This window comes from Colwellia sp. E2M01 (genome assembly GCF_018860585.1).
In the GTDB taxonomy this organism is placed as follows: Bacteria; Pseudomonadota; Gammaproteobacteria; order Enterobacterales; family Alteromonadaceae; genus Colwellia.
Map to the genome: position 1 here is coordinate 83,444 of NZ_JAHKPR010000030.1, position 57,671 is coordinate 141,114.

Below are 57,671 nucleotides of genomic sequence, written 5' to 3' on the forward strand. Positions count from 1 at the left end.
TTGGGAAGAAATTTAATCAGATTGGTATTAAATAGAATAATGCTATTAAAAGTATTGAAAAAAGCTATTCAAATAAAAGGTGCAAGCAAAAAGACTATTGTTTAGCACCTTTTTTTAATTACTATTTCTAATCGTTAAGACACTTTGCTTTGTTCGGCTAATACGTCAATGCCATGTATTTTTAAAAGCGCAACAAGTTTAATTAGCGGTAATCCTATTAAAGTATTTGGATCATCACCTTCGAGTTTATTAAATAAACAAATACCTAAACCTTCACTTTTAAAGCTGCCCGCGCAATTGTAAGGTTGCTCTGCGTTAAGGTAGTTCTCTATTTCCGTTAAACTTAGTTTATTAAAGTGGACAATAAAAGGTTCAACTAATGAAGCTGTTTTCTCTGTTTCACTGTCATAAACACATAAGCCCGTGTAAAAAGTGATACTCTTACCGCTAAATTTAGTTAATTGTTTTACACCGTTTTCAAAAGTATGAGGCTTACCTAAAATTTCACCCTCACATACTGCCACTTGATCTGAGCCGATAATTAAAGCATTCGCGTATTGTGTAGTAACCGCTTTTGCTTTTTCAATTGCAAGGCGCTCAACTAATGCTTGTGGGCTTTCAGTTAGTTTCGCTGTTTCATCAATATCAGGTTTTGCGCACTCAAAAGGGAGTTGTAGTTTTTCTAAAATAACTTTACGAAAAGGGGAGGTTGAACCAAGAACCAAAGTTTTCATGTTTATCCTTTTATTTAAGCTCAAATTATATTTGCGACGATCTAATTATGATCAATATATGATCTTTTAAAAAATAGATTAAGCCGTTATAATACTCAGACTTTATTTTGCCAGCGATTGACAAAGAAATATCTAATAATTCATTAATTAGTAGTATTATTGCATCTATCTGAAGTTTTTAAACAAAATAGTGCAATTTTCTTTTGACACTTGGCTGCAGGGACTATATTATGCGCGCCTTATGCAGAATCTTAAACTTCCAATAACAATTAATCCATCCCGTAGTGCACAGCGTAGACTTGTGTGTGAAGGCGTGTGTAAATTGTCGGATATGACTCGACTGCTTGCTGAGTGCGAAAGCAGAAGCGAGCATGTTCAAGTTAGTGTTAAGTTTGATGTTGATGAACGTGGTTTGACAGTAATGTCTGGCACAGCATCGACATTAGTTGCATTAACTTGTCAGCGGTGTAACGAAAGTTTTGATCAGTTACTTGAAGTAGAGTTTGCTTTTAGTCCTGCCAAAAATGAGGAAGCAGCTGAAAAAATTCCGTCATATTATGACGTAGTAGAGTTAGATGAAAATGGCGAAGTAAATTTACGTGATTTAGTGGAAGAAGAGTTAATACTCACCATTCCTTTAATCCCGCGGCATAAAATTCAAGATTGTTCAGCTGATGCTGATTCAGTTTGGGGTGAATTGCCAGAAGAAGTTGAAAAACCAAATCCATTTGATGTATTAAAACAATTTAAATAGTTAAAAAGCATTATGCCTTTTAACTTACAACCGACTTAGGAGTAACTCATGGCAGTTCAAAAAAGCAAAAAGTCTCGTTCAAGACGTGGCATGCGCCGTTCACATGATGCAATAACACCAGAAAACTTATCAGTAGATCCAGTATCAGGTGAAACGCATCGTCGTCACCACGTAACTGCTGATGGCTTTTACAAAGGCGTTAAAGTAATCGCTAGCTAAGCGGTTACTTCGCTATATAAAAATAGTTTAGGCTTATCTCGTTTGAGCTTAAATAGTAATCTAACCATAGCGTTAGATGTTATGGGGGGCGATCAAGGCCCCTTTATAACAATTTCTTCTGCAATAATGGCAATTAAAAAATGGCCTAACTTGCACCTAATCTTATGTGGTGATGAAGACATCATTACAGATATTCTAATTCGTTTAAAAATCCCCAAAGATAAATTAGTCACACACACACAGCTAACTATTTTTCCGACAACTGAAATAGTAAATATGTCGGACAAACCTATTGTCGCCCTAAGAAATAAAAAAGATTCATCAATGCGTAAAGCGCTTGATCTTGTTCATGATGGACGGGCACAGGCTTGTGTCAGTGCCGGTAATACCGGAGCACTATTGTCTATTGCTCATTTCGTTCTTAAGAATATACCTGGAGTAGAGCGCCCAGCATTAATTTCTTCATTACCGACCCACGATAAAGAAAAACATGTATTTATGTTAGATTTAGGCGCTAATGTATTTTGTGACTCTCACGTGTTATATCAATTTGGTCTCATGGGATCTGTTATGGCGGAGCAGGTCGATGGTATTGAAAAGCCACGAATTGCTTTACTGAATATGGGTGAAGAAGATATTAAAGGCAGTGATCATATTAAATTAGCGGCTGTTGAATTAAGCGAAGATAAAGATATTAATTATGTCGGGTTTATCGAAGGTTGTGATATTTTCTCTAATAAAGCTGATGTTATTGTTTGTGATGGCTTTGTAGGTAATGTAGCGTTAAAAACCTGTGAAGGTGTCGCCAGATTAGTTTATCAAAAATCTAAAACAGCCTTTAGTGCAAGTTTATTAGCTAAATTATTTGGCTCGTTAATCAAACCGAGCTTTAAAAGGTTGTTTAAAACCATGAACCCTGATCAGTACAATGGTGCCAGTTTAATTGGTTTACGCGGTATTGTCGTAAAAAGTCATGGTAATGCAAACTCTCAAGCGTTTTTGGCGGCGATAGAAGAAGCAATAAAAGAAGTTGAAAGACAAGTACCCGAGAAAATTAAAAGCTCAATAGAGTTTGGTCTAGCGAATAAGTAAAGAAACTTATTCTTATAAACTTTGTCATCAAAAACGATATAAGAATAAATTACGTAAACAACAAAACTATGGCAAAAATAACTAGTGAAATGTTAAGCACTAAACTCTGCCAGCATCGATAAATAAAAATTAAGTTATACAAACCTTTATTAACAAAAACTAAATAGAGTATTAATATGCAACATAAATTAGCATTCGTTTTCCCAGGGCAAGGTTCGCAAACCGTAGCTATGCTTAGTGACTTTGCAGAAAATAGTATTGTACAAACTACTTTTGCAGAAGCGTCAAAAGCATTAGGTTATGATTTATGGCAATTGGTCGCAGAAGGACCCGCTGAAAAATTGAATCAAACAAACTTTACTCAACCGGCATTATTAACTGCGAGTGTCGCATTATGGCGTGTTTGGCAAGATGAATCTGATGTTATTCCAGATGTAATGGCGGGTCATAGTTTAGGTGAGTATTCTGCATTAGTTTGTGCCGGTGTAATATCATTGAGCGATGCAGTTGTCTTAGTGGAAAAACGCGGTGAGTTTATGCAAGCCTGCGTTCCAGCTGGTGTTGGCGCTATGGCTGCAGTTATTGGTTTAGAAGACACAGCTATTATTAATGCTTGTGAGCAAGCTAAAGAATCTCAAGTTGTATCAGCTGTTAACTTTAACTCGCCAGGTCAAGTCGTTATTGCAGGCCATAAAGAAGCAGTTGAAAGAGCAGGTGAACTATGTAAAACCGCAGGGGCAAAGCGTGTTTTACCATTACCAGTAAGTGTTCCATCTCATTGCGCTCTAATGAGCGATGCAGCAACCAAGTTAGCTGTAGAGCTTGATAATATTACATTTAATGTACCATTAATTGATGTTGTTAATAATGTTGATGTCGCAAGTGAATCAACACCAGAAGCAATTAAGTCGGCATTAGTAAAACAATTATATTCGCCAGTTCGTTGGAGTGAAACTATTAGCCAATTAGCCGCTGATGGAATCGAAAAAGTTATAGAAGTAGGCCCAGGTAAAGTTTTACAAGGCTTAAACAAACGTATAGATAAGTCGTTAAGTAGTACAAGCTTTAATACGCTTGACTCATTACAACAAACAAAAGATTTAATTAACGGTTAATTAACCCTTTTGTTTGGCTATAGATCGTAAATAAAATAAAAAGAGTAGGTAATAATATGTTTTCTTTAGAAGGTAAAATAGCTTTAGTTACAGGCGCAAGCCGTGGTATTGGTAAAGCAATTGCTACACAATTACAAGCCTTAGGAGCTACAGTAATTGGCACAGCTACATCTGAAAATGGTGCTAACAACATTACTCAATACTTAACTGCTGATAATGGCAGTGGTATGGGCTTGGTATTAAATGTTACGAGTGATGAATCTATTGCTGATATGTTTACAGCAATTAAAGATGCGTACGGTTCTATTGATATTTTAGTAAATAATGCAGGTATCACTCGTGATAACCTATTCATGCGTATGAAAGACGATGAATGGACTGATATTATTGAAACTAACTTAACGTCAGTGTTTAAAGTAAGTAAAGCGGCTGTTCGTCCTATGATGAAAAAGCGCACAGGTCGTATTATTAATATCGGCTCAGTTGTTGGCACTATGGGTAACGCAGGTCAAGTAAACTATGCAACAGCCAAAGCAGGCTTATTAGGTTTTACCAAAGCGTTAGCGCGCGAAGTTGCTTCTCGTGGTATTACGGTAAATACTGTTGCACCAGGCTTTATAGATACTGATATGACGCAAACGTTAACGGATGAGCAGAAAGAAGGAATTTTTTCACAAGTACCAGCTAACCGTTTAGGTAAACCAGAAGAAATTGCGAGTACTGTAGCGTTTTTAGCTTCTGATGCTGCGGCTTATGTTACCGGTGAAACTATCCATGTTAATGGTGGTATGTATATGGTGTAAGCCTCTATTTTTAAGGCTTGCATTGTTTTTTAATGATATTTTCAATTGCATAACAGGTTTGACCAGTTTAAAAAAGTGAATTAGATGCTTGCATGGCAGGCTATTGCCGAATACACTACACGCAATTTGAAAAACTGTACTTTCAGTAAAGGAAATAAAATGAGTAATATCGAAGAACGCGTAAAAAAAATCACAGTTGAACAACTAGGTGTTAGTGAAGCAGAAGTTAAAATTGATTCATCATTTGTTGATGATTTAGGTGCTGACTCACTAGATACAGTTGAATTAGTTATGGCGTTAGAAGAAGAATTTGATACTGAAATTCCTGACGAAGAAGCAGAAAAAATCACTACTGTTCAAGCAGCTATTGATTACGTTACTGCTAACCAGTAATTGTTATTAAGTTTGATTAAATCAAACTTAAAAAAATAATAAAAGCGGTATACTTTATTACAAGTGACCGCTTTTTTTTTATGTCTACGTTGACGATATTACCTAATACAAAATAGAGCCGATATTAATTCGAGATCTGCATTAGGTTCATATTCGGTCATATAATTATACTTTCGGAGACCGCGCTGTTATGAGACGTGTAGTAGTTACAGGTATGGGCATGATAAGTCCATTAGCCAACACAGCAGAAGAAACATGGCAAAATTTGCTACTTGGTAAAAGTGGCATAGGTAATATTGAGCATTTTGATACTACGGATTACCCAACAAAATTTGCAGGTTTAGTGAAAGACTTTGACGCACAAAATTATATGGAACGAAAAGAAGCCAAAAAAATGGATCTTTTTATTCAATATGGCATTGCGGCAGGTATTCAAGCGTTTAATGACTCTGGTCTTGAAGTTAGTGAGCAAAATGCACCTCGTATAGGGGTTGCTATTGGCTCTGGTATTGGCGGTTTAGGTTTGATTGAAGAAAATCATACTAAATTGTTAAATACAGGCGGTAACCCGCGTAAATTATCTCCATTTTTTGTACCATCAACGATCATCAACATGATTGCCGGTCATTTATCAATTATGTGTGGCTTACAAGGGCCTAATATTGCTATTACTACTGCTTGTACTAGTGGTGTTCATAACATAGGTCACGCTGCACGTATGATCGCTTATGGTGATGCTGACGCAATGGTTGCTGGTGGTGCTGAAAAAGCGTCAACTACGTTAGGTATGGGCGGTTTTGGTGCGGCACGTGCCTTATCGCGTCGTAACGATGATCCACAAGCTGCATCTCGTCCTTGGGATAAAGACCGTGATGGTTTTGTATTAGGTGATGGTGCTGGGGTTATTGTTGTTGAGGAATATGAGCACGCTAAAGCACGTGGTGCTAAAATTTATGCTGAGCTTGTTGGTTTTGGTATGAGCGGTGATGCTTATCACATGACATCACCACCAGAAAATGGCGATGGCGCGGCGCGTGCTATGCAAAATGCTATAAACGACGCTAAAGTTGATATCAGTAAAATTGGTTACATCAATGCACATGGTACTTCAACTAACGCCGGTGATATTGCTGAAACAAATGCTGTTAAATCTGTTTTTGGTGAGCAAGCTTATAATGTACTTATGGGCTCAACTAAATCAATGACGGGTCATTTATTAGGTGCTGCAGGTTCAATAGAAGCTATTTTTAGTATTCAAGCATTAGTGAATAACCAAGTACCGCCAACCATTAATTTAGATAATCCAGGCGAAGGCTGTGATTTGGATTATATTGCTGGTTCAGCACGTGATATTGAACTTGACTATGTACTTTGTAACTCATTTGGTTTTGGTGGCACAAACGGCTCATTGATCTTTAAGAAAGTTTAATCTGTCAGAGTTAACAATCGTAATAATGTCGATTGAAATCTGGTTATTTAAATGACTTGTAAAAGTCAGAGTAAGCCTGAATACTAACCTTAATACATAAGGAAGTCTTCAGGCTTTTTTATATCATTAATTTTTAATAATTAAACGCTCTTTAAATATATTACTATAGTGATACGACATGAAATTTTGCTCTATAAATGGTCAACAACAAACTAAAATAGCAATTAATGATAGAGGATTATCTTACGGCGATGGTTTATTTACCACCGCTAAAATTGCTGCGGGTAAAGTCATGTTATTAGCAAAGCATGTTGAGCGTTTAATTGATGGTTGCCAGAAATTAAAGATCCCCCTGCCAGATGATGTAAATTTAACACAAGAGTTAAGCCAAGTTGCCCAACCTTATGCTAGCGCTGTTTTAAAAGTAATGATCACCGCAGGAAGTGGCGGACGAGGTTATTCAAGACTTGGATTGAAAGATAACGCGACGAATATAATTATTACAGTAACTGACTTTCCGACAAATTATGCTGAAATTGCTCGCACTGGCATTAATATGGGTAATAGCGAACAACAACTTGCCTCAAGTAGTATGCTTGGTGGTATTAAACACTTAAATAGGCTTGAACAAGTATTATTAAAAGCTGAAGTTGATGAGCGCAGTGAAGACGATCTTATCGTGACTAACGTGTTAGGTAATGTCGTTGAAGCGATAAGCTCGAATGTATTTTATTGGCTAGATGGACAATTATATACCCCTGAAATTTCGACATCAGGTGTAAATGGTATTATCAGACAAGTGATTATTGAAAAAAATCCTCAGATCAACATAGTTAAAACTAAACTTTCTGAGCTTAAACAAGTACAAAGCATGTTTATTTGTAATGCGTTAATGGGCATAATACCTGTCAAAACCTATAATGAGCAGCAATTAAATCTTACGCCTGTTATTATGCTACAACAAGAAATGAAAGGTTTGCTTTAAGTTTATTACCTTCAATATTTATTATCACCTAAAGGAATTTGTGTGTTAAAAAAACTGCTTCTTATCACTTTACTGATATTGATTGCTGCATTTACTACCCTAAGTTATCAATTTAATAATGCACTTAACCAACCTTTAACTATTAATGAGAGCGGTTTTATTAGTGTAAAACCAGGTAGTTCTATTGGCACCTTGGCTAATCAATTAATAGATAAAAAATGGCTTGATACGCCTTTATGGTTAAAAGTTTATGGTCGATTATTTCCTGAAAAAACAAAAATAAAAGCAGGAACATATTTAATTCCTAAAAGCACCAACTTAAAAGATTTATTAATACAACTTGTTGATGGCAAAGAACATCAGTTTTCGGTAACTTTAATTGAAGGTACACGTTTTAAAGATGCATTAGCTATACTTGCCGCTCATCCGCATATTAAACAAACCATTGAAGATGATACTATGAGTCAAATAGCGGCTAAAGTAGGTATTGAAGCTGAAAATCCAGAAGGGTGGTTATTTCCCGACACATATGCTTTTACTGCAGATACGCAAGATATAACCTTGCTTAAACGTGCTTACAGTAATATGCGGTCAAAATTAACTAAGTTATGGGATAGTCGAGCAGAAAACTTACCCTATAAAACGCCATACCAAGCGCTTATTATGGCTTCTATTATTGAAAAAGAAACCAGTTATATTGCAGAGCAACCGCTTATTTCTTCAGTTTTTGTTAACCGTTTAAATAAAAGAATGCGTTTACAAACCGATCCCACAGTTATTTATGGTTTAGGCGAGCGTTATCAAGGTGATATAACCAGTGCTCATTTACGCGAGAAAACCGCATATAACACCTATAGAATAAATGGCTTACCGCCAACACCTATTGCTATGGCAGGTTTGTCATCACTTGAGGCAACCTTAAATCCAGCGATAAGTGATTATTTTTATTTTGTAAGTGGCGGTAATGGTAAGCATGTTTTTAGTAAAACACTCAGCGAACACAATCGTGCCGTTCGTGCTTATTTAAAGCAACAAAAATTAAATAAATAAAGAAAGTAACAACAGTAAAAATAGAAAATATGACGATGAAAATCGATTTTAACAATTTTACTTAACTTATTTTATCATCAAACAAATCGATTAAAGGTTGAAATTCAAATATGTCTATAGGAAAGTTTATTGTTATAGAAGGCATGGAAGGTGCGGGTAAGTCATCTGCAATTACTGTTATTGAAAAAATGCTAAATGAGCAGGGAATCGAATATATTAATACCCGCGAGCCAGGAGGCACGCCATTAGCGGAGATGCTACGCGATATGGTAAAATCGGTTAGTCAGGAAGAGAAATTGACCGTAGAAACTGAGTTATTATTAATGTATGCCAGTCGTAGTCAATTACTGGCAAATAAAATATTGCCAGCGCTCGCTGCAGGAAAATGGGTCATTGGAGATCGTCATGATTTAAGCTCGCGTGCCTACCAAGGTGGTGGTCGAGGCTTTGATGAAAACACCATGAATACGATTCGAGAAATAACTTTAAAAGGCTTTGTTCCTGATTTAACACTCTATTTAGATATTGACCCTCATATTGGTTTATCTCGCGCTAAAGCCAGAGGCGACTTAGACAGAATTGAGTTAGAACAAATGGACTTTTTTATTAGAGTTCATAATAAATACCGTGAATTAGCTGCGCAAGATGAATCAATCATTACAGTTGACGCCGCACAAAGTATGGCGCAAGTTCACCAAGATATAAAAAATTCAGTGTTAGCTTTTATCACAAAAATGTCGTTAAAGTAGGAAGGCTATGTTACACATTTGCGATGAGAAACAAAATCAGCTGAGTAGACAATATCAACAAGGTATTTTAGCGCATGCTATTTTGATTCAAGGCACTGCAGGCTCAGGCACTGATAATTTAGCCCAATGGCTAATTAATTTATTAGTGTGTCAAACGCCAGCTTACTTTGATAGCGCAAAAAAAAATGATGCTAATGTTGCATATAAAGCTAGCGTTGCGTGCGGGCAATGTAAATCTTGCTTGTTGCGAGAAAGTGGTAATTACCCTGATCATTTATTATTAACAAGTGAAAATAAAACGTTAGGCGTAGATGATATTCGACGTGGTAACGCTTTTCTAGAAAAAACAGCACAACTTGGTAAGAATAAAACAATTCTAATACCACAAGCACAACTCATGACCGTTGCTGCCGCGAATGCATTATTAAAAACCCTGGAAGAGCCAAGTGACAATAGTTATATTGTATTGATTACTGAAGATATCGACAGTTTATTACCTACAATAGTAAGTCGGTGTGCGGTTTTTTCAATCAGGCCTAAGCTGGGCAATGAGCTGCTTGCACAACTTAATCATTTAGAGAATAAACCGAAAGGACAAGCAGACTCGATTAATAGTGATTTTAATGAAAACGCTTTTGTTAATGTATCACAATTGCCAGAGCTTACAGATACCGCTCTATTTGATACATTTGTATTTTTTAAGCAAACCTTTTTAGATTATTTATATACAGGCAAAAATGAAGATAAACTACTTGCTCTGTTAACTGATAATCAACATGGCGTACGTTGGCTAGAAAAAATAATTGTTAATCTTGTAAGGCAAAATGCTCTTGTCGGTGAAAATGCAATATTTGATAAAAATAGCGATAAGCAAATAACGGCGCAGGTATTTAATCAGTTATATCAAACTATCATCGATAGTAATAAACTGCTAAAATCATATACTCAAACAAATAGACAATTTGTTGGTGAGCAGTTAGTTATGATGATTAACAAAATTGTTAGACCATAAGTTTTTACGCTTTATATTATATTGAGCAATTGAAGGAGAGACACTTGATCCCATTAAATGTAGAGTTTCATACCGAGCGAGATTTGTACCTTGCTTTTATGCCTTTCCTAAAAGAAGGTGGTGTTTTTGTTAGAACACCTCGCCAGTATGATTTAGGCGATGAGGTTGAATTACATATCTTATTACCTGATGCTTTAGAAGACTCAATTGTACATGGTGAAGTGTCTTGGTTAACTCCTGCTGGAGCTCAAAATGGTACACCACCAGGTATAGGTGTAATGTTTATCAAAGATCCCGAAAAAGTACGTCATCAAATGGAGCAAATTCTTGCTCGCCATTTAAACTCGTCAGAGCCAACACTGACAATGTAAATGATTTGCTAGTAGCCTTAACATTTGAACAAAAAATTATTAAGCGCTGTTAGCAATATTACTTTATTATTTTAGCACAATTGTTAACATCTATATTTACGCCTCTTTTAACCTAATATTTTAACTATTTACCTGTATTAAATATATAAATTAAAACTGAGCCTTGATAAATCCCAAATAAGAATAGGAGCTTCTCGTTGTTTATAGATTCTCACTGCCATTTAGACAGACTTAATTTATCTCTTCATGACAATAACTTAGATAATGTTATCAAGAGCGCAACTGATGCAAAAGTAGATAAACTACTTTGCGTTAGTGTTACTTTAGCAGACTTTCCTAATATGGCAGAGCAAACGGCTAAATATGATAATGTACTGCTTACTTGTGGGGCTCATCCTTTAAATCAAGAAGATGAGATAATACCGGAACAATTACTCACATTAAGTGATAATGAACGAGTGATTGCCATTGGTGAGACAGGTTTGGATTATCATTACGCACCTGAAACAAAAGCCCTTCAGTTAGATTCATTTAAAAAGCATATTAAGGTTGCTAAACAATTGAATAAACCATTGATTATTCATACACGTGAAGCTCAGGAAGATACCTTAGCATTGTTACGCAGTGAAGGCGCGTCAGAAGTAGGGGGGATTTTACATTGCTTTACTGAAAGCTGGGATATGGCTGAGCAAGCAATAGCGTTAGGCTTTTATATTTCATTTTCTGGCATTGTTACTTTTAAAAATGCGACAGCGTTAAGAGAAGTCGCAGCCTTAGTACCAGATGATAAGTTTTTAATTGAAACAGACTCACCTTATTTAGCGCCGGTACCGCATCGCGGTAAAGAAAACCAACCTGCGTATGTTGCTGAAGTTGCAAAACATTTGGCAAGTATAAGAGGTCAATCCGTGGAAGAAATTGCTAGGCTTTCAAGCGATAATTTTAATCGTTTATTTAACCTTTAATTCCCGTCATAAAACATGAATACTTGAATTTAAAATGCCTAATATTATTATTTTAATATTAGGCATTAAACTACTTAGACGGTATTAATAACTTAGTAGTATTGAAAGTTAAATACTTATTAAATACCTATATCTTTAGTTTACCCACTTTCAACCTCTTATTTGATAGCAAGAATCCAGGCAATAACTCTTCGAGTAGTTTGTTCAATTAATGACGTATCTATATTTGCTTGGTAGGCAAGTTGTCCATATTGAAGTTGTGAAAAAACCGTATACATAATTCTAGCATCTAGATCCGGGGTTACTTTATTGAAGAAGCCACAAAGTTGTTCATAAGGAACCATTTGGGCTAATTCATGCTCTTGCACCAATAAGCGTACCTCGGGTGAGGTTTGCGTTTCAGTTAACATAAGTTGCTCCACTGCAAGTGAGATAGCATGGTGTTTAATATTATCAATTAAATGGGCGGTAGCCATTTCAGTTAATAAATTACAAAGCTCCTCTTTAACAACAACTTTTTTTAATTCTTTTTTAGGGATATTGGTAATGGCTATAAAGCTCGCTTCTAAAATCGAGTCTGTTCGGGTTAAAATTTTATCAGAATTTAATTTGAAAGCTTGTAGAATAAGATCTTGAATATCTTTGAAGTAATAAGTAGTTAAAGAAAGCTGCAATTGCGCATGACTAGCAATAGCTCGATGGGTTGTGCCTTTTATGCCGCTAAGAGCTAAAATTTCTATAGCAGAAAGTAAAATCTTTTCTCGTGTTTTTTCACCTTTAGTACGGCGCTTTATCGGCGTGATTTTTTGTTCTTTAGTCAATTCAATTGGCATTGTATTAGTTTCAATCATCATTAAGATCCATTAGTCCATTAGCATCATATTTACTAAATGTTAACATAAATTTTAGTGAGTGATAATATTAAAAACCAGTTATTGCCCTTATTAATTTGATAACTTTATGTGTTAGCAAGCTAAACAGTAAAATATGTCTTTATAAGGGCAATTATTAGTGTGCTTAGTTCCTTTATTCTAAGTGAATTTATATGGTCATTTAATGCTTAGTACTAAGCTAACTAACCGCTGATAACGATGTACTATCAAAGTCATCAACAGAAATTACCCATTTACGACCTTTTTCAGCCGTGATTAATAACTCGGCTTCTGCTGATGATATTATCTTTTCAGCTAATGCTTTTTCAGCTAAAAGATCTAATTGATAAAATGGAAATTTTTTGCCTAAAAGCTTACAAACTTTGTCATAAACAGGTTCACAATTAATAATATCTTCAAGGGTTTGTTCTAATCGACCAAAAATATTTTTACCATCTCGTGTTAAGTATTGTCCTTGTCCTAAACGCGTACGGGTAGGGCATGGTTTTTGTAGTAATCTTGCCACTTTATGCGCAGTTTCATCACTTGGTTTACTTAACCAAGTGCCAAGTGGAAAAATAATTGCTCTTAAAACGGTAGCAATTGTTTTATTTGGAAAATTATAAATCAATTCATCTATGGCATGCTGCATATTATAAAGACAATCTTCTAAGGCAAATTGCACAACTGGAAAATCATCTATTTTTCTCCCTTCATCATCGTAACGTTTAAGTGTAGCACTAGCTAAATAAAGATTACTTAACACATCACCTAATCGTGCAGATATGCGTTCTTTTCTTTTTAAATCAGCACCAAGCGTTATCATCGCGATATCAGACATCATTGCTAAATTAGCACTAAAACGACTAAGTAACTGATAATAACGATGGGTTTCATCATTATATGGACTACTGATGAAGCGAGAGCCGGTAATAGAACACCATAAACTACGACTAATGTTACTGATACTAAACCCAATATGTCCAAAAAGTGCATGATCAAAGTCATGAAGTGCTTTCTCATTATCAGGGTTGTTTGCCGCAGCTAACTCAGCTAAAACATATGGATGACAACGAATGGCACCTTGACCGTAAATAATCATACTGCGAGTTAAGATATTTGCACCTTCAACGGTTACTGCAATTGGTGCTCCTTGATATCCTCTAGCAAGGTAGTTATTTGGGCCCATACAGATACCTTTACCACCATGAATATCCATAGCATCTATTATCGATGAACGCATTTTTTCTGTCAGATGATATTTAGAGATAGCTGATATCACTGATGGTTTTTCACCAAGGTCGATAGCGCCAGTTGACATAGTTGTCACTGCATCCATCAAATAAGCATTTGCGCCAATACGTGCTAACGGCTCTTCAATGCCTTCCATCTTACCGATAGGTAATTTGAACTGACGTCTGATTCGACTATAAGCACCTGTTGCTAAGGCGGTTGTTTTAATTCCACCTGCGCTATTTGAAGGTAGTGTAATAGCCCTACCTACCGAAAGACATTCAACTAACATTCTCCAACCTTGTCCCGCCATCTCAGCGCCACCAATAATAAAGTCAAGTGGTACGAATACCTCATCACCTTGAGTAGGACCATTTTGAAAAGGTACATTTAATGGAAAATGTCTTCTACCAATAGTGATGTTAGGTAAATTCGTAGGAATTAACGCACAAGTAATTCCTAAGTCTTCTTTATCAGAAAGTAACTTGTCTGGATCTTGTAATTTAAAAGCTAAACCTAATACCGTAGCGATAGGAGCAAGAGTGATATAACGCTTATCCCAGGTTAATTTCATCCCTAGTACTTCTTTACCTTCAAACTCACCATGACAAATAATGCCATAATCAGGAATAGAACCAGCATCAGAGCCAGCTTCTGGGCTTGTTAACGCGAAACAAGGGATTTCTTCCCCTGTAGCTAGACGCGGAAGGTAGTGCTCTTGTTGTTCTTTGGTACCATATTCTTGTAGCAATTCACCAGGTCCTAACGAGTTAGGTACGCCTACGGTACTTGCCAACACAGAGCTTGCCCCAGTCAATTTTTGTAAAACTCGAGATTGAGCGTAAGCTGAAAATTCTAAACCGCCATATTGCTTTTTGATGATCATTGCGAAGAATTTATTTTCTTTTAGAAAAGTCCAAATTTCTGGCGGCAAATCAGCAATTTCATGGGTTATGTGCCAATCATCAACCATGGCACAGACTTCTTCAACAGGACCGTCTAAAAAGGCTTGCTCTTGTGAACTTAAACGAGGGCGAGGGTAGTTATGTAGTTTGTGCCAATCAGGATCGCCACGAAACAAGTCAGCATCAAACCAAGTAGTTCCTGCATCTATTGCTTCTTGCTCAGTAGTTGACATGGTTGGCATTATTTTTTTAAAAATAGCCAATAACGGCATACTAATAAATTGTTGACGTATACTGTCAATATTTAAAGGTAAAGCGATAACAGCAAAAAGTAGCCAAGAAACAATCCCGATAATATTAAATAATGAGCCTAAGATCATTAACGTGATAAAACTTAAAGTGTAGCTTGATAATGAAGCTCTTTTGTAGCTCATAAACCAAGTTAATGATATTGCGATTAGTAACCAAATAATTATATCCATAAGCCTTCCTTTTTATATTGCAAATTACTCGATAAAAAGTAATTGAATTTAAAATAATTTTTACTGAATGGTATACTCTATTTATAGAGTATATTGTTAATTTAGCCAAGCACATTTTATACTTAAGTGTCGGTTTGTTTTTTGAGGTTTAATTGAGGTTAGGTAATGTGTGAATTATTAGCGATGAGTGCCAATGTGCCAACAGATATTTGTTTTAGTTTCAGTGGCTTAATGCAGCGAGGTGGTAATACTGGTCCACATAGTGATGGTTGGGGTATAACCTTCTATGAAGGTAAAGGCTGTCGAAGCTTTAAAGATCCTATGCCAAGTGCACATTCACCTATTGCCGAACTAGTGACTAAGTATCCAATCAAAAGTGAGGCGGTTATTTGTCATATTAGGCAGGCTAACTCAGGGGAAGTTTGTTTAGAAAATACTCATCCTTTTATACGACAAATGTGGGGAAGAAACTGGACTTATGCACATAATGGGCAATTAAAAGATTTTCAAAATAAATTACCTATTGAATATCACTTACCAATAGGCACGACAGATAGCGAGCATGCTTTTTGTTGGATACTTGATCAATTACACCTTCAGTTTGGTGCTAAACAGGTTGAGGCCACTATTTTATATAATTTTATTGCTTCGTTAGCTAAAAAAATTGATGCGCTTGGTGTGGCAAATATTATTATCAGTGACGGCGAATACTTATTTGCTTATTGCTCTAATAATTTACACTGGCTTACTCGTAAAGCGCCTTTTGGGCAAGCAAGCCTGATTGATGCAGAAATGGCTGTAGACTTTCAACAAGAAACAACGAATAACGATATTGTTACTGTGATCGCAACAAAGCCTTTAACGGATGATGAAACCTGGCACAAGATGCCGCCTGGACAATGGCAGCTATTTTGTTTAGGTGAACTGGTTGCTAGCGAAGAGTTAAATGCTGAATAGGCTAGCTTAGCTTAGCTGTTCAAGCTATTTAAACTGTAGGCGAGAAATCAAGTACCAAGCGTGCATTATATATGTTAAAGGCTTGGCATATCATAAAAACTCCAAGCGATAAAACGACTTATCTTTTGCCCTTGTGTCATATTCACGACTTTAACTTGTTTTACCTTTGCTTTTTTTAAATACAGTTTAATTTTACCCAGATTGTCTTTTTTGGAGACTAGACAAGTAAACCACAATACTTGTTTCTGAAAAATTTTGCTTTCTATAATCATTTTTTCAATAAAGGCTAATTCTCCACCTGGACACCAAAGCTCAGCTTTTTGTCCACCAAAATTTAAAGCTCCTTTTTGAGGAGAAGAAGATATTTTAGTTTTGTTTAAGTTTTTCCATTTTCTATTAGTTCCATGGGTTGCTTCATTAAGCGAGCTATGAAATGGAGGATTACATAAGGTTAAGTGGAAAAAATCATTTTCTTTAATAATATTAGTAAAAATATGATGTGTGTTGATCTGTAATCGACATTGAATCTTCTGAGTTAATGTATTATCACTAGCAATAATACTTTGAGCGACATTAATTGAGATTGGATCGATATCCGATGCCACAAAACTCCAGTTATACTCCCTTTGCCCTAAAAGGGGATAAATACAACTTGCGCCAGTACCTATGTCTAATGCGTTAATTACTGAATTTTTTGAAAGTACATCTATTGATGTGTTGACCAGTAAGTCATTAAGGTGATGAATGTAGTCTACTCTGCCGGGAACAGCAGGACATAAGTAACCTTCAGGAATATCCCAAAAGTTAATACGGTATTCACTTTTTAATAAAGCAGCATTGAGTGATTTAACGGCTAGGGGATTCGAAAAATCAATAGTATCTTGATTATTATATTTATTTTTAATAATAAATGGGGATAGCTCAGGACTCACTTTGAGTAAATTTTTAAAGTTGTAACCTTGTTTGTGGCGATTGTTTATATGCAAAATAAGACCGTTCTGAAAAGTAAAAAAACAATAAAATAAATGTGTTAGTTATTAATGGGCTTGTTACCAATTTTAAAATAACCATTACTGTTAAATTGTACTACTTGATGTCTTTTTTTACCTAAAAGAATAGGGCCATCATCCATGAATAAAAAATTCTTCCAACAGCGTTTAAAAACAAGCCAAGTCGTTTCGATAACGCTATCTCTAGCGCTGCAATAATAAACAACAGTATTTTGATCCCACGATAAATGATTTTCAATTAATTCAGGTAATAGTTGTTCATTACTATCCCAAAGACCTTCCCATTTCCCTTGTTCTAGCCAATTACTTTTATCAAATGGCCAATCCCCCTTTTTAAAAAAGTCAGGATGATCTACTTGGCGAGAAATAAAGGTATCCCATAAAATATTTGCACGCTCAATGCTCATTGGCTTAATTTTTTTTAAATCAGTCTCACTAATAGGTAAACTTTTGTGCTTGAAAACCCAAGTATTTTTTAAACTTTCTAACGGAAGATAATTCATTAATACACCTCAAAAAGGAAAAAATAATTATACCGTTCAAATAGCAATTAAAAAAGTACTAGCTAATGGGGAGTGAAAACAAGTGAAATTGTGCTTATACCAATTTGATTAAAAATTTTCTCAACTCAGAGCTATGCTCTATGTGCAATAACAAGGAAAATTTCTTTAGGTCTAGTCATTCTAAATCAAATAAATTTAACGATGAAAAGAGAGGAAATAGCTGTTAAAGAACGATTTATTAAACCAAGATCAGGTTAAATAGCCTTATTTATGACTCTTATTTGCTATTCGATAGGCGTCAAATGCAGCAATAATCCACAATAGTAATAATAAATAGCTAACGGTTGAAAAATTATTGTAGTCAATTACCAATTTAGTTTGTAATGCTTGATGAATAGCCGAAAGATCCATAGCGATTTTACCGAGAAGTACATCGTCTACAATTTTTTGAGCTACCTCATGTAATGCTTTAATGAAGTCGAAAAGTAAATAAAGAGTGCTTAAAATAAAAACAAAGGCTAGAGGGTACTTTTTTAAAAAAATATGTCCAGCACCAGGAAAGACAAATAATGATAATAAAAGCACTTTTATGGATTGTTTCATACTTAGACTAATAGAAGTAAAGAAGTAGTAGGCTTATGTTAACTTGAACCGGTACTCTAGGCGAATATAAAATGATGAAAGCTAATATAACAAGAAGAAAATAGCTTTTAAGATCATTTTACGGGTAATAATTAAACAATTGTTTTTATTATTATATTTATGTATACTCACAATAACCAAAAAAATCTTCTCTAGTTTAAATGTTAGGTTTACATAACTAAACTCATAATTAAACCAAACTGAAGATAACATTTAATGAAGTGTATTGTACAAATGTTTAGTTTTGATGGCCTTTGAATCACTATAAGTGAAAAATAAGTAAAATGCTTAAAGAACGCTGCTTTTAGTAAGTTTTTTAAAGCAACTATTTATACTATAAATATAATAAATCAAAGTAACATGTAATTATAACTTGTCTAATTAATGTTCAAATGATAGTTTTTAATTAAAAATAATAAATAAGGTGTAGATATGCCACAAGCAGCAATTCGCAAATATGAGGATGAACAGATGCCAATAGCGGACGTTGATCAACAAGACGTATCAGAGGCGGAATCTGATGAAGCAGTATTGGCAAGCGAAAACTCTTCAGAAAAGACAACTGAAGAACCTTATTATCATTATACTATTGATACCAAAGATCCAGATCCCTTCTTAGTTAAACATAAAACGAAACTTATCTCTGCAATGTTATTTGCGGGTAGTATCGTTGCCGGTTTAGTGTTTTATAAAAGCTATGAATTAAATGAATTCACTAAAAGCTATATTGCTGAGCCACAAGTAAACGATCTTTATTATGTTGATTTTAGATTAATTAAAGATAACCTTCGTCCAGCTGAAAAATATAGAATGGCGAAAGTTAAAGATATTACAGGTGATGTAGTAACAATTAACTTTAGTAGTTATTTTTATATGCAAGAGCATGAACTAAATGAAGCTATTCGTTATGCGCAATTAAGATATGAAAAGTTTTTTCAAGAAAAACGTCATAACTTTAAAATTTCAGAATTAGAAGCAATGGTTGAATCTGGCGCTATCACACTAGCAAGAAGACCTGTAAGCAATATGCTTGATGGTAATGTTGTTGTTCCTGATTCACACTTTAAAAGTAGTTCAGTATTTATTCCTGGCAAGAAAGAAAACTTTGCTGGTTTAGAACATCTAAAATACGCTAAAAATGATCCTGCAAGAGCAGAAGAAGCTTTTGAAAAATTTGAAGAATCAGCAGACTATGGTTTTGCAGCAGGGCAAGTAAACCTGGCTCAAATGTACCTAAATGGTATGGTAGTCGAAAAAGATATGCATGAAGCATTAGCTTTATTTAATGAAGCATCTTTAAAAGGTTATGAGCCAGCAATACTAAAATATGCAATTGTTTGTGAGCAAGTTGAAAGTTGTATGGTTTCTGACTTTTATAAAGAGCTCGTTGCAGCAGGCGTAAATATTGAATTTACTAAGCAAGTTGATGTTAGAGCTACAACTGAGCAGTTTGAAAGAGATTTGAAAACAGCGGAAGAGAAAAGACTTAAAGCTGCTAGATTATAAAACGAGCACGCTAATAACAAAATAAAAAAGGCTTAAATTAATTTTAAGCCTTTTTTTATGTCTGTAATATAAGACAAGTTATGTGCTTTATGAATCTAGTTATGAAGAGGAAATGATAGCGTTACAGGTTTATTACATGTAATTTGATGTTGTGACACGATAAATTTTGAATAGATAGTTTTAAAGTGCGTTTAACCGAATAGATAGTTTTAAAAAAAAGCATTTATTAAGATCTGTTTCAAAGGTTTTAATACCCGTTACTTCTAATAGCTTAAGGTACCCGGGTAGGTCTTATACTATTCATATATTCTTTTAAATGGTGGTAATGAATCAAGTAATTGTTTGCCGTAACGTTTAGTCACAACACGTTTATCAAGTAAAGTTATCACACCTTCATCTTTTTCATTACGTAACAATCGACCGCAGGCTTGTACAAGTTTTTTTGAGGTGTCTGGTACCGATAATGTCATAAAAGGGTTACCGCCTTTAGCCGTAATATACTCCGCTTGTGCTTGTTCTACAGGGGAGGTTGGTACAGAAAATGGTAGCTTGGTGATAATTAAATTATTCAGGTAGTTTCCGGGTAAATCTAATCCTTCTGAAAAACTCTGCGTACCAAAAATAATACTCTCTTTATCATCGTCACAACGTTTTTTATGTTGTTCAATAATTTGTTGGCGTGATAACTCGCCTTGTACCATTATATCTAGCTTGTGTTTGTCTCTTAACGCCTCTGCAACTTTCTTCATTTGCCAGTATGAAGAAAACAACACTAAGCTAGCATTACCTTGCTCTAAGTATTTAGGGAGTTTATTGATTATTTCATCAGTAAAAGCAGGTGCACTGGCTTCATTATCCATATTCGCCATTACGAGTTGCGCGTTATTAAAATAATCAAAAGGTGAGTCGACTTGTTGGTATTGAGTACCATCATCGTTTCTTAAACCGGCTTGAAAACGGAAATGATCAAATGAGTTCAAAGCCCTTAGTGTAGCAGAGCAAAGTACAGCACCTTCACATTGACTCCACAACATGTCCTCTAGCGTAAATCCAACTTCAATAGGTGAGGCGCTTAATAAGTAATCTTGACGCTTAATCATTAATTTCTCTAACCACCTAGCCATTGGTGCACCTTTGTCACTGTCAGTTTTAGCGTACATAAACCAAAGAGCTTGTAAATTTTCTAAGCGTTGTAACATAAACCCTGCTTCAGCGAGTAGAGGTTCGGCAATAAACATTTTGGTATCGCCATCTTTAACTGATTCAATTAAGGCGTTATACAACTTATTTAAGTGACCTATCGATTTCTTACTCAGATTTTGTAAATCTTCAGCCCAGTTTTTTAATGTTTGCGGCACAATACCATTTTCAAATCGATAAACTTGGTCTTCATTTTTTGATTTTGACGAGAAATTATTATTTGAACTTGAATCACTTTCCAGAAAATAAGTGCTAGCATTCGCTTTAACAAAGGTGACTACTTTTTGCATTTCCATCAGTAAATCTTGGCAGTCATCACCTAATTTTAATGCCGGTGAAATGGCGCTTTGTGACTTAATAAGTGCAGACATTTTGTCGCCTGTTTCTTTCAACTTAGTTAGCCATTCAATAGAGCCCTTTAGGGTAATATTTGCACTTGAAAAGTCACGCGTTACCTTGGGTAGGTGGTGTGCTTCATCAATAATATAAAAGGTATCTTCCGGTGTAGACAGTATTCTGCCTCCTCCTAGCTCTAAATCAGCCAATAACAAACTATGATTAACAACTAGCACATCTGCTTTATCCATAGTGTCACGTGCTTTATGAAATGGACAGTGTGTATGCTCAGATAAATGCTTTAAACAGCTGTGTTTATCAGTTTGAACTTGCTGCCAAATATGCTGTGGCAAATGTGTTTCCCAAGAATCTATATCTCCTAACCAACTACCATCAAGTAATGCTTTATGCATTTGTTTGAGCGTTTTAATATCATTTTCATTAGGCTTTTCTGCAAAGGTAAAACCGACTTGCTCTGGCTCATTTTCACTGGTTACCGCTTGTGTTAATTTTTGCCGACAAACATAACGTTGCCTACCTTTTACCAAAGTAAACTCAAAATCTAAACCCGCATATTTTTTAAGAAAAGGTAAATCTTTATCAACCAATTGCTCTTGCAAAGCAACCGTTGCTGTAGAAATACATACTTTTTTATCTCGAGCAAGGGCAAGTGGAATTGCTCCCAAACAGTAAGCAAGTGATTTTCCTGTGCCAGTTCCCGCTTCAATAGTAATTATTTTTCGGTCTTTACTGTATTCACCTGCTAAGGTTTTAGCAATTTCAGCAATCAATAGGGTTTGTTGTTTACGCGGATTAAAATGCGTTAGGTTTTCACCTATGGCTTTATATGATTGACGTATTGTTTGCTTTAACTTGTCAGATAACATGTTTGTTAGTTTCCAAAAAATAAGAGATCGGTTACACTGCTGTATATATTAACAGGTTTAATCAGTTAGCACCGAAAATTTTAATACTATTTTACGACTAATGACTTTTAGCGACATATTTAACTCTTATGACAAGTGATAATAGCAACAGTATTAAAAATGGTTTTTTACTTACTCGACAGGTACAAGATAAGCATGACGGCTTATTAATAACCTTATGGCTTAAAAGTGCAGAAGGCGCAGTTAAATTAGAAATTAACAATGAATTAGCCATATTTTTTGTTGAGTTAACGCAGCTAGAGTCAGCGTTGAACATTTTATCAGAGCAACGAATCTCATTGGTAAAGCATCAATCTCTTACTTTAACAACTTTCAACCAACAAAATGTTGCAGCATTCTATTTTGCTAACTTACGTAGTTTTTATCGTGCACGTGAAGTTTTGAAGTTAAATAATATAAAGTGCTATGAGGATGATATACGCCCTGACGATCGCTTTTTGATGGAACGGCACATTACGGCTGATATTGGTTATATTGGTATGGAGCGAATGATTAACGCTTCAAACACTAACTCGTATCAATTAACTCAACAGGTTAAATGTAAGAGACCTGAAGAGGTTAACAATCAGCATTTAAATATGCTTTCTATCGACATAGAATGTTCGATGGAGGGGGAATTATATTCAATTGGTTTGTACGCGGTTAATCCTATAAATAAAAGCAGTACCAGCTCTGAGCTCGCCCCCCCAAAAAATCATATTTTTAAACGCGTGTTGATGATTGGTGAGCCTGAAAAAGATGCTGCACAATATATTCGTTGGCAAGTTAATGAACAACAATTGCTTAACTCATTTATGCAAGAAGTCGCCTTATTCGATGCTGATATTTTTATTGGTTGGAATGTTATTAATTTTGACTTTATGTTGTTACAAAAACGCTGTGACTTACATGGTATTCCATTTGCTATAGGTCGAGACGGTAGCTCGCCATATTGGCGAAAAAATACTAATAATACGGATCAAAATTTCATTGAAATTGCCGGTCGCGTAGTACTTGATGGTATTGATTTATTAAAAACAGCCACTTATAGCTTTCCTAGCTTTTCCTTAGATAATGTCGCTCAAGCTCTACTTGGTTTAAATAAGCAGGTGAAGGATGTTGAAAATCGCATGCAAGAAATCAACGATAACTTCAAGCATAACAAACAAGCTCTTGCAGCTTATAACCTAGAAGACTGTCGATTGGTTTGGCTTATTTTTGAAAAAACACAATTACTATCTTTTGCGCAGTTAAGAGCGCAACTTACCGGCTTAGCTATTGATAGAGTAGGTGGCTCGGTTGCGGCATTTACTAATTTGTACTTACCTAAATTACATCGAAGTGGTTATGTAGCGCCTAATATGGGGGACGGCGCTTCTGGTTTAATATCGCCTGGTGGTTATGTTATGGACTCCAAACCGGGTTTATATAGCAATGTTCTAGTACTTGATTTTAAATCATTGTACCCAAGTATTATTCGAACTTTTAAAATTGACCCTATGGGCTTAATTGAAGGCTTGAAACAAGCCGAAGAAAACTTAGAAAGTAATACCAATAATATTGAAAATGTTATCAGTGGTTTTGATGGCGCTTATTTTTCACGAAAAAAACATTTTTTACCTGACATTATTGAATCGCTATGGTCAGAGCGAGACAAAGCCAAGTTACAAAAAAATGCAGCCTTATCGCAAGCGATAAAAATAATCATGAATAGTTTCTATGGTGTATTAGGTTCAACGGGGTGTCGTTTTTTCGATCCACGTTTATCTGGCTCCATAACTAAGAGAAGTCATGAGATTTTAAAAACGACCAGTATATGGATTGAGCAATTAGGTTATCAAGTGATTTATGGTGATACTGACTCTATCTTTGTATCTATTGGTGCTGACAAAAATAATGAGCAAGCACAAAGCTTAGGGCTAGAGTTACAACATTTTATTAATGAGAATTGGCAACAAAAACTCAAAGATGATTTTGCCATAGAAAGCCAATTAGATATTGAATTTGAAACTCACTTTACTCGCTTTTTTATGCCAAGTATTCGTGGTGTTCATAACTTAAAAGATCAAAAAAGTATTGGCACCAAAAAACGTTATGCGGGTGTTGTTAATCATAAATTAATATTTAAAGGTCTTGAAACGGTGCGTAGTGATTGGACCGAGTTAAGTAAAGTATTCCAGCAAGAATTATATCGGTTAATTTTTAATGATGAACCAATAGAAGAATATATTAAAAATATTGTGGCAGAGCTGCGCAGTGGAGAGCATGATAAACATCTTATTTATGCGAAAAAGATCAGACGACCACTAAATGATTACGTAAACACGCCGCCGCATATTAAAGCGGCGTTAATTGCTAACGAAAAACTTACCAAGCTAAAAACTGAAACTGAGGAATTAGGTAGAACGAACTTGGCAGCTAACCAATCACTTTATAAACACAGAAGTTTAATTCGCTATGTAATGACACTTGATGGTGTACAACCATTAGATTTTAACCGCAGTAAGCTTGATTATGATTTTTATGTTGAAAAGCAATTAAAGCCAATAGCCGATGATATATTACCATTTGTAGGTAAAGATTTTGATTCAATAACGGGCAATCAAATGGGGCTTTTTTAAGTTTAACTAAATATTTAAACATATTATAAAACAAGCCCTAGCCAGTTGTGTTTATTCGCGGTATAAAGAGCACATAAAGTATTCAGATGGCTAGATAGCTGTAGTTTATTCTCAGCTAAACTTTTCAGGTAATTTATTATGGTAAAAAAGCACGCCGCAGCAGCGCATCAATACACAGGATCAATATTAAGCAGGATCAATAAACATAGAGTCAATTAACATAGAGTCAATTAACGCTTATTAAGATACATAGAATTAATAATCGTAAAGTCAAAAGATAATGAGAGAGTTATGTCAAACGATAGTACTACAACAAGTAAAATAAATACTAAAATAGTTAATGCAGGCCGCAGTGCTAAATGGACACGAGGTGTAGTAAACCCTTCAGTTACACGCGCATCTACGGTTGTTTTTGATACCGTTGCAGATATGAATAATGCCGTAGCAAATCGTCATAATCAAACTATGGTATATGGCCGTCGCGGTACCACAACTTCATTTGCGTTTAGTGATGCCATGACCGAGCTTGAAGGTGGAGCAGGGTGTGCGTTATATCCATCGGGTACCGCAGCTATTACCAATGCCATTTTAGCCTTTGTTGAACAAGGCGATCACATTTTAATGGTGGATACTGCTTATGAGCCTACTCGTGATTACTGTGAAAAAATTCTGACCAAGATGGGCGTAACAACAACTTACTACGACCCATTAATCGGCGCTGGCATTGAAGCGCTTATTCAAGACAATACCCGTTTAGTTTTCTTAGAATCTCCAGGCTCTATTACGATGGAAGTACAAGATGTACCAACCATAAGTGCAATTGCCCATAAACATGACTGCATTGTAGTGCTTGATAACACTTGGGGCGCAGGGGTTAATTTTAGACCTTTTGAATACGGCGTTGATGTAAGTGTACAAGCCGCAACCAAATATATTGTTGGTCACTCTGATGTTATGTTAGGTACGGCTACAGCGGTTGAGAAATACTGGCCACAACTTCGAGATTACAGTTATTTAATGGGGCAATGTACATCTCCAGATGACTTGTACCTAGCGCTTCGTGGTATTCGTACTCTTGGCGTTCGCTTAAAGCAGCATCAACAAAGCGCTATAAAAGTGGCACAGTGGTTACAAGAGCGATCTGAAGTCGCTAAAATATTGCATCCTGCATTTGAATCTTGTCCGGGACATGAGTTCTTTAAACGAGATTTTGAAGGATCTAATGGCTTATTTTCATTTACGTTAAATTGTGGCAATAAGAAAGCCTTAAATGCCTTTTTAGATGGTTTACATCATTTTAAAATGGGTTACTCGTGGGGTGGTTTTGAAAGCTTAGTTTTAGGCATAACTAATGTTAACGCAATTCGTAGTGCAACAACCTTTGATTGTGAATTCCCATTAATTCGTTTACATGTTGGCTTAGAAGATGTTGAAGATTTAATTGATGATTTAGCGCAAGGCTTTGAACGTTTTAATAAAGTATTGGCCGAAGGGTAATTATTACTCAATATGAGTAATGCAAGTTAACAATAAAGTAAAAGCGTAAAACAGCTCAAGCTTTATAGATGAGTATTATCTATAAAGCCAGCCTATAAATAAGTCTATCCAGTAAACAGCTGCTTACTAGATAGACTTTTTATTATCTACTTACCAAGCAAGCTAAAAATCTTCTTAGCAATATCTGTATTATCTAACTGACCATTAAAGAATTCACTTTGTTTTCCAAAGGCAAATACTGGTACATCAATCGCGGTATGACCTGATGTTGTCCATCCGGTATTGGAACGAGTATCAATAATACTCATTAATACTTTTTGGTAAAAACCAACAAAAGTTGGTGTTTTATACTCATCAGCAAGGTGCTGTTTTTCTGCAGCACTTAACAATTCGTAGGCTGCTCTTGCTACTTTATAATCTGCTTGTACTTGGGTTAACTGATTATATTCATCACTACTTAAAGAAAAGTTTAACCATTGACTTATTTTACTCACTGTTGGCAAAGTGTTTGCTGATTTATGGTGATCGACTATCTTTATTGCTATGGCATTAGGCGATTGTGTCATAGTACGTATTACCGTAGGATCCCAAATGTATTCCTCTTTTACCGCTAATGTTAGACCTCCAGTGCTGTGATCTGCTGTTACAATCACCAAAGTATCTGGGTTCTCTGCAACAAAATTTTCTAAGTAGTGGATTGTGTTCGCTAAATCGTCCATCTCATATAGGGAGTTTACTATATCATTGTCGTGTCCCGCCCAATCAATAAGACTTCCTTCTATTAACATAAAAAAACCATTGTCGTTATTTTCTGGAAGAGCTAAGTGCTTCATTGCCGCGTTCACCATAGGTGTTAATCGGTGTTTATTATTGTCATCTATAGCCCAAGGTAATGAGTAATCTGCGAATAACCCCATTACGGGGTTAGTGATATCTAGGCTATTAAGCTGTTCATACTGCTCTATATATTGAAAACCATTTTGTTGAAACTCTTTAACTAAGTTTCGATCAGAGCGGATAAAGCTTTTACGACCACCACCGAAATAAACATCAGCTTTTATACCTTGATCAATATAACTATCAGCAATTTCATTATAATTATCTCGATGTTCGTTATGTGTTAAATAAGCTGCAGGCGTTGCATGATTAATTCGAGAGGTCACAACAACGCCAGTTTTTTTGCCTTGTTGTTTCGCCAACTCAAGCACTGTGAGTAATGGCTTTTTATTTACATCAACAGATATAGCATTATTATAAGTTTTAAAACCAGTAGCGAGGGCAGTTGCGGCAGCTGCTGAATCGGTAACATAACCTGAGATTGCTGCCGGATAAGTGCTACTTAAGCCTTTTAGGTGTTTATCAAAAACAGTCTCTTCAACTATTATGGTATTGGGATCATCATTAAAATAACGATATGCACTGGTATAGGCGGGGCCCATTCCGTCAGCAATGACCATGATAATATTTTTAGGCACAGAAGGTTTTTCAATATTGTCAGCGACTGCTTGTTGTGAGATAAAAGGGATAATGCTCAATAAAGTGAGTGTTAATACATTTGAATTAAACATGTTAAGAGTAAGCTTAATTTAGATTAGAATAAAAACAATATTAAACAGTTAGTTACTTTGTGTCTACAGCGGTTTCCTAAACAGTCGTTTACTTGTAGAGACTTCAACAGAGCAAAATATAAAGCGTAAGTTTGTTATCGGTATTGTTTCGCTTAGTACTTCAGTTAAATATCTATGGATAGTGATTAGAGCAGAAGGCTTATTACCATGTAACAAGGTAATAAAAAAATCGACATCTACTTTGATCTTGACCGGTTATATCAATAATGTGGACCTTGTCATAGATAGCAAAAACTGCTCATAGTCGGCTTCTTGATTAAGGTCAATAAATGGTATTAAACCAGTTGTTTATATTATTTAAGGTAAGCAGTGTTCAAACTATCAATCGCACTAGTAATATATTTATTTGGCGGTAAACTAGCTTATATACAAAACTACATTAAAAAATAGAGAATCGACTATGAGTGAAGAAACCATTTTTTCTAAAATTATCCGTCAAGAAATCCCAACACCTTTGTTATATCAAGATGATTTGGTGACAGCTTTTAGAGATATTTCCCCGCGTGTAGATAGCCATATTTTAATTATTCCGAATAAGCTTATTCCCACCGTGAATGATGTTGAAGAAGAGGATGAACTGGCTTTAGGTAGAATGATCACAGTTGCTAAAAAACTAGCAAAAGAAGAGGGCATTGATGAAAATGGTTATCGATTAATTATGAATTGTAATCAACATGGCGGCCAGGAAGTTTACCATATTCATATGCACTTATTGGGCGGACAACCGTTGGGTCCATTATTATCGGTTTAACTATCAGCTTTCAACAGTATGACTATATTTTTTGAGTAATGGTGAAATAACGAAGGTTAAAATAGAGATGAGAAAATCTTTAACTCATCTCTATAAGCATTATTTAATGGTTAACTACCCATACTTCAATTTCTAAATCAGGGTAGTGACCAGAAAGGTGAAGAGCAATACCACCACTAGTCTGTAACTTTAACCAATGGCTATTTTGTTTGTCTAATTGGAAATAATGATAACCAGAATGATAAGGTACTTGTCTTGGTGCCACAGGAAGCGCAATAATACCAATTCCAGGTAGTTGATTATTGACTAACTCTCGGATACTTTCTACAGAGCCTATTTTAATTTGTGCGGGCAAGCGCTTGCGTATCTCTTCGTTGGGTAGAGAAGCCTTGATCGCAATGATAAAGTCAGCGTGCTCCAAAGAGTTTTTATCATGTATTGGAGAAAAGTAGATACCATATTGGCTTTTTTCTAATGCAAGTTGGATTGCGGTTTGTTCTAATACACTACTTAAGCTCTGTGTGATACTAGCCATAACATTGCTAAAGACATAATAGAGATTGTCATGCTGATATTTAGGGAATTCAGGTGTACGTTTCGTTGCAGAACTAAATGTTGCTAATTCACCCGAAAAGCTAATAATAGTACGGTACAAGGTTTCGGGGTGAATACCAGACATAATACTATAATGGTCAAATAAAGGTTGGTATTTGTTGAGAAGTTGCAGCATTAAAAAGTCAGAAATTGAACTAGAAGAGCCTTGAGATTGACATAATCTTGCTGCTATCGCCTCTGCACGTTGGTTTATCATACCTTTTATTTCACGAGTAACCTTTATTAAACCTTGAATATTATCGATAGATAAACAAGGAGGAATGAATTTTTTATCTAATGAGATAACACCTTCTTCAGATACCTCTATTATTTTTGCTATAGCGATTGAAACATAACCAGATCTGTCTTCACTTTGTAATTTAAACTGGCAATGTAATTTACCTATTTGCAGTACTTCTGTTGCTTCAGAGCCTATAGATGTATCAATAATATTATGGTCATGAAAATGATAGCGGGTAATAAAAGTGCTATCTTCATCCGAAATGTTTAAACCCGTACTTTTACTGATAGGTAACACAAGGTAGATCAATTGATCTAAAGTACCTGAAGGTATACTTATTGCTTCAGGCAATAAACCTTGTTCGGGTAATACTGCTAATGTATTGTCTTGAAATAAACACTCAACACTGTTTAGGCGAAACTGACCTAATGAGAGCATGCTATTATCAATATCAAGGTCAAATATCCCCCAAGATAGCGGACTTACTTTAGCATTTATTCTTGATTGTTGAAATTGTAGGTAACGTTCTTGTTGCTGCATATGCTGAGGTCGCAAGAACATACCTTCTGTCCATGCTATTGGGCTGAAATCACTCATAAAGTCCTTCTTTATTTGGTTTACTTATTACTAATATAAATGGCTAGTTTTTCAATATTCATCGTGAAAGTATCGTAACCAGTTGGTGATACTTCAATAACTGAACGCCAACGAGAACTATCAATATCACGATAAGCGACGACAAAACCGACATAACGGGTGTTTTTATCTAATTCCATTTTATATTTTTTTAACTCATCTGGTTGTAGTTCTAACTCGTCTTTTCTTAATAAATCAGGCCCTAAAATATCTTCAGGTGATTCATATAAAGTAAAAAAGTCTTGTGTATCAAATATTGTGCGAGAAGATAATTCAAGTACTTTTATGACAACAGGCGATGCTCTCCCGTTCATATCAGGGTTAATATCTTCAGAGGCGTTAAAGTTTACATCCGTAGATGGCGGTATAATTGCATTTATTGTCGAACAACTTGTCATTAACAACACATTAATTGAAACGGCAAGGGCTATATATATTTTTTTTAAAGTCATTTTTACCTTCTCATCATTATAATGATTTAATCTTCTTATCATATGCTTTAACGAAGTCATCTGATAACACTGAACTGCCATTAGCAGTTATTTCATTTACCATATCTTTATGTAAGATTTGATATGTTTTCCAGTAGCGCAACTGTTTTTGCCCTGGTACCACTTGATCAAAAATAGAGTCTTTTAAATCTTTTTTTTCTATCTCTGAAGGCGATAGTTGTTTAAAAATACCTTCAATAGCTCCTAATGTTCCAGCAGTAAGTGCTACATCATGCTTTTTAGTATCGTTAAACGCTTCGGTAATCGCTTGTTTTGATGGTAAAAAACTTGAACTTTTCTTTAAGAATAGATTTTGAAAAGCATCATCAATGGTTGCAGAAAATTTTAATGGGTTATTTTCTTGCTTCTGAAATGTCGTTTGATTAATTCTAAATTCATTTTTTAATGCAGAACGTGTTCTTAAAGATTCAATTAAGCCCATCAGCATTAATTGCATACTTTGACCCATCTCATAAAGTAATTCATCATTTAATTGGTCAGGCTTAATCGACTGAGAGACACCTAAACCTTTGATAAAAGCATCCATAGGTCGACTTTCGGTAGTTGACGACGTTATGATTTGTTGTTTTACATCGCTTGTTGTAACAGTTTCACTTTTTTTAGGAGCTGTAGCTATACCCGATTCAGGAATTTTAGGTGCAGGTTGTTGTTTAATTGTCGTTTTTTTAACGACATTAGTATTAAAAAGTTCATTATCCCATTCTTCTGGTATAGCCTGTGGTACGTCAAAATGATCATTCAAATCATGATTTACAACGGGCATCTTACGAGAGCTTTTTATAGAGTTGGGCATATCATCAAACAAGCTGCTTGGAGATATGCCTTGAGCATGGGAACTAATGCTGGTTTTGTCGTTAAGATCTGATGTCGCTTGAGAATGCAAAGGGGAATCTCCTCTTGATGCGCTCGGTATACGACTACTAGAGGTAGGCACATCAGGTGTATTGGTATCTTTAATAGATACTGATACCTCATAATCACCAAAGGTGAGTAAATCATTATCACATAATTTATGTGAATTTGATTTCCCCAAGGCTTCTACGGAGCGATTTATATATAAACCATTGGTTGATAAATCGTGTATATAAAAGCCGTCTACCTGTTTTTCTACTCGAGCATGGCAGCCCGAAATAACTTTTTCTGGATCGGGTAAATGCCAATCATTACTTTCAGAACGACCCAAGGTAAGCGTATTATTAATACTTATGGTAGAGTTTTGTTCGGGGGAAAGTCTGTGATAGCTAACGATGTCAAAAATCAATTCCATGTACTTTTTATGCCTTATGCAGTAATACGCATGATTCTGCGTATCTTCAATTTTTATTAGTTAAGTTGAAATTAGTATAAATACGTTAATTAAAATTAATTAATTAGCGTATATAGTTCATTGCCTCTTTTAATTAATTGTTTGGCTGTTTTAAAACGTTTCTTTTCTATATATAAATTACCATAATTAAGGTACGAGCCAGCCATAATCTTCTTTACTGCAATCAAAGGAGTGAAATCGGATGGTATTTGGCTTTCTAATTCAGTAATTTTCTCATCAATTTTCATTAATGCTGTAGGGGTTTCAACAAGCGATAAATCTTCATTGAATTGATCAAATGTTGATGCGTAAAATACTTCAGCTGCATCATATGGATAGTTTACAGGCTTACCATTGTTTATATCCGCATTATATTTTGCTAATAACGCAACGGATGACTTTATTTCTTTTCCCAAATCTAATAATGCCTTTGCATCACTATGATATGCGAAAGCTAATTCTCCAACTGAAATGAGTCGTGTAATTCTATCTATATTATGTTCGGTCAATGCTAAAGTAAAAGCATCATTATATACTTTAAATACATCATCTTTTGGTTGAAACTTAAACTCAAAGTCAACGAATTTTAGATCGGCGATTATTTTATCAATATTATTATCGCCTGTTTCATTGTATCGACCTTGTAATAACAGTATGTTTAGACGTTCAGACAAAGCATCAATTATTGCTATGCGACTACTACTTGCTTCCGCTTGTAATTGACTCAATCGTATTGAGTCAGGAAAAATAGCTAACGCATTTTCTATAATTTGATTAACTTGCTCATAATCTTTATAAGTACCTGTTGCGTCTTTAGTAACATTTATAATCCGCTTTTCCGCTATATTGATCAGAGATTGTCTGTGCTCTCTAAGTAACCCTTGTTTTAATAGCCTTTGCTCTGCGGGTATGTTCTCTAATTGAGCCAATAAATCGATAGTAGATAAGTTTTTAAATCCGTTTAATTTTTTTTGCTCGTCATCACTCAATGTGATGAGGTTATTTAAGTTGTCAATTTCTTTTTCTTGAGCTTGATATACCTGAAGGGCAGCAGCTGTAATTACAATACCTGTAGTTATAGCTAAGGCCTTAGGCCAAACTTTACGAGAGAAATCGTTGTTTATCTTTTGAATAGAGTTACAACGCTGTTCTTTATGTATAGCTAAACCTTTTTTTAAACTTGGCCATAATAATAAATTTAAATGTTTAGGTTTCTTTAAGGATGTTTTCTGTAAGTCGACTTTATTTGCGGCTACTCGTTGGTATGGATGTTTACAAGATAATAATTCATAAACAATACAGGAAAAGGCAAAAATATCATCAGCAGTACAAGGCGATTGACCTTCTAATTGTTCAAAGCTTGCGTATGCTGGTGTATATCCTGTGAGCGGTGATGATAGATCATTATTTTGGATGGCATATTTATCAAAGTTTAACTGGACCGCACTTGCAATACCAAAATCAAAAATCTTAATATTTCCTTGTCTAGTCAATATAATATTAGAGGGCTTTAAATCTGTGTGAACAATTCCCATTTTGTGGGCATAAGTTAGTGCTTCACCTATTTGTTGTATTAAATTATTAGCACCTTTAAAAGGTAACCCCATAGGTTTAGAACGTTTAATAACTTGATCAAGTGTTTCACCATCTAACCATTCCATTACAATAAAATGAAAATTATCGTGAGAGTCAACATCATAAACTCTAATAATATTTGGGTGTGATAGTTGCTGTGTTTTTCTTGCTTCTTTAATTAATATTTGTTTTGCTTCTGGAATTGACGAATATTGTTGAAGCAGCACTTTAATAGCGACATAAGGCTCATTAATTCCTGCTGCTTCTAAATGTAAATCTTTAGCCCTGTATATATCACTCATTCCACCTGAACCGATCAATGACTCTATAAGATATCGATCTTTTAAAGACTTGCCAATTAAATTGATAGGAGCAGCAGTTTTTTGTGGGGAGACACCAGCGATGAGTGTTTTATCATCGATAACAGAGGCGGTTGATTGAGTATTTTCCATAAATTAAAACTAAATCCTTTAAAGCAACATTGGTAAGGATAAAATATCCCTAATAAATAACAGCGATATTCTGCTACTTATATGTAAATAATTCAATAAGAAAATGTAAATAACTTTGTTTGAAAATGTTTTTTCAAAAAACAATCATTAAATACATAGTTTTGACACTTTTGTCGATGCTTTGTATCTATCTGCTCTTTTAATCTTATTTATATTATTCTAAATACGGAAATACCATTGTACTAGGCCGAGGCAAAGGGAAGTTTGAATCTTTTAATGTTAATTTTTATAAGTAAATATAATCGTACAGATCTTCTTTCAATTACTTCGATGTAACCAATTGTTAATATTGAAATGTTTTGATAACAATATTTGAATCAATAACTTTTTTCTTTTATATTACTTTCGCAATTTAACAAAGGAGTATTAAGGCAACTCAGGGATTATTATGACATTCGCTTTCTCATCCCCAAAACGTACACTCGTTATTATACTCCTTGCTGTTACTGCACTTATCTTTTTACTTTCAACACAGGCAATGGCAACTATGTTTGGTTTATTTAAAAAATACGATGTTCACCTATCACCTGAGGTTCATGGCGTAATTACTAAAGAGGGTAAGCCTGTTGTAGGTCTTACAGTATTTAGAGGGCTGACTTATGGTGATGATAAAGAGTTAGTTGACGAAGCCATAACCGATAATAAAGGTCGTTTTTCTTTTGAAGAAAAAAACATCCGTTCAAGAAAACCAGGGTCTATGTTTGATGAATCAAGAATCAGGCAAGTTATTGTTGCTAAAGCTGAAAATAAACAGTACATGCTTTGGTATACACAAGCTATAGGTATTGAACCAAACAAAGCATTAACGGAACACCTAAAAAAACTAAATTGTGAATTAGAAAATTCAGAAGAAAAAATAAGGTTTAATAGTTATGAGTACCCTCAAGCTGGATATCTAGTACATAGTATATGTCGATGGTAACTCCACTTACAAAGAACTAATTTAAAAGGATTTAAAAATGACAACTATCTCTTCTCGTATAGCTTAATTACTAGCTGATTCCGCCTATAATATAAAAAACAGTCAGACTTAGGTGGGTATCGTTTGGGTTATAATGCCGATTTATTAGAAAAACACTTCGATCTCGACCTATCTAACGGTCCAGTCAAAGGCGATCATGTTATTGCAATAAGGGGGACAGCCTCATACGAGCTGGTATAGCCGATGCTCATGTCGGATTAACTGGTTCAGCTACTGGTACAAGTGTACACGCGGGTCCTAACAAAATTTTTTATAGCATGAAGCCTGCTTTTCAGGCATATATTCTTCAAATACAAAATAAAGGCTCAATCGGTACAGTTCATTTTGTAGGCCATAGCTTAGATAGCGTTTAATTACCTTTTGTAACCAACAACTAACATTTGAAGTATGTTGATAACAATATTTGAATCAATAACTTTTTTCTTTTATATTACTTTCGCAATTTAACAAAGGGATATTAAGGCAACTCAGGGACTATTATGCCATTCGCTTTCTCACCCCCAAAACGTACACTCGTTATTATACTCCTTGCTATTACAGCACTTATCTTTTTACTTTCAACACAGGCAACAGTAACTATGTTTGGCTTATTTAAAAAATACGATGTTCATCTATCACCCGAGGTTCACGGCCGTATTACTTTCGCAGGTAAACCAATTAAAAATATAATTGTTAATAGAATGTTAGGATGTGAGAGGGGGAGAAATGATAAAAGTAAGACTGATGATAATGGTTTATTTTACTTTCCTGCGCAGAGTATACGTTCTCGTCGACCCGGTCAAATGTTAGATGAAACCCGAGTTTTTCAGACGATCGAGCTTAATTATAAAGATAAAGATAAAGATTATTTACTTTGGTACACAGTTACTGAAGGTAAAACCCATAAAAATATCTCTGAAAAACTAAAACAATTAAATTGTGATCTTACAATGCAAGAAGAAAAATATTATTTCATAAATTACGAATATCCTGAATTTACTCATAACGTATTGAGTATTTGTAGATGGGAAAGCATATAAAAAGGAATGCATTATGTTAAATTTAACCCCTAAGCTAGCTTCAGAGTTAGCTGAATTGTCATATCAAATCAAAACCGCGAATAAACATGGGAAATATAGAGTAGCCGCTAGTCAATTAGTAGACTCTTCCTTCAACTTTGATCTATCTAACGGTCCTATCAAAGGGGTTTCAGGTGGTTTTCTATCACACCTTTTTAATCGAACAACTGGTTTTGCTTTGCTTGGTCAAGGAAAGGGCGTATATAAAGGCGATCATGTTATTGCAATAAGGGGGACAGCCTCATACGAGCTGGTATAGCCGATGCCCATGTGGGATGTACAAGTGTATACACGGGTTTTAACAAAACTTTTTACAACATGAAGCCTGCTTTTCAAGCATATATTTCTCAAATATAAAATAAAGACTCAATCTTACCGTTCATTATGTAGTCCATAACTTAGATAGCGTCAAATTACCTTTTTATAACTAATAATTAATATTTGAAACATATTGATAACAATACTTGAATCAATAACTTTTTTCTTTTATATTACTTTCGCAATTTAACAAAGGGATATTAAGGCAACTCAGGGACTATTATGACATTCGCTTTCTCACCCCCAAAACGTACACTCGTTATTATATTCCTGGCTGTTACAGCACTTATCTTTTTACTTTCAACACAGGCAATGGCAACTATGTTTGGTTTATTTAAAAAATACGATGTTCATTTATCACCCGAAGTTCATGGTGTTATTACTAAAGAGGGTAAACCTGTTGTAGGTCTTACAGTATTTAGAGGGCTGACTTATGGTGATGATAAAGAATTAGTCGACAAAACTTCAACGGATAATGAAGGGCGTTTTTCTTTTGAAGAAAAAAACATCCGTTCAAGAAAACCAGGGTCTATGTTTGATGAATCAAGTATTAGGCAAACCATAGATGTGGATTATCAGGGAGAAAAATATATTTTATGGTATACCGAAGCAATTGGTATTGAACCAAATAAAGCGTTAACGGAACGCTTAGCAAAATTATATTGTGATTTAAACAATTCACAAGATGAATTTGAATTTAATAGTTATGAATACCCACAAGCGGGTTATCTAGTGCACAGTATTTGTCGTTGGTAACCATCTAAAATTTTAATTATAAAAGGATTTGATTTATGTCGACTATTTCTCCTCATATAGCCTCTTTACTGGCAGATACATCATATAAAATAAAAGATTCTGGACGTGCTGGTTATCAGCTTGGAAAAAATGCAAAAAAATTAAATAAATTTTTTACTTTTGATTTGTCGGATGGACCAGTCAAAGGGGTTTCAGGAGGTTTTCTATCACATCTTTTTAATCGAACAACTGGTTTTGCTTTGCTTGGTCAAGGAAAGGGCGTATATAAAGGCGATCATGTTATTGCAATAAGGGGTACAGCCTCATTACGAGATGCTATAACCGATGCCCATGTCGGATTAACTGGATCAGCAACGGGTACAAGTGTACATGCAGGTTTTAATAAAACTTTTTACAGCATGAAGCCTGCTTTTCAAGCATATATTTCTCAAATACAAAATAAAGGTTCAATCGGTACCGTTCATTGTGTAGGCCATAGCTTAGGAGGAGCGCTAGCTGGGTTGACTGCTGACTGGCTTAAAAGTGAATATGGAATGCCTGTTAATTTATATACCTTTGGCTCACCAAGAATTGGGTTAAGTAGTTTTTCAGCTCAAACAACGGCTAGAGTCGATAATATTTTTCGTTGTACCCACGGTGCAGATCCTGTACCTAAAGTGCCTTTGTGGCCGTTTATTCATGCGCCTTATAATGGCACAGAATATAGATTGAATAGTGGTCAAGGTTTTAACCCAAGTGCACATAAAATGGGTGTAAATGGTAATCCCGGTTATGTTAACTCAGCTAAGGGAAATGACTGGGGTTCCTTGCAAAGACGTTCTGATAACTTTTTAAATACACCGGTGCGTTTAGATTACAATAATCGAAATCAAGCTTCTTACAGTGCTTATTGGGCCGATAAAATTAGTGCTGCACTTATCACTTTGCTTAAAGATGAAGGTTACTATCAAGCAATATTAGCGCAAGCTTCAGTTGGCTCAGCGTTAACGTTTTATGATTTAGTTTCTAGAACTTTAGTTAAAGTAGCACAAGCTTCAGTTAAACGTTCCAAGCAAGTTGCTGGTTTGCTCGGCCATATGCTGGCCTTTGCCGGACAAACAACATATAAATTGGCTGAACTGACTTATGATGTTATCAAGTGGGTTTTTGATAAAACATTAGGGGTCTTATATCGTTCAGTAAGAGAAGCGATTAATAGCGCCATGTAAATTTTAAGACTCAAATAATCTAGATTTCTCTATCTTCAGTCATTTTAAGGATAAAAAACACAGGTTAAGTGTTAATTTTACCGTGTTTTTTATTTGTATTTTGCTCCATAAAGTGAAAGTAAGTTCAGACGTTGAGTCAGGTTTTTACATAAATTACAGTATTAATATAAGGCACTATTTTCACTATTAATAGTAGCCTTGACCTTGTGCTCTTAGGCAATAGAAAATGAATTTTAACATTGTTTTATTAATAGTATTTTTATTAATACCTTTTGTTATTTATCGCGACTATAAAGTGGGTCACGATAAATGTGAGCATAATAGTGAACTTTTTTTAGCTTCTATACCATTAATAGCGCTTTTTTATTTAACGCACTTTTTTTATGCGTTATTGATGTTAATGCTACTTGTTTTATACGGAATAGGGTTAAAAATAATTGCTCATAAATATCGTTGGCTTAAATTCGATATACAGCTAATGAGAAGTTATAGCATAGGTAGTGTAGGCTGTGGCGTTTTTGCGTTTGGGCTTTATAAGTTAGTGGCTTATTTATGGTCTTTAATCAGTACAGTAAATTTTTCCCTACTAACACAACAAGATGTATGGCTTAAGAAAACAAACGATGTAGTCGATACACTAAACCATTGGCCTTATATAGCTTATAGCATAGTTATTACCACTATATTATTAGCTACCATATTTGATCGTATGCCAAAGCGACAAAATAAAGATGAATATTCTGTTTTTTTTGTACTTTTTCTTATTCCGGCTTCTTTGGTTTTACCTTGGTTCAGTGAGCATTATTGGTGGTTTTTATTGGTAACTTTTACACTTGTGCCATTGGTGGTGTTCTTCGTTTATGGTTACACAGAGGAAAATAAACACGAAGCCATCGATATAACAAGGCTCTTTAGTTATGTTTATTTCGCACTCAGCCATTTTAATGTGTTTTTTTATTGGTTGCTTGGTTAACTTTGCTAAAAGTACTTTTTACATACTCTAAAACCTTTAGTGCATAGATCTTTGTATAACTAGAGGTTTTTATATCTACATTATTTATGCTATTCAAAAATAGCGGATAAATTAAGGACTAATATTACCGTGAACGATAAAACAATAGTCAAACCAAGGCCAGGCCGCGGTGCAGGCTCGTTTAATAAATTAGATAGCCAACTCGAAGATAAAAGTAGTAAAACGATTGTGCATGAAGACAAAATAAATAGTCGTGCATATCATACTATCCTTACTATGACTGATAACCCATTAGTAGATAATGCAGGGGTATTACTTTCAACAGGTATTAAATTAAGAAATACCCAGCAACATGATGACGTTAATACCTTAAGGTTACAGTGTATTGATTTAATTAAAAATTATGAACATACGTTAAGAGCCGCTAATGTACCTACTGAAGATATTCAGTCAGCTCGCTATTGTTTATGTAGTTTCCTAGATGAAATTATTTTGAACTCACCTTGGGGTGGGGATAGTCTATGGTCGTCAGAAAGTCTGCTGTCAACTTTTCACAGTGAAACATTTGGTGGGGAGTACTTTTATACCCTGCTTGAAAGTGCTTTACAGTATCCAGCAGAAAAGAATCATTTACTTGAATTGATGTACCTTTGTTTAACCTTGGGTTTTGTTGGAAAGATGAAAGTCGAGGCGCAAGGTGAGCAGAAGCTAGAAGATTTAAGAGATAAAGCTTATCACAGTGTGCAATCCTTTAAAGGAGACTTACTGCGCGAATTATCGCCGGGTTGGCGAGATAAAGTTATTCATAATACTGAATTCCAGCAACCTTTTCCTTTATGGGTCATTGGTGCTTTATTTGGTGTACTGCTTCTCTTCATTTACATGTCTTTTAGCTATAGCATTAATAGTTATTCATCAAGCGTATATAAAGAGTTGGTCTCTTTAGTGCCATGGTATGACAATGATAAAACTCAAATTCAGCACATGAGTAGAGATGAAGCCCTCGTATTACAACAATTACTGCAAACAGAAATAGATAAAAACTTACTCGAAGTTGAACAGCTATCCGACAGAATAAGAATTCGAATCGGTGCTGGCGCTTTGTTTGCGTCGGGTAGTACAAAGCCTAGAGTCGACTTTGAACCTATATTAGCCAAAATTGCCAGAACACTTGAAGGTACTCAAGGAAAAATATTAATCACAGGTCATACAGATGACGAACCCATTTTTACTACAAAATATCCTTCTAATTGGCATTTATCATTAGCAAGAGCGACATCAATCGGCAACTTTTTGGCAAATAATGCATCATTAAAAGGACGTTTATGGCCAGAAGGAATAGGTGAGTCACAACCACGAGTTGATAATAGTAATGAGTATAATCGCTCATTAAATCGTCGTATTGAAATAGACTTGTTGTTTTAGTTGTTCACAGGGAATTGTTATGTCATTTAAAGAAAGCTTTAAAAAAATTATTACCAAATTAAAATCAAAAACTGTGATCACTATAGTAGGATTTATCTGTTTGGCATTACTCATATGGTTTGGCGGGCCATTAATTGCTATTGCAGGTTACGAACCACTCATCAGTATATCTGCTCGTATTATTCTCTTATTAATTATCATAATTATTTGGGGGGCCATTAAGTTTGCAAGTAAAGTACAAGACAAAAAACAAAGTGAAGAAATGGTAAATAACCTAATCAATGGTGAAGATGAGAGTAACGGTAGTTCAACTGAAGAAACAGTGAAGAGCGAAATAAACGTTCTACATAAAAAAATGGTGCAAGCCTTAGATATTTTAAAAACGACTAAATTTGCGAATAGCAAAAGCATATACGAATTACCTTGGTATATCATGATTGGTCCTCCTGGATCAGGGAAGACTACGGCTATTCAGCAATCAGGACTAGAATACCCATTACAAGAAAAGATGGGGATAGACATGATACAAGGCGTTGGAGGTACACGTCATTGTGATTGGTGGTTTACTAATAAAGCAGTTTTAATTGACACCGCAGGACGATATACAACCCAAGATAGTCATGCGAAACAAGATTCTCGTGCCTGGCAGGGGTTTCTCGGGTTACTTAAAAAGTTTAGGCCATTACGCCCTATTAATGGTGTCATTATTAGTATGGGGATGTCTGAATTATTAAATCAAACTAAAACAGAAAGAAATTTGCATGCTAGAGCAATAAAGCAACGCCTACAAGAATTACAAAATCAACTAGGTATGACTTTTCCTGTTTATGTACTTTTTTCTAAATGTGATTTGATCGCCGGATTTAATGAGTTTTTTGATGATTTCGCACAAGAAGATTGTGAGCAAATTTGGGGGGTATCTTTTCCGCTCTCTACTGATAACGAACAAGAAAGTATTGTTAGTACCTTCAATAAAGAATTTCATGCTTTACTAAGTAATTTAAATGCACGTATCAATGCTAGGTTAAAAAATGAAAGAGATCTTGACCGTCGAGCAGCCATATACGAATTTCCAAAACAGTTACGTTTATTACAAAGTGCTGCAGACGATTTTTTAAAAGAAATATTTTCACCTAACGCTTATGAAGAAGCTCCTTTGTTACGTGGTGTGTATCTAACCAGTGCAACACAAGAGGGAACACCAATTGATCACCTTTCTTCAACCTTAGCGGCAGGTGGTAAAGTAGAATTAAAAGCGAGTGAAGTAAAACATCAACGCAGCTATTTTATAAAACGTTTACTCGAAGATGTCATTTTTCCAGAAAAAAACTTGGCTTCGGTTAACCGACAACACGACAAACAAAACTTGTTACTAAGGCATGCTACTGTGGCTGTTGCATCAGTGATAACAATTTTCTTTACTTACGGTTGGTGGTCTAGCTACGCTTGGAACACAGAGCTTGTTGATCACACAAAAGATGCTGTTGTTGAATACCAAAAAATTACTGATGGCGGTTTAACAGCACAATCTGAAATTATCACGTTAACTAAAGGTTTATCAACGTTGAGAAATTTCCCTGTTGGGTATGCTAATGAAGAAAGCGAAGATGCTCGTACGCTAGGTTTATATCAAGGAAATAAATTAAAACAACCCGCAAGTGCGGCTTATGAAAGAGCACTGGATGCCTTTTTATTACCTTATTTAACAAAAGCACTAACAAAAGAAATGTTAGAAAACTCCACTCATTTAAACTATGTATACGAAACACTGAAAACGTACTTAATGTTATTTAACCCTGAGTATTTTGAAGAAGAAGATATTAAAATTTGGTTCTCTGCGTACTTTGATAGAAATATACCAGGAAAAATAAATGCCTCCATTAGAAGTGAACTTAATCAACATTTAGCTACATTACTTTCAAAGGGGACAAGAGGGGATGAATATAATGAAGACGCAGTATTAGAAGCACGACAGACACTGACTATGTTACCACTAGTTGAACGAGCTTATCAGCGTTTAAAAAGTGACTTTGTTGATAGTAGTATTCCTGATTTCAAATTAATTGACATATTGAGTCTTGATAGCCTGCAAGGTTTTGCATTTCAAAGTGAGCGAAATTTTGATGAAGGTATTCCAGGTCTTTATACTTATAATGGTTTTCATGGTATTTTTAGCATTGAAAAAAATAGAATTATAAAACGATTAATCGAAGATAGTTGGGTCTATGGAGATGACTTAAACACGCTAGACGAAGCGACTAAATCACAAATTACCTCACAATTAGAACAAAAATATATACGAGATTATATTTTTTATTGGGAAGACTTTTTAAGTGATTTAACGGTTAAACCAATAAACTCGTTAAGTGAAGGTGTTGAAATCACTCGAGCGCTATCAAGCCCTGATGCACCAATTAAAAGCATTATTGCTGCTGCTAAAAAAAACCTACAATTAACGAAACTGCCATTGTCTAAAAATACGAAAGCTGCTACAGAAGTAGCGAAAAGCACAACAGATGTATTATTTGCTTCGAAAAAATCAAGAATTAGCCGGCTATTGCCTGATGAGCCTTTAGAGTTAGATATTGATTTACCTGGTCAAGAGGTTGAGTTTGCCTTTACTGATCTTCTTGCTGTTAATATAAAAGCGTTAGATGAAATACAAGCAACGCTAAGATTAATTAATCGTAGTATGGATAAAGCAAGTGGCGCTTCACAAGAGAAAACAACGTATATGAATCAGCGTTTAGAGAGTGATTTCTCTTCTTTAGGAAGCAATTTACAAAAACAAGTATCTGATATGCCTTTTCCTGTTATTGACTGGCTAACACCTATAGCTAAACGCACTAAAGGCTTTGCGCAAAATAACCAAAGCCAACGTTTGAATGGAATTTGGAAGTCTCAAGTATTATCTGAATACCGTAGGGCAATTAAAGGCCGTTATCCATTTAGACGCAATACAAGTATAGACGTTAGAGTAAAAGATTTTAGTCGATTTTTTGCATACGGTGGTACGCTCGATAAATTTTGGAATAAATATTTAGCTGAACATGTCGATACCAGCAAATCTACTTGGTATTTTACTAAAAATATTGGTATCAGCACTGATGTGTTAGCAATGTATCAACGAGCTCATATTATCAGAGAAGCATTTTTCGAAGCTGACAATAAAACGCCTAAAGTCTACTTTAGTCTAGAGGCGCAATACCTTGATCGAAATATTAGTCAATTTATGTTAGAAATTGATGGAAAACAACTAAACTATCGCCATGGACCTACTAGAAAAGAACAGTTTGTTTGGCCAGGTGTAAGTGCTAATAATGAGACAAGAATAGCTTTTACGCCACCAAATGGAGGTCGACCACTAAATAAAAAATATACTGGTGAATGGTCGCTATTTAAACTCTTGGATGATTTAAGTAGTGTACGACCAGAAACTAAAAAAGACGGCTTGTTAAAAATATCGCTCAGTGGTTATAAAGCTGATATTAAGTTTATTGCAAACAGTGTGAATAATCCTTTCTGGATGTTGAATTTGGAGAGTTTTTCATGTCCAACAACCCTATAGACTCAATAGGCTTTTGTGGCAAAATTCCGATAAAAGGTGATTTTGTACAAAGTAAATTAAACAATGACTTTTTAAAACATTGGAACGAGTGGTTGCAAGCTGTTATTGCCGTCAGCAAAGAGCAATTAGAAGACGACTGGTTAGATTGTTATTTAACTAGTCCTATTTGGCACTTTTCACTTTCTGCAGGTATTTGTTGTGATTCCCCCATGATTGGAACAGTAATACCGAGTATTGACCAAGTTAATAGACCATTTCCTTTTACTCTTGCAACTGAGCATAACAATTCCGCATTGCAAGGGTGGTATAAAAATACATGGTCAGAAAAATTTGAAGAAATGATCCTAAAAGTCCTGAATGATGATTTTGACTTTGATGATTGGTGTACTATGTTGTCGAATGAAGAAGTTGCGATACAAAATACTAAAACTAATTCGGCAACGAGAGAATCTGAAGACAAAATTAAAAAAGCATGGGTAATTAAAGGTGATTCTCCCCCTGAATTACTTGATTTACTTCACCATCAGTACAGTCATCATTACGGCCGTTATAGTTTATGGTGGACGCTTGGATCATATTTCGTTGAGCCTTGTTTAATTATTACCGAAGGTTTACCGCAAGTTAGTCAATTTTCAGCAATGTTAAATGGACAATGGCAAGAAAATAATTGGAATGTAACCAAAATATTAAAGGAATAATCATGTATTTATCAAGCCATGCGCAAACGCATCGAGGTACCGTTCGACAAATAAATGAAGATGCTTTTCTTGAGTTACCTCAACAAGGTATATGGGTCGTCGCCGATGGTATGGGTGGGCATGCGGCAGGTGATGTGGCTAGCCAATTGGTAATTGATAACATTCAAGACGCGGTTGAAAATAAAACATCAGATGAAGTTAGTACTGACATGTTAATTAAAATACTTCAGCAATGTAATACTCAATTACAAGAAATGAGTGAAAATCAATTTTTAGGTAAAGTGGTTGGAACGACTGTGGTTATTTTGTGGGTTAAAAAAAATGACTATTCACTTTTATGGGCTGGCGATAGTCGTGGTTATTTATTACGAAATAATAAACTACAACAAATAACTAAAGATCACAGTCAAGTTAATGACATGGTTGATGAGGGGATTTTAAAAGCTGAAGAAGCTGAAAGCCATCCATTAGCGAATGTGATTACTCGTGCCGTGGGAGTAGATAATAACTTAAATGTTGAGGTGAAAACAGCTCCACTTTTAGTGGGCGATGTTTTTTTATTATGTAGCGACGGTTTAAATAAAGAGGTAAGTGATAGTGAAATTGAACGAGCCTTACAACCCGGTAATATTATCGATGCAGGTATGGCGTTAATGCATGCATCATTAGTACGTAATGCAAGGGACAATGTTACTTGTATTATTGCTAAAAATAACCAACGTGAAATTAATGTCATTAACAATGAGCATGATGCTACGATTCCAGTTTTTATATAGAAAATCATTTCTTATTATAATCAATGAGTTATAGATTCTCTTGTTTTTATATAAAATATTTCGTTAATATTTGGTTAAATAACAAAATAAATAATTGCTATGTATAATCCACTTGTTTACTATTGCAACTAAAATTTTACAAGTTAGTTTAAAATTTTACAATTCAATACGATTAAACAATTTACAATATATAACAAGGACGTTTTAATTTGTTAGCTCAAAATCTCAATATTGAAGATCTTATTCAACCTATTAATGCTGATATTGAAACGGGAACTAATCCTCGAGATGACGTTTCGCCTACTTCTATTTATTATCTCCTTAAAGATATCCGGAACACATCAAGAGCGAAAGAGCGAAAAGCTTTAGTTAATGATGAAAATCTACTTTCTATTGCAACTGATTGGCGTCCTATTCTTGAACAGGTACCTGAAATATTAAAAAATCAATGTAAAGACTTAGAATTTGTTGCTTGGTTAGTTGAAGCACTTTGTCGTATACATGGCTTTAAAGGGCTAACCCTCGGTTTTACACTAGCAGCAGAATTAATAGAGAGATATTGGGACAATTTATATCCAACCCCAGATCTTGATGACCTTTCAGAACGTCTAGCACCACTAATTGGTTTAAATGGTATTGAAAGTGAAGGATCATTAATACAACCAATTAAAGCTATTTTAATCACAGAAGGTCAATCAGAAGGACCATTTTCAACTTGGCAATACGAGCAAGCACTTGATGTTGATCGACTAGATAACGATAAGCAAATTAAAAAATTTGAATCAGGCGCTGTTTCTTTAGAAGAAGTCGAGATTGCAATAAAAGAAACACCAGATAGTTTCTTTATACAGTTAAATAAAGACATTGATGACTCTATTCTCGCGTTTAATCGTTTGTCTGAAGTGATGGATGTTGCAATGGGCGGTGATCCTCAACCTACAAGCTATATCAGTGCCGCTATCCAAGCTTGTTCTATTTGTGTCAAACAACTTGCTGAAAACGTATTAAAAAAATCAGCGGAAGAAGAATACGTTGAAGAAGCCGAAGATACTGATAATGAAATGGAAAAAAGCGAATCTAATCTAGGTATCAATCAGCAGATAAATTCAAGAGAAAAAGCAATTCAAAACTTAGATGTTATCGCTGCTTATTTTCGTAAAACAGAACCTCATTCACCAATGTCATATGCCATAGAGCAAGTGATACGTTGGAGCGAATTAAGTCTGCCAGAATTATTACAAGAGCTTATTCAAGATGGGGATGCCCGTAATGGTTTCTTCAAATTATCAGGCATTAGAACAGAAAACGAAACATAACACTAAAGCGGTATTTTACTGCGTAATTTAATATTAGAAAGGAGATCTCATGAGTATACATGATAAATTAAAAAGAGTTAGAAAACCCCGCGTTCACATAACATACGATGTAGAAACCGAAGGTGCTATTGTTAAAAAAGAATTACCTTTTGTTATTGGTATTACAGGGGATTTCTCTGGTCATAATACAAAAGATTTAAAACCATTAAAAGATCGACGCTTTGTGCAAATAGACCGTGATAATTTTGATGAAGTATTACACCGTATGAACCCTCAATTAGAGATTGCGGTTGATAATACCTTAACGGATGATGATACACAGTTGAAAGTTGCTTTAGACTTTAAATCATTAAATGATTTTGAACCTGCTTCGATTGTTAATCAGGTTGAGCCCCTTAAAAAAATGATGGAAACACGTAATAAACTTCGTGATTTAATGACTAAAGTGGATAGATCTGAAGACTTAGAAAACATTTTAGAGGATGTATTAAGTAATACCGCTAGTTTAGATAAATTAGCGAAAGAATTAGATATTCAAGGAGCAGAGTAATGAGTATGGAAGCTGAAGTATTACAAGCGACAAGTGAAGAAACAGGCTTTTCTATTTTAGATCAAGCGATTGATGCAACGAAACAAACAGAATCTTCACGTGCAGAAGAGTTGATCAGATCGTTAACAGAAGAAGCCCTTAAAGGTACTGTCCAATGGAACAAAAACCTAACAGTTACATTCAATCAAGCTATTCAAATAATTGATGAAACAATTTCGAAGCAACTTGCTGCTATTATGCATAACGAAGAGTTTCAAAAGTTAGAAGGAAGCTGGCGTGGACTTAACCATACTGTTCAAAATTCAGAAACGAATGCGACACTTAAAATTCGTATCATGAGTTTGAGCAAAAAAGAACTTCATAAAGATTTAAGTAAAGCCGTTGAGTTTGATCAAAGTCAAACCTTTAAAAAGATATATGAAGCTGAATTTGGTACACCTGGCGGTGAACCTTACGGATGTATTGTTGGTGATTATGAATTTAGTAACCATCCTACCGACGTAGAAACATTATCATTAATGTCAAACGTCGCGGCGGCAGGTTTCTGTCCGTTTATATCTGCTGCTGGTTCATCACTATTCGGTTTTGATGATTGGACAGAGTTAAGTAAACCTCGCGATTTAGAAAAAGTATTTGAATCACTAGAATATACCAAATGGCGCTCGTTCAGAGATAGTGATGATTCTCGCTTTGTTACGTTAACAATGCCGAGAGTTTTAGCTAGATTACCTTACGGTGAATCTACTCAACCAGTAGAAGAATTCCGTTATGAAGAATTAGAGTTAGACGATACGCAAACACGCTCTAAAACAGCAGAACATGATAATTATTGTTGGATGAATGCATCATATGTAATGGCAACGAATATGGGGAAAGCATTTAGTAAATATGGCTTTTGTACTGCAATTCGTGGTGCTGAGGGAGGCGGAAAAGTTGAAGGCTTACCGGCACATGTATTTACTAGTGATGATGGTGATCCGGATCTTAAATGTCCAACAGAAATTGGCATTACTGATAGACGAGAAGCAGAACTGAGTAAACTTGGCTTTTTACCATTATGTCACTACAAACATACTGATTACGCAGTATTCTTTGGCTCACAAAGTTGTCAAAAACCACAAATTTTTGATAGTCATGATGCAACAGCAAATGCTGCGATATCTGCACGACTTCCTTACTTAATGGCAACATCAAGATTTGCCCATTATTTGAAAGTAATGGCAAGAGATAAAATAGGTAGTTTCATGGAAGCAGAAGATGTTGAAGCTTGGTTAAACCGTTGGATATTATCTTTCGTCAATGCATCAGAGGGAGGAGGACAAGAAATTCGTGCTAAATACCCATTAGCTGATGCTAAAGTAGAAGTTAAAGAGATACCAGGTCAACCAGGTGCATATAATGCGGTTGCTTGGTTACGTCCATGGTTACAAATGGAAGAGTTAACTGCTTCATTACGTTTAGTTGCAAAAATTCCAAGTATTGGTTAATTTGCGAAATTATTGAGCTGATAGGTCAAGGATATATAAACATTATGCAGGAAGCTATTTCATTTGTGGAGAATGAAATATTTACCAAAGAGGTAGATATCGAAGCCACAAATCCTTCAGCTCAACAGTTACACAGTAAACACTTAGTCGACCGTTTTTTACGAGAGACTGATATGAAAAAATCGTTAATGTTATGGCTTGAAAATTCAGGCTATAACACTGACAATATTAAGAAAAATAATATACTTTCATTGTTGCGTAAAGCTATAGCAGATATAGATAAAAAACTATCTACACAAATAAATTGCATTATTCATCATACCGAATTTCAAGCACTTGAATCTGCTTGGCGTGGTGCATTATATTTAGTCAATCAAAAGGAAACTAACGACAAAAATCAAAAAGTAAAAATAAAACTTTTAGATTGTAGTTGGAAAACCCTTAGTAAAGATATAAATAAGGCGATAGAGTTCGATCAAAGTGAATTCTTTAAACTGGTTTATAACAATGAATACGATATGTCTGGAGGTGAGCCTTTTGGACTGCTGATCGGTAATTATCAAATATCCCATCAAAATAGAGAGGGTAGCTTGATAAATGACATTGACATTCTCAAAGAAGTTACTCGAACTGCCGCCGCCGCATTTTCTCCTTTTATTACCTCAGCTCATCCCTCTTTTTTTGGTGTTGATAATTTTTCTGATTTAGCTATACACACAGATTTCACTAATAGTTTTAACCAAATTGAGTACATCAAATGGAATTCTTTGCGGGATATGGATGATGCACGATTTTTAGGGATCACATTACCTTACACCTTAATGAGAGCACCTTATAAAAATGATGGAAGTAGAAACGAAGCTTTCCGATTTACTGAGGTAATTAAAGATCCACAAAAAGATCACCTTTGGGGGAATGCTTCTTTTGCCTTTGGGGGCGTGCTTATTCGTGCGTTTGCAGAATCAGCTTGGTTTGGTCAGATTAGAGGTATGCAGCCAGGTGTAAAAAGTAAAGGTTTAGTGTGTGATTTACCAGTATGTCAATATGAAACTGATTTGTATCGAGGAAGAAGCAAGCCATCAATTAACTTATTAATTAGTGATCGCGCTGAAAAAGCACTTTCAGATAATGGTTTTATTCCTTTATCTGCTGTTCCAGGAAGTGAACACTTAGTGTTTTATAGTAACTCATCTACTCAAAAACCTATTGAATATGATTCTATTTCAGCAACCGTTAATGCAAAACTTTCCTGTATGTTGCAATACATTTTATGTGTTTCTCGCTTCGCTCATTATATAAAAGCAATAGGCCGAGAAAAAATTGGTACTTACAGAAATGCAGAGCTTTGTGAGCGAGAGTTGCAAAAGTGGTTGTATCAATATACAACCGCCTCTGAATCAGCATCAGATCTAGTGCGAAGTAAATATCCGCTTCAAACTGCACAAGTCCAAGTAAAAGAAATAAGAGGTAAACCAGGGCACTTTTATTCAACTATTCAGTTGCAGCCCCATTTCCAATTAGATCAAATGATCTCAAGTATAAAACTGGTGACAGAGTTAACACCTAAAAATTAAAGCTAAAAAGGAATTAACATGAAAAAAATACAAGAATTGCTTCAAGAATCTCGACTGTCTGACAGCATATCTCATTTAGAAATACAATTACGTGATGATCCATTAAATGTTGACGCTAAGAGTAGCTTAATTGAATTACTTTGTATTAATGGTGAATTAGAACGTGCGGACAAACAACTTAATTACATGGTACAAAAACACCCTGATTTTTTAATTGGCGCTGCCAACTTAAGACAATTAATTCATGCTGAACAAAGTAGACAAGACTTTTTAATTGGCAAATCGGTTCCTCATATATTTACTGAGTCTGACGCACACATTGAGGCGTTTATGTCGCTTCGAGTAGAAATGAATCAAGGAAATGCAGAAAGTATAACTAATAGCGCCTTAAAACTTGAAGAAAACAGAACAGATATTCAAGTAGAACTAAATGGTGAAGTTGTTAATGAGTTTAGAGATTTAGATGATTCTCTTGGTGGTTTCCTTGAAATATTTGGGACAGATGGAAAATATTATATCGCTCAGATAAAAGATATTGAATATATTCATTTTAAGCCAGTAAGCTCAATTATTGAACAAGTGTGGCGTCGTGTTGAACTAAGCATCAAAAATGGTCCTAGTGGGGAAGCACATATACCGCTAGTGTACGCTAATAGCAGTACGGATGCGGAAAAATTAGGTAGAGAAACCGATTGGCAAGAAAAAGCACCCGATGTGATGGTAGGTGTTGGTCAGAAAATGTGGTTTGTGAATGATCAAGCCGTGCCTTTATCTGATTTTATAAAACTATCTGATTAGTGATTATCTATTTTTAACTTAAAAGCCAGTTGTTTTATAATGTAACTTCAGGGTAAAATAATTGTAAAGGTAAAGTAAAGTTGTGTTTAAGGGTAAATAACATTTACTTGTTTACCCGAAGAGAAATGAATACGGATTGTTTGATAAACGCAATAATATTCTTTGCTAGATAAGTCGTATCAGTAAAGAGTATTTGTTTGATTCGCGAGTATTATGGAATTATGGAATATATTATGGAAAGCACGTGGGTATAAATAAATATCAACTTATTCAAGCTTCTATTCTAGATAGGCTTATGGATGACTCCCCTACAACGCCAGATATTAAAGAGTCTAATAAGGGACTTAATTTAAAACAATTAAGGGCAAATGTTAGACGTGATCTCGAAAACTTACTGAATGCTAAAGTACCGTGGTTAACGTGGCCCGAAAGTTATAAAGAGTTGGATAAGTCTTTATTAAATTATGGTTTACACGACTTCTCTACTATGGCTGTTGCTAGCTTAGAAGGTAGACAATATTTATGCCAACAAGTAGCTGAAGTTATTAAGCGGTTTGAACCACGCTTTATACAGGTTGATGTTGAAGCTATTGATAATGAAAAACCGCTAGATCGCATAATGAGATTACGGATAAACGCCTTGCTTTATGCTGATCCTGAACCTGAATATATTACGTTTGATTCAGAAGTAGAGCCTGTCAATTTAGGGTTAAAAGTAATAGAGACTTTATAATGAATGAAGATTTATTAAAATATTATAACCGTGAACTCGCCTTTATACGTCATATGGGCTCAGAGTTTGCCACAAATTATCCTAAGCTAGCAGGGCGACTACGTTTGAGTGATGAACATGTAGAAGATCCTCATGTATCACGATTGATAGAAGCATTTTCGTTATTAACTGCTCAAATAAGACAAAAATTAGATGATAGCTTTCCTGAGTTGACAGAGGCATTATTAGGGCAAATATATCCTGATTACCAAGCGCCTGTACCGTCAATGACAGTAATAAAAATGGTAACTGAAAATATATCTACAACGGGAGTTTTACTACCTCAAAATACTAAAGTAGACACCCAAGTTGAAGGAATGAAAACGTGCCACTTTAAAACATGTTACGACACTTACTTATGGCCAATTGAAGTATCTGAAGCTCAGTTTCAAAATGCTCCTTTTAATGCACCAGAGCCTATCTGGCATACACGCTCAAAAGCGATAATAAAACTTGCAATAAAAGGGGAGTTCGATGAAGTCTCTATGGCAACCCTAGGGCTTGATAAATTACGGTTTTTTCTTAATGGTCAAGCACATCAAACTTATTATTTATATCAATTAATATTTCAACATTGTGTTGGTCTTGCCATAGTAAAAAATGATGATTGGTCGACTGTTAAATATTTAGAAAAAAGGCACCTTAAAGCTGTTGGTTTTGATGATGAAGACCAAGTTGTACCATATAGTAAAAAAACCTTATCAGGTTATCGATTATTAGTTGAAAACTTTATTTTCCCTGAAAAATTTTTATTTTTCGACATTGATGAATTAGATAAAAAATGGGTAAATATTGAGGATGAGTTTGAAATATATATTTATTTAAAAGAAGGCTCTGAAGAATTAGAAAAGCAAGTCAACGAGAACAATTTTTTATTGGGTTGTACCCCTGTTATTAATCTTTTTGAACAAGAACTAGAGCCCGTTCGTGTAGAGTCATCAGAATACGAATATAAACTTGCACCTCGCTATCTTGATGCTGAGGTTGCTGAAATAATAAATATAAAAGAAGTTATTGCGTTTGACCATAAAGATAATAAAACCACAGTTACACCGTTTTATGGTGAAACTCACCCCGCATATCTTGACCAAGACCGAATGTTTTGGAATGGCCGTAGAGAAGCTGCTAATTGGGCTGGTGGTTATGCTGAGTTTGGAACTGATCTTTATTTGTCACTCGTCGATCATAATTTTGCAGGGTATAACGCGCAAGAAGATTACGGTTCATGGCTGTTAAGTATTAGAGCCGAGTGCAGTAACCGAAACTTACCAGCACATTTACCTTTTGGTACGGATGAACCAAAAATGTTTATTCCAGACCGAGCGGATATTATTAAAAAGGTAAAGTGTTTACTCGCACCTACATTACCTGTAAGAGCCGCATTAAATGAGGCGTCTAGGTGGCAACTTATTAGTCATCTATCACTAGACAGTTTCAGTGGTGAGAATGCGCTACACCAACTTAAAGAAGTGTTAAAGCTTTACGACTTTAAATGTTCACCCGAAAATAAAACGCTAATTGAAAATATTGTTGCTATTGATGTGAGCACCACAACGGCTCGTGTAAATCAACGAGGTTTAGTCGGCTTTAGTACAGGTAATGATATTTTACTTACCTTTGCTCAAGATCACTATTTAGGTAGCGGTATGTTCTTCTTTTGCACGGTACTTGATCGTTTCTTTGCTCAGTTTGCCGCTATTAATAGCTTTACGCGTTTAAGTGTTCAATTTAACAATAAAGATGGCATCTACCATACTTGGCCAAGTCGAGCAGGAAAGGCGCCATTACTATGAGTATTCAAGAACTTATAGATAATCCTAATGAGTATGATTTTTATAAAGCGGTGTTCGTTTTACAGCAACAATTAGTATCAAATAATTGTAAGCATAATAAAGTAGGCTGTGATGGTTTACCCAAAAGTGAGCTGGTCAGGTTTAAAGCGGATCAACATTTAGGTTTTCCAGGGCAATCTGTTAGTAAAATTGATATAAAAAATAGTGAAGACAAAGATAAAGTTGCCGTAGATATGCATGTCTCTTTTATGGGCTTAACGGGGATTAGCGGTGCATTACCACAACATTACAGCGAATTAGTATTAGAAAGGCTTAAGTTGAAAGATACGGGAATGCGAGACTTTTATGATTTATTTAATCACCGCCTTATTTCATTATTTTATCGAGCTTGGGAAAAATATAGATTTTCTGTTAATTATCAAAGTAATTTAGAAGCTAAGTCGGATAGCTTCACTTCCGTATTAGAAAAACTTTCAGGTGAACAAGCGATACAAAAATACTATGCGGGCCTTTTTAATAAGAAAGTTAAAACTATTGATGGCTTAACGTTAATTTTAAGAGATTTCACTCAATGCGAAGTAAATATTAAGCAATTTCAAGGGCAATGGCAAAGACTATCAATATTAGATCAAACACGCTTAGGTGGGAAAAAATCTCCAGAAGGACAATTTGCTGCCCTTGGCGTTGATGCCACAATAGGAAGTAAAGTGTGGGATATAAATTCAGCGATCGCTATTGTTATTAAGCCAAATGCTAACACTAAAATACATTCTTTTTTACCAGGGCAGAAAACCAGCCGTTTGTTAAAAAGCTTGATCAAAAGTTATCTTGGTATTACTACAAAATTTAAAATCCATCTTGAGATACAAACGAAACAAATTCCAATAGCACAATTATCAACTAAATCAGTGCCATTAGGCCATGGTTGCGGTTTGCTTTCAAAAAATAATGAAGATATAAAAACTTGTTTATTACCTTTATAGAATATGCTCATGCGCTATAAAGGTTTGAACACAAAGAAACTGTAAATAAATAATAAGGGACTAATAATTATGTCAGCAATGACTTTAAATAAACTAGTAGAAAAACTAACTCCAAGCTGTCGAGAGTCATTAGAATCAGCCGCAAGTATATGCCACAGCAGAAGTCAGTTTACTGTTGAAATAGAACATTGGTTACTTGCTTTATTAGAAAAAGAGTCTGATGATTTACGATTAATTATGGCAAGTTTTTCTGTAGAACGTGCAACATTAATTCATGAATTACAACAAGGTTTAGAAAAGCTAAAAACAGGTAACAGTGCATCACCTAGCTTATCTCCTCATATTGTTAATTTATTAAGCCAAACATGGCTTAATACCACTATAGAATTTAATGACAACCAAATACGCTCGGCTTATATTATTTATACGTTATTAAATAATGATTCATTAAGTACGCTTATTTCTCGTTCTGCTAAAGAACTTTTTAAAGTCGATGCAGGACAATTGCTTCATGCATGGCCACAACTGTCAGCCCAATCAGCTGAATCGTCAGGTGAACAACAGCCAGCAACTCCGTCAACGGGTACAAAAACAAGTAAAACCCCAAGTTTAGATCAATACACGCAAGATTTAACAGCGGACGCTAAATCGGGCAAAATAGATCCTATTTTGGGGCGTGATAATGAAATCAGACAAATGATTGATATTTTGACACGCCGCCGACAAAACAACCCTATTTTAACAGGTGAGGCAGGTGTTGGTAAAACGGCAGTTGTTGAAGGATTAGCGTTAAAAATTGCTAAGAAAGACGTACCTCAAGCCCTTAAAGATGTGAGTCTTCATGTACTGGATCTCGCATTACTACAGGCCGGTGCGGGTATGAAAGGTGAGTTTGAAAACCGCCTAAAATCACTTATTAGTGAAGTTAAAAACTCAATTCATCCGATAATTTTATTTATTGATGAAGCGCACACTATGATTGGTAGCGGAGGACAAGCAGGTCAAAATGACGCGGCCAATTTGCTAAAACCAGCTTTAGCTCGTGGTGAATTAAGAATGATAGCCGCAACGACCTGGGCTGAATATAAAAAATATTTTGAAAAAGATGCTGCATTAACGCGTCGTTTTCAAGTAGTGAAAATTGAAGAGCCTTCTGAAGAACAAGCCATTGTAATGATGCGTGGGTTATTACCTGTGATGGAAAGTCATCATAAAATCATTATATCTGACCAAGCGCTACAAGCTTCTGTTAACTTATCTCATCGTTATATTACCGGACGTCAATTACCTGACAAAGCCGTCAGCTTACTTGATACTGCTTGTGCACGAGTTGCTATGAGTCAAGGCTCTACGCCAGGAGCAGTAGAAAACTTACAACGTACTGAACAACAAATTGAAGCACAAATTAATTTGTTAAAGCGTGAAGTAAAAACAGGTGCAGATCATAAAAAAGCATTAACCGCGCTTAATAAAACCTTAAAAGAAACTCAAAAAGCATTACTACCATTAATAGAACAATGGCAAAACGAACTAGAGCTTGTGAAGAGTGTTGCAACCTTGGTGACAGAATTACAACAAGATGATGTTGAAGATTACGATATTAAGTTAGCCGAATTAAATAAATTAAAGGCTGAACTATCTCTGAACCTTAAACCTATGGTGCATTGGCAGGTAGATGATCAACTTGTTGCTAAAGTTATCTCTGATTGGACAGGTATACCTGTTGGTAAAATGCAAAATGATGAAATTGATATGATTTTGTCGCTAAAAGAGACTATGGAACAACGAGTTATCGGTCAATCGCATGCCTTAGAGCTTATTGCAAAAACAGTACAGATATCCAGAGCACAACTAGGGGATGAAAAGCGTCCTATAGGTGTATTTTTACTTGCGGGGCCAAGCGGTGTCGGTAAAACAGAAACAGCGTTAACCCTTGCTGAACAAGTGTATGGCAGTGAAGAAAACATTACTGTAATTAACATGTCAGAATTTAAAGAAGAACATAAAGTGTCTTTACTACTAGGTTCACCTCCTGGCTATGTTGGTTATGGTGAAGGTGGTGTTTTAACTGAAGCAGTAAGACGTAAACCTTACAGTGTTATTCTTCTTGATGAAATGGAAAAAGCACATCCAGGTGTACAAGATATTTTTTACCAAGTGTTTGATAAAGGAACGATTAAAGATGGTGAAGGGAGAGATATAGACTTTAAGAATACCATTATCATTATGACCTCGAATGCAGGTACAGATACAACCATGGAGTTATTTGAAGATGAGAATACAGCACCATCAATTACAGGGTTACGTAGAGCGCTGCAAGATGACTTATTAACCTATTTTAAACCCGCATTTTTAGGGCGTATTAATGTTGTGCCTTATATTCCGTTATCTGACGACATGTTAAATGAGATAACAAAACTTCAATTAGCAAGAATTGGCGTAAGATTGAGCGATCATCATCAAGCTAAATTTAGCTACAGTGACGATGTCGTTAAAAAAATAGTATCACTATGTCAAGAT

At 35.2% G+C, this 57,671-nt stretch carries 49 protein-coding genes (1 of these 49 cut by a window edge); 37 read left to right on the top strand and 12 right to left on the bottom strand.

Features of this window, described 5'->3' with window-relative positions; all coding sequences use genetic code 11:
• Positions 1 to 134: 134 nt before the first annotated feature.
• The gene (locus KO502_RS07030; RefSeq protein ID WP_216021865.1) at positions 135 to 734 is read right to left on the bottom strand and encodes a nucleoside triphosphate pyrophosphatase; all 600 of its coding nucleotides are present in this window, start codon (positions 732 to 734) and stop codon (positions 135 to 137) included.
• A gap of 241 nt (positions 735 to 975) precedes the next feature.
• On the opposite strand from KO502_RS07030, the gene yceD reads away from it, so the two are divergent.
• The 13 genes from yceD to KO502_RS07095 all read left to right on the top strand — a co-directional run bounded on the left by yceD (position 976) and on the right by KO502_RS07095 (position 11,671).
• Complete coding sequence (yceD, locus tag KO502_RS07035; protein ID WP_216021866.1) at positions 976 to 1,488, top strand: 23S rRNA accumulation protein YceD; 513 nt, start codon at positions 976 to 978, stop codon at positions 1,486 to 1,488.
• A 48-nt stretch (positions 1,489 to 1,536) separates the two neighbouring features.
• Positions 1,537 to 1,707, top strand: coding sequence for a 50S ribosomal protein L32 (gene rpmF, locus KO502_RS07040; protein WP_216021867.1), 171 nt, complete (start codon positions 1,537 to 1,539; stop codon positions 1,705 to 1,707).
• Positions 1,708 to 1,749: 42 nt separating this feature from the next.
• A complete protein-coding gene (gene plsX, locus KO502_RS07045; RefSeq protein ID WP_216021868.1) occupies positions 1,750 to 2,799 on the top strand; it encodes a phosphate acyltransferase PlsX in 1,050 nt (349 codons plus the stop codon).
• Positions 2,800 to 2,975: 176 nt separating this feature from the next.
• Entirely contained in the window at positions 2,976 to 3,914 is a 939-nt protein-coding gene (gene fabD / locus KO502_RS07050) for an ACP S-malonyltransferase (protein WP_216021869.1), read from the top strand.
• 56 nt (positions 3,915 to 3,970) lie between these two features.
• Positions 3,971 to 4,717, top strand: a complete 747-nt coding sequence (gene fabG, locus KO502_RS07055) for a 3-oxoacyl-ACP reductase FabG (protein ID WP_216021870.1) — start codon at positions 3,971 to 3,973, stop codon at positions 4,715 to 4,717.
• A 159-nt stretch (positions 4,718 to 4,876) separates the two neighbouring features.
• A complete protein-coding gene (gene acpP, locus KO502_RS07060; protein ID WP_011043112.1) occupies positions 4,877 to 5,110 on the top strand; it encodes an acyl carrier protein in 234 nt (77 codons plus the stop codon).
• Positions 5,111 to 5,300: 190 nt separating this feature from the next.
• Positions 5,301 to 6,539, top strand: coding sequence for a beta-ketoacyl-ACP synthase II (gene fabF, locus KO502_RS07065; RefSeq protein WP_216021871.1), 1,239 nt, complete (start codon positions 5,301 to 5,303; stop codon positions 6,537 to 6,539).
• Positions 6,540 to 6,717: 178 nt separating this feature from the next.
• Positions 6,718 to 7,524, top strand: coding sequence for an aminodeoxychorismate lyase (gene pabC / locus KO502_RS07070; protein WP_216021872.1), 807 nt, complete (start codon positions 6,718 to 6,720; stop codon positions 7,522 to 7,524).
• 42 nt (positions 7,525 to 7,566) lie between these two features.
• Positions 7,567 to 8,574 carry an endolytic transglycosylase MltG gene (gene mltG, locus KO502_RS07075; RefSeq protein ID WP_216021873.1) on the top strand — a complete coding sequence of 336 codons (1,008 nt, stop codon included), beginning with the start codon at positions 7,567 to 7,569 and terminating at the stop codon, positions 8,572 to 8,574.
• A gap of 110 nt (positions 8,575 to 8,684) precedes the next feature.
• Positions 8,685 to 9,323, top strand: coding sequence for a dTMP kinase (tmk, locus tag KO502_RS07080; RefSeq protein ID WP_216021874.1), 639 nt, complete (start codon positions 8,685 to 8,687; stop codon positions 9,321 to 9,323).
• 7 nt (positions 9,324 to 9,330) lie between these two features.
• Complete coding sequence (locus tag KO502_RS07085) at positions 9,331 to 10,335, top strand: DNA polymerase III subunit (protein ID WP_216021875.1); 1,005 nt, start codon at positions 9,331 to 9,333, stop codon at positions 10,333 to 10,335.
• Between the two features lie 44 nt (positions 10,336 to 10,379).
• Positions 10,380 to 10,706: a PilZ domain-containing protein gene (locus KO502_RS07090; protein WP_216021876.1), complete on the top strand. Its 327-nt coding sequence runs from the start codon at positions 10,380 to 10,382 to the stop codon at positions 10,704 to 10,706.
• Positions 10,707 to 10,903: 197 nt separating this feature from the next.
• A complete protein-coding gene (locus KO502_RS07095) occupies positions 10,904 to 11,671 on the top strand; it encodes a YchF/TatD family DNA exonuclease (RefSeq protein ID WP_216021877.1) in 768 nt (255 codons plus the stop codon).
• A 158-nt stretch (positions 11,672 to 11,829) separates the two neighbouring features.
• On the opposite strand, the gene KO502_RS07100 is transcribed toward KO502_RS07095, so the two are convergent.
• Both KO502_RS07100 and fadE read right to left on the bottom strand, forming a co-directional pair.
• Positions 11,830 to 12,525 (bottom strand): hypothetical protein, encoded by a 696-nt coding sequence (locus KO502_RS07100; protein ID WP_216021878.1) that lies wholly within the window; start codon positions 12,523 to 12,525, stop codon positions 11,830 to 11,832.
• 217 nt (positions 12,526 to 12,742) lie between these two features.
• Positions 12,743 to 15,163 carry an acyl-CoA dehydrogenase FadE gene (fadE, locus tag KO502_RS07105; RefSeq protein WP_216021879.1) on the bottom strand — a complete coding sequence of 807 codons (2,421 nt, stop codon included), beginning with the start codon at positions 15,161 to 15,163 and terminating at the stop codon, positions 12,743 to 12,745.
• Positions 15,164 to 15,328: 165 nt separating this feature from the next.
• Between fadE and KO502_RS07110 the strand changes: the two genes are divergently transcribed.
• Positions 15,329 to 16,120, top strand: a complete 792-nt coding sequence (locus tag KO502_RS07110) for a class II glutamine amidotransferase (RefSeq protein ID WP_216021880.1) — start codon at positions 15,329 to 15,331, stop codon at positions 16,118 to 16,120.
• 74 nt (positions 16,121 to 16,194) lie between these two features.
• Here KO502_RS07110 and rlmF read toward each other — a convergent pair whose 3' ends face one another.
• From rlmF to KO502_RS07125, 3 genes are all read right to left on the bottom strand, one after another.
• Positions 16,195 to 17,106, bottom strand: coding sequence for a 23S rRNA (adenine(1618)-N(6))-methyltransferase RlmF (gene rlmF, locus KO502_RS07115; protein ID WP_216021881.1), 912 nt, complete (start codon positions 17,104 to 17,106; stop codon positions 16,195 to 16,197).
• 44 nt (positions 17,107 to 17,150) lie between these two features.
• Entirely contained in the window at positions 17,151 to 17,633 is a 483-nt protein-coding gene (locus KO502_RS07120; RefSeq protein ID WP_216021882.1) for a DUF2947 domain-containing protein, read from the bottom strand.
• Between the two features lie 264 nt (positions 17,634 to 17,897).
• The gene (locus KO502_RS07125) at positions 17,898 to 18,236 is read right to left on the bottom strand and encodes a hypothetical protein (protein WP_216021883.1); all 339 of its coding nucleotides are present in this window, start codon (positions 18,234 to 18,236) and stop codon (positions 17,898 to 17,900) included.
• Between the two features lie 471 nt (positions 18,237 to 18,707).
• Here KO502_RS07125 and KO502_RS07130 point away from each other — a divergent pair, with 471 nt between their 5' ends.
• The gene (locus KO502_RS07130; protein WP_216021884.1) at positions 18,708 to 19,781 is read left to right on the top strand and encodes an SEL1-like repeat protein; all 1,074 of its coding nucleotides are present in this window, start codon (positions 18,708 to 18,710) and stop codon (positions 19,779 to 19,781) included.
• Between the two features lie 296 nt (positions 19,782 to 20,077).
• Here KO502_RS07130 and dinG read toward each other — a convergent pair whose 3' ends face one another.
• Positions 20,078 to 22,204, bottom strand: coding sequence for an ATP-dependent DNA helicase DinG (dinG, locus tag KO502_RS07135; RefSeq protein WP_216021885.1), 2,127 nt, complete (start codon positions 22,202 to 22,204; stop codon positions 20,078 to 20,080).
• A gap of 128 nt (positions 22,205 to 22,332) precedes the next feature.
• Between dinG and KO502_RS07140 the strand changes: the two genes are divergently transcribed.
• Positions 22,333 to 24,864: a DNA polymerase II gene (locus KO502_RS07140; RefSeq protein WP_216021886.1), complete on the top strand. Its 2,532-nt coding sequence runs from the start codon at positions 22,333 to 22,335 to the stop codon at positions 24,862 to 24,864.
• 291 nt (positions 24,865 to 25,155) lie between these two features.
• Positions 25,156 to 26,361, top strand: coding sequence for a cystathionine beta-lyase (locus KO502_RS07145; RefSeq protein WP_216021887.1), 1,206 nt, complete (start codon positions 25,156 to 25,158; stop codon positions 26,359 to 26,361).
• 146 nt (positions 26,362 to 26,507) lie between these two features.
• Here the strand turns inward: KO502_RS07145 and KO502_RS07150 are convergent, their stop codons facing one another.
• Positions 26,508 to 27,929 carry an alkaline phosphatase gene (locus tag KO502_RS07150; protein WP_216021888.1) on the bottom strand — a complete coding sequence of 474 codons (1,422 nt, stop codon included), beginning with the start codon at positions 27,927 to 27,929 and terminating at the stop codon, positions 26,508 to 26,510.
• A gap of 460 nt (positions 27,930 to 28,389) precedes the next feature.
• Here KO502_RS07150 and hinT point away from each other — a divergent pair, with 460 nt between their 5' ends.
• Positions 28,390 to 28,740 carry a purine nucleoside phosphoramidase gene (hinT, locus tag KO502_RS07155; protein WP_216021889.1) on the top strand — a complete coding sequence of 117 codons (351 nt, stop codon included), beginning with the start codon at positions 28,390 to 28,392 and terminating at the stop codon, positions 28,738 to 28,740.
• Between the two features lie 103 nt (positions 28,741 to 28,843).
• On the opposite strand, the gene tssK is transcribed toward hinT, so the two are convergent.
• The 4 genes from tssK to KO502_RS07175 all read right to left on the bottom strand — a co-directional run bounded on the left by tssK (position 28,844) and on the right by KO502_RS07175 (position 34,056).
• The gene (gene tssK / locus KO502_RS07160) at positions 28,844 to 30,172 is read right to left on the bottom strand and encodes a type VI secretion system baseplate subunit TssK (protein WP_216021890.1); all 1,329 of its coding nucleotides are present in this window, start codon (positions 30,170 to 30,172) and stop codon (positions 28,844 to 28,846) included.
• Positions 30,173 to 30,192: 20 nt separating this feature from the next.
• Complete coding sequence (gene tssJ, locus KO502_RS07165) at positions 30,193 to 30,663, bottom strand: type VI secretion system lipoprotein TssJ (protein WP_216021891.1); 471 nt, start codon at positions 30,661 to 30,663, stop codon at positions 30,193 to 30,195.
• A 16-nt stretch (positions 30,664 to 30,679) separates the two neighbouring features.
• Positions 30,680 to 31,990: a type VI secretion system-associated FHA domain protein TagH gene (tagH, locus tag KO502_RS07170; RefSeq protein ID WP_216021892.1), complete on the bottom strand. Its 1,311-nt coding sequence runs from the start codon at positions 31,988 to 31,990 to the stop codon at positions 30,680 to 30,682.
• 95 nt (positions 31,991 to 32,085) lie between these two features.
• On the bottom strand, positions 32,086 to 34,056 hold the full coding sequence (locus KO502_RS07175) for a serine/threonine-protein kinase (protein ID WP_216021893.1): 1,971 nt from the start codon (positions 34,054 to 34,056) through the stop codon (positions 32,086 to 32,088).
• 448 nt (positions 34,057 to 34,504) lie between these two features.
• Here KO502_RS07175 and KO502_RS07180 point away from each other — a divergent pair, with 448 nt between their 5' ends.
• The 19 genes from KO502_RS07180 to tssH form a co-directional block, all read left to right on the top strand.
• Positions 34,505 to 35,038, top strand: a complete 534-nt coding sequence (locus tag KO502_RS07180) for a DUF6795 domain-containing protein (protein ID WP_252730595.1) — start codon at positions 34,505 to 34,507, stop codon at positions 35,036 to 35,038.
• A 539-nt stretch (positions 35,039 to 35,577) separates the two neighbouring features.
• Positions 35,578 to 36,117: a DUF6795 domain-containing protein gene (locus KO502_RS07185; protein WP_252730597.1), complete on the top strand. Its 540-nt coding sequence runs from the start codon at positions 35,578 to 35,580 to the stop codon at positions 36,115 to 36,117.
• Between the two features lie 13 nt (positions 36,118 to 36,130).
• Positions 36,131 to 36,415: a hypothetical protein gene (locus tag KO502_RS07190; protein ID WP_216021894.1), complete on the top strand. Its 285-nt coding sequence runs from the start codon at positions 36,131 to 36,133 to the stop codon at positions 36,413 to 36,415.
• Between the two features lie 281 nt (positions 36,416 to 36,696).
• On the top strand, positions 36,697 to 37,230 hold the full coding sequence (locus KO502_RS07195; protein ID WP_216021895.1) for a DUF4198 domain-containing protein: 534 nt from the start codon (positions 36,697 to 36,699) through the stop codon (positions 37,228 to 37,230).
• A 35-nt stretch (positions 37,231 to 37,265) separates the two neighbouring features.
• Positions 37,266 to 38,438, top strand: a complete 1,173-nt coding sequence (locus tag KO502_RS07200) for a lipase family protein (protein ID WP_216021896.1) — start codon at positions 37,266 to 37,268, stop codon at positions 38,436 to 38,438.
• A gap of 394 nt (positions 38,439 to 38,832) precedes the next feature.
• Positions 38,833 to 39,411 carry a hypothetical protein gene (locus KO502_RS07205; protein WP_216021897.1) on the top strand — a complete coding sequence of 193 codons (579 nt, stop codon included), beginning with the start codon at positions 38,833 to 38,835 and terminating at the stop codon, positions 39,409 to 39,411.
• Between the two features lie 129 nt (positions 39,412 to 39,540).
• On the top strand, positions 39,541 to 40,836 hold the full coding sequence (tssL, locus tag KO502_RS17315) for a type VI secretion system protein TssL, long form (protein WP_216021898.1): 1,296 nt from the start codon (positions 39,541 to 39,543) through the stop codon (positions 40,834 to 40,836).
• 19 nt (positions 40,837 to 40,855) lie between these two features.
• A complete protein-coding gene (tssM, locus tag KO502_RS07215) occupies positions 40,856 to 44,404 on the top strand; it encodes a type VI secretion system membrane subunit TssM (RefSeq protein ID WP_216021899.1) in 3,549 nt (1,182 codons plus the stop codon).
• Positions 44,386 to 45,102: a type VI secretion system-associated protein TagF gene (tagF, locus tag KO502_RS07220; protein ID WP_216021900.1), complete on the top strand. Its 717-nt coding sequence runs from the start codon at positions 44,386 to 44,388 to the stop codon at positions 45,100 to 45,102. Before tssM ends, tagF begins: the two co-directional genes overlap by 19 nt.
• A gap of 2 nt (positions 45,103 to 45,104) precedes the next feature.
• Positions 45,105 to 45,878, top strand: a complete 774-nt coding sequence (locus KO502_RS07225) for a protein phosphatase 2C domain-containing protein (protein ID WP_216021901.1) — start codon at positions 45,105 to 45,107, stop codon at positions 45,876 to 45,878.
• A 209-nt stretch (positions 45,879 to 46,087) separates the two neighbouring features.
• Entirely contained in the window at positions 46,088 to 47,194 is a 1,107-nt protein-coding gene (gene tssA, locus KO502_RS07230) for a type VI secretion system protein TssA (protein WP_216021902.1), read from the top strand.
• 49 nt (positions 47,195 to 47,243) lie between these two features.
• Positions 47,244 to 47,744 (top strand): type VI secretion system contractile sheath small subunit, encoded by a 501-nt coding sequence (gene tssB / locus KO502_RS07235; protein WP_216021903.1) that lies wholly within the window; start codon positions 47,244 to 47,246, stop codon positions 47,742 to 47,744.
• Positions 47,744 to 49,231, top strand: coding sequence for a type VI secretion system contractile sheath large subunit (gene tssC / locus KO502_RS07240; RefSeq protein WP_216021904.1), 1,488 nt, complete (start codon positions 47,744 to 47,746; stop codon positions 49,229 to 49,231). The genes tssB and tssC (KO502_RS07240) overlap by 1 nt, the downstream gene beginning before the upstream one ends.
• A 44-nt stretch (positions 49,232 to 49,275) precedes the next feature.
• On the top strand, positions 49,276 to 50,805 hold the full coding sequence (gene tssC / locus KO502_RS07245) for a type VI secretion system contractile sheath large subunit (protein ID WP_216021905.1): 1,530 nt from the start codon (positions 49,276 to 49,278) through the stop codon (positions 50,803 to 50,805).
• Positions 50,806 to 50,823: 18 nt separating this feature from the next.
• Positions 50,824 to 51,603 (top strand): type VI secretion system accessory protein TagJ, encoded by a 780-nt coding sequence (locus KO502_RS07250; RefSeq protein WP_216021906.1) that lies wholly within the window; start codon positions 50,824 to 50,826, stop codon positions 51,601 to 51,603.
• Between the two features lie 244 nt (positions 51,604 to 51,847).
• Positions 51,848 to 52,336, top strand: coding sequence for a type VI secretion system baseplate subunit TssE (tssE, locus tag KO502_RS07255; RefSeq protein WP_216021907.1), 489 nt, complete (start codon positions 51,848 to 51,850; stop codon positions 52,334 to 52,336).
• Positions 52,336 to 54,168, top strand: a complete 1,833-nt coding sequence (gene tssF / locus KO502_RS07260) for a type VI secretion system baseplate subunit TssF (RefSeq protein ID WP_216021908.1) — start codon at positions 52,336 to 52,338, stop codon at positions 54,166 to 54,168. The genes tssE and tssF overlap by 1 nt, the downstream gene beginning before the upstream one ends.
• Entirely contained in the window at positions 54,165 to 55,151 is a 987-nt protein-coding gene (gene tssG / locus KO502_RS07265) for a type VI secretion system baseplate subunit TssG (protein ID WP_216021909.1), read from the top strand. Before tssF ends, tssG begins: the two co-directional genes overlap by 4 nt.
• Before the next feature lie 69 nt (positions 55,152 to 55,220).
• Positions 55,221 to 57,671, top strand: partial view of a type VI secretion system ATPase TssH gene (tssH, locus tag KO502_RS07270; protein ID WP_216021910.1) — the 5' portion only. The gene runs 153 nt beyond the window's last position; only the first 2,451 of its 2,604 coding nucleotides appear in the window; its start codon is at positions 55,221 to 55,223; the stop codon falls past the right edge of the window.

Excerpts from the sequence above, each read along its gene's own strand:
- tssC (WP_216021904.1), top strand. The coding sequence starts at position 47,744 with ATGAGTATGGAAGCTGAAGTATTACAAGCGACAAGTGAAGAAACAGGC.
- KO502_RS07145 (WP_216021887.1), top strand. The coding sequence starts at position 25,156 with ATGTCAAACGATAGTACTACAACAAGTAAAATAAATACTAAAATAGTT.
- fadE (WP_216021879.1), bottom strand. The coding sequence starts at position 15,163 with ATGGATATAATTATTTGGTTACTAATCGCAATATCATTAACTTGGTTT.
- KO502_RS07125 (WP_216021883.1), bottom strand. The coding sequence starts at position 18,236 with ATGAAACAATCCATAAAAGTGCTTTTATTATCATTATTTGTCTTTCCT.
- KO502_RS07120 (WP_216021882.1), bottom strand. The coding sequence starts at position 17,633 with ATGAATTATCTTCCGTTAGAAAGTTTAAAAAATACTTGGGTTTTCAAG.
- yceD (WP_216021866.1), top strand. The coding sequence starts at position 976 with ATGCAGAATCTTAAACTTCCAATAACAATTAATCCATCCCGTAGTGCA.
- tagF (WP_216021900.1), top strand. The coding sequence starts at position 44,386 with ATGTCCAACAACCCTATAGACTCAATAGGCTTTTGTGGCAAAATTCCG.
- KO502_RS07140 (WP_216021886.1), top strand. The coding sequence starts at position 22,333 with ATGACAAGTGATAATAGCAACAGTATTAAAAATGGTTTTTTACTTACT.
- KO502_RS07250 (WP_216021906.1), top strand. The coding sequence starts at position 50,824 with ATGAAAAAAATACAAGAATTGCTTCAAGAATCTCGACTGTCTGACAGC.
- tssC (WP_216021905.1), top strand. The coding sequence starts at position 49,276 with ATGCAGGAAGCTATTTCATTTGTGGAGAATGAAATATTTACCAAAGAG.
- acpP (WP_011043112.1), top strand. The coding sequence starts at position 4,877 with ATGAGTAATATCGAAGAACGCGTAAAAAAAATCACAGTTGAACAACTA.
- KO502_RS07175 (WP_216021893.1), bottom strand. The coding sequence starts at position 34,056 with ATGGAAAATACTCAATCAACCGCCTCTGTTATCGATGATAAAACACTC.
- KO502_RS07225 (WP_216021901.1), top strand. The coding sequence starts at position 45,105 with ATGTATTTATCAAGCCATGCGCAAACGCATCGAGGTACCGTTCGACAA.
- KO502_RS07195 (WP_216021895.1), top strand. The coding sequence starts at position 36,697 with ATGACATTCGCTTTCTCACCCCCAAAACGTACACTCGTTATTATATTC.
- KO502_RS07205 (WP_216021897.1), top strand. The coding sequence starts at position 38,833 with ATGTTAATGCTACTTGTTTTATACGGAATAGGGTTAAAAATAATTGCT.
- pabC (WP_216021872.1), top strand. The coding sequence starts at position 6,718 with ATGAAATTTTGCTCTATAAATGGTCAACAACAAACTAAAATAGCAATT.
- tmk (WP_216021874.1), top strand. The coding sequence starts at position 8,685 with ATGTCTATAGGAAAGTTTATTGTTATAGAAGGCATGGAAGGTGCGGGT.
- KO502_RS07100 (WP_216021878.1), bottom strand. The coding sequence starts at position 12,525 with ATGATGATTGAAACTAATACAATGCCAATTGAATTGACTAAAGAACAA.
- rpmF (WP_216021867.1), top strand. The coding sequence starts at position 1,537 with ATGGCAGTTCAAAAAAGCAAAAAGTCTCGTTCAAGACGTGGCATGCGC.
- fabF (WP_216021871.1), top strand. The coding sequence starts at position 5,301 with ATGAGACGTGTAGTAGTTACAGGTATGGGCATGATAAGTCCATTAGCC.
- KO502_RS07150 (WP_216021888.1), bottom strand. The coding sequence starts at position 27,929 with ATGTTTAATTCAAATGTATTAACACTCACTTTATTGAGCATTATCCCT.
- hinT (WP_216021889.1), top strand. The coding sequence starts at position 28,390 with ATGAGTGAAGAAACCATTTTTTCTAAAATTATCCGTCAAGAAATCCCA.
- KO502_RS07130 (WP_216021884.1), top strand. The coding sequence starts at position 18,708 with ATGCCACAAGCAGCAATTCGCAAATATGAGGATGAACAGATGCCAATA.
- KO502_RS07185 (WP_252730597.1), top strand. The coding sequence starts at position 35,578 with ATGCCATTCGCTTTCTCACCCCCAAAACGTACACTCGTTATTATACTC.
- dinG (WP_216021885.1), bottom strand. The coding sequence starts at position 22,204 with ATGTTATCTGACAAGTTAAAGCAAACAATACGTCAATCATATAAAGCC.
- tssK (WP_216021890.1), bottom strand. The coding sequence starts at position 30,172 with ATGAGTGATTTCAGCCCAATAGCATGGACAGAAGGTATGTTCTTGCGA.
- tssG (WP_216021909.1), top strand. The coding sequence starts at position 54,165 with ATGAGTATTCAAGAACTTATAGATAATCCTAATGAGTATGATTTTTAT.
- KO502_RS07110 (WP_216021880.1), top strand. The coding sequence starts at position 15,329 with ATGTGTGAATTATTAGCGATGAGTGCCAATGTGCCAACAGATATTTGT.
- KO502_RS07200 (WP_216021896.1), top strand. The coding sequence starts at position 37,266 with ATGTCGACTATTTCTCCTCATATAGCCTCTTTACTGGCAGATACATCA.
- tssM (WP_216021899.1), top strand. The coding sequence starts at position 40,856 with ATGTCATTTAAAGAAAGCTTTAAAAAAATTATTACCAAATTAAAATCA.
- KO502_RS07190 (WP_216021894.1), top strand. The coding sequence starts at position 36,131 with ATGTTAAATTTAACCCCTAAGCTAGCTTCAGAGTTAGCTGAATTGTCA.
- KO502_RS07180 (WP_252730595.1), top strand. The coding sequence starts at position 34,505 with ATGACATTCGCTTTCTCATCCCCAAAACGTACACTCGTTATTATACTC.
- KO502_RS07030 (WP_216021865.1), bottom strand. The coding sequence starts at position 734 with ATGAAAACTTTGGTTCTTGGTTCAACCTCCCCTTTTCGTAAAGTTATT.
- tssF (WP_216021908.1), top strand. The coding sequence starts at position 52,336 with ATGAATGAAGATTTATTAAAATATTATAACCGTGAACTCGCCTTTATA.
- fabD (WP_216021869.1), top strand. The coding sequence starts at position 2,976 with ATGCAACATAAATTAGCATTCGTTTTCCCAGGGCAAGGTTCGCAAACC.
- tagH (WP_216021892.1), bottom strand. The coding sequence starts at position 31,990 with ATGGAATTGATTTTTGACATCGTTAGCTATCACAGACTTTCCCCCGAA.
- fabG (WP_216021870.1), top strand. The coding sequence starts at position 3,971 with ATGTTTTCTTTAGAAGGTAAAATAGCTTTAGTTACAGGCGCAAGCCGT.
- KO502_RS07085 (WP_216021875.1), top strand. The coding sequence starts at position 9,331 with ATGTTACACATTTGCGATGAGAAACAAAATCAGCTGAGTAGACAATAT.
- tssJ (WP_216021891.1), bottom strand. The coding sequence starts at position 30,663 with ATGACTTTAAAAAAAATATATATAGCCCTTGCCGTTTCAATTAATGTG.
- tssB (WP_216021903.1), top strand. The coding sequence starts at position 47,244 with ATGAGTATACATGATAAATTAAAAAGAGTTAGAAAACCCCGCGTTCAC.